Here is a 50,000-nt window from a genome sequence, read left to right as displayed (position 1 = left end):
AATGAATAATTCGAAACGATCTGTGAATCGTGGATCTTCATCATTCTTTTTCGCAAGTGGTGAAATCTCTACAGGATGACCGTAAATAAATGTCGGTTGAATTAATTTATCTTCTACTTTTTGTTCGAAGAATTCATTAATAATATGACCAACTTCCATTGTATCTTTAATTTCTACACTATGCTCTTTTGCAAGTTCACGCGCTTCTTCTACACTCATCGTCTTCCAGAAGTCAGCTCCAGAGTATTGCTTAATTGCATCTACCATATGAAGACGTGTCCATTCTGGCTCTAGATTAATTTCATAATCACCATATTGGATTGTTGTTGTACCCAATACTTTTTTCGCGATATGAGCAACCATATTTTCTGTTAGTTTCATAATATCATTATAATCAGCGTACGCTTCATATAATTCAATCATCGTAAACTCAGGGTTATGACGAGTTGATACGCCCTCATTACGGAATACACGGCCGATTTCATACACTTTTTCTAATCCGCCCACAATAAGACGTTTTAAATGAAGTTCAATTGCGATACGCATATATAATTCCATATCTAACGCATTATGGTGCGTAGTGAAAGGACGAGCAGACGCTCCACCTGCAATCGCGTGCATCATAGGCGTTTCTACTTCAAGATAACCGTTGTCATCTAAATATCTTCTCATTTCACGAATGATTTTACTACGGGTAACGAACGTTTCACGACTTTCCATACTTGTAATTAAATCTAAGTAACGTTGACGGTAGCGTTGTTCAACATCTTTTAATCCATGATATTTATCCGGTAATGGACGAAGAGATTTCGTTAAAAGTGTAAATCCTGTTGCTTTTACTGAAAGTTCTCCAACATTTGTTTTGAACACTTTACCTTCAATACCTACTAAGTCACCTAAATCTGCTGTCGTAAATAACTCGTACTCTTCATCTCCAACAGTATCTTTACGAACATAAATTTGAACTTGCCCCTGTAAATCTTGAATGTGCGCAAATCCCGCTTTTCCTTTACCGCGTTTTGTCATAATACGACCAGCGATAGAAACAGTGATTTCTTTCTCTTCTAATTCTTCTTTAGAGAATTCTCCATATAGACTTACTAGGTCCGTTGTTGAATTTGTGCGTTCAAATCGTTTACCGAACGGATCGATTCCTTGCTCACGTAAATTATGTAGCTTTTCACGACGAACAAGCAATTGGTCGTTTAATTCTTCGTGGTTCATGTTATCCATGATATTGATATCACTCCAGCTCTATTAATTTTTACAATATATACAGTATAGCATTTTCTACTCAACTAGAAAAACTGCCAGCAACTAACTGGCAGTTCTTCTTTCTTTCACGTAATTATAGGAAGTGTGTAGAAGAATGTCAATCTTCTACGCCCTCTTATTAACCAACGTAAATTGTTTGTTGTTTCGCTTCTACTTCTTCTACAAATGCACCTAATACATTCGCAAGGTCTTCACGCGTGTTGCAAGTATTGATACCATTACGCACACCCGCATTACCACGAACACCTTTTAAATACCAAGCCGCATGCTTTCTCATCTCTCTTACAGCAACATTTTCGTTCTTTAAATCGATAAGACGATCTAGATGCAACATACATACATCAATTTTCTCACGCACTGTTGGTTCCGGCATTAATTCACCTGTCTCTAAATACTTTACCGTACGATAAATCATCCACGGGTCTCCAAGAGCAGCGCGACCAATCATAACTCCATCTACACCAACTTCATCAAGCATACGCTTTGCATCTTGCGGTGTTTCCACATCACCATTTCCGATAACCGGGATATTCACAGATTGCTTTACTTGTTTAATAATATCCCAATCCGCTTTCCCTTCATACATTTGTACTCGTGTACGTCCATGAACTGCTACCGCTTGCCCACCAGCACGCTCAACAGCTCTAGCGTTTTCAACTGCAAAAATATGATCTTCATCCCAACCAATACGCATTTTAACTGTAACTGGTTTTTCAACTGCATCTACAACTGCCGCTACCATCTCATATATTTTATTTGGATCTAAAAGCCACTTTGCTCCCGCATCACACTTAGTGATTTTCGGTACTGGGCAACCCATATTAATATCAATAATGTCTGCTGTCGTATATTTATCTACGTATTTCGCAGCATCTACAAGAGTTTCTTTCTCTCCACCAAAAATTTGTAAACTTAATGGCTTTTCTCTCTCATCGATATATAACATATCTAATGTTCTTTTGTTATTAAGTAATATTGCCTTATCACTTACCATTTCAGCACAAACTAAACCTGCACCAAATTCTTTTACTGTCAAACGGAATGCAGAGTTACACACTCCCGCCATCGGTGCTAGTACAACTGGATTTTTCATCTTAATATTTGCAATCTTTAACACCCGACTTACTCCTTCCTTTACGGTCACTTTGGCATCAATTCGTCTATTGAAACGTTTAATGTTTTAGCGACTTCTACTACAAAATCTTGGGAAGGTGATCTATTGCCCCTCTCAACTTCACCTAAAACCGATACAGATACCCCTAATTCTTTCGCAAAACCTTCTTGCGTATAGCCTTTTAGCTTTCGAAAAGCACGAATGCGTCTTCCCCATTTTTCTGCTTCCATACCGTTACTCCCTCTCGCCTTTTCATTTCTTCTACTTGTGAACGTGAAATGTTTTGTTTTATATCTTGATTAATCTCTAACAACGGAACGATAACAAAAGCTCTTTCGAACATCCGCGGATGCGGAACAATAAGATTCTCTGCTTCAATATTTTCTTGATTATATAGTAAAATGTCAAGGTCGATGGTCCTCGGGCCCCATCTGATTTCCCTTTTTCTTCCTAAATCATTCTCTACCTTTTGTGTTACTTTCAATAATTCTTGCGGTGATAAATTGGTAGAAATTTTTATAACTAAATTTAAAAAGCAATTTTGGTCAGTATAGCCAACCGGATCAGTTTCATATACAGACGAAACATCATCGACTTGGATATGCTGGTTTTTATTTAAAAACTGAATTGCTTCAGTTAAATAAATATAACGCTCACCAATATTCGAACCTAATGCAATGTACGCTATATTATTCATGGACGTTCTCTCGTAATTTCTACCGCTACAGCACGATAATGACCCGGTATCGGCGGATCTGGTTTAATTACCTTAATTGTACATTGTGAAATACTCTCATATTGTTTCAATATATCTGTAGCGATATTTTCAGCGATACTTTCTACAAGCTTATACGTTCTATCTTCAACAACTTTTCTACATAGTTCGAAAAGCTCCCCGTAATTGACAGAATGCTCTAAGTCGTCACTTTCTCCTGCACGTTTTAAATCCAACTCCACCGTTAAATCCACTTTAAATCTCTGACCCAATTTATTTTCTTCCGGGAATACACCATGATAACCGTAAAACTCCATATCATGGATATAAATTTTATCCAATTACTTTGCCCCCTTACCAATCATTGCATCCATCATCTTAGCCATACGCGCCATTTCTTTCACATCATGAACACGGATAAACTCACAGCCCTTTTCAATACCAAGACAAACGGTAGCGCCCGTTCCTTCAAGACGTTCCTCCACTGGTAAATCTAATACATGGCCAATAAAGGACTTTCTTGAAGTACCTAATAGAACTGGGTAACCCAGTACATTTAACTGCTCTAAATTACGCATCGCTTCTAAATTTTGCTCAGGTGTTTTCGCAAAGCCAATACCTGGGTCTAAAATAATATTCTCATCTCGCACGCCCGCATCTTTAGCAATTTTAATACTTTCATACAAATCAGCAATCATATCAGCCATTAAGTTGCGGTAGTTCATATTATCTCGGTTATGCATTAAGATAATAGGCACATCATAATAAGCTGCAACTTCAGCAATCTTCGGCTCCGCCTTCGCCCCCCAAATATCATTAATAATATGAGCACCAGCTTCAATCGCTTGTTTCGCAACTTCAGCTTTATACGTATCAATAGAAATAGGTATCTTTGCTTCTTTTGACACTGCCTGAATCATTGGAACAACTCGCTTTATTTCTTCTTCTACTGAAACTTTAGCGAAACCTGGTCGAGTAGATTCGCCGCCAATATCAATAATATGAGCACCTTCATTTTTCATTTCTTTCGCATGTCGTACTGCAGCATCTACTTCGTTGTAACTCCCACCATCAGAAAATGAATCTGGCGTTACATTTAAAATCCCCATAATTAATGTCTTTTCATTTAAGTTCAATGTATATTCGCCGCAGCGCAAATCATAATCCCACTTCAAACTACACATCTCCTCTTCGCAATTCATTTCTGCTCCACAATTTCTCTCTCTGCACTCCATAAAGATCCATAAGTCTTTTTGTAACCACTCCCACTTTACCCGGGAAATCTTTCTCCTCTATACGATAAAGGGGGACAATCTCTTGAATAGAGTTCGTTACGAACACTTCATCAGCTGAAAGCAATTCATCTTTTGTAAAGAAACCTTCCTTTACTTCTATATCTAGCTCTTCAGCAACCTTTATAATAAACGCACGAGTGATTCCGTTTAAAATCCCTGTTTTTAATGAAGGAGTATATAAAATATCTCCTTTAACAAAAAAGAGATTCGAAACAATACCCTCTGCAACATAACCTGTTTCGGTAAGAAAAATGCCTTCCTTATTCACAACATTTCCAATTTCGCGTTTCCCTAAAATATTATTTAAATAATGATGGGACTTCAAGCGAAATGCACCCTCTGGTGTATTTCTCACTTGCTTTAAAATAACTCCTTCTTTTTCCACTACATTCCCTGGAGCTGCTAAAGATTTTATAAAAACAATAACAGACGGTTCTTCATATAATTCCGTTTGTAATCCTATTTCATCTATACCCGCCGATACATTTAAGCGCACATATGCATGCTTTAACCCATTCTTAACAAGTAGATTCTTTAAAATAAGCATCACTTCATCTTTTGTCATTGTCCATTTGATTTGCAATATATCAAGCGCATCCATTAAGCGTTCATAATGATCATCCAATAAAAAGGGATGACCATTATAAATACGAAATGTCTCAAAAACCCCAAGCCCATATAGGTAACCATGGTCATACGGAGAAATTTTCGCTTCACTCGCTTCTACATACGCGCCATTTACGTAAATTAACACGATGTCACACTTGGGCTGTATTTGCGAATGAAATTCTGTAGCAACTCTTTCCCGTGAGAAGTCATAATAGATTCCGGATGGAATTGTACCCCTTCAATCGGCAACGTTTTATGACGAAGCGCCATAATTTCACCTTCTTCAGTCCAAGATGTTACCTCTAAACAATTCGGTAACGTCTCTTTTTTAACGATAAGAGAGTGATAACGTGTCGCGGTAAATGGATTTGGAATATCCGAAAAAATCGTCTGCCCATCATGATGCATTAAGGATGTTTTTCCATGCATCAAACGTTCTGCCCTGACAACATCCCCTCCAAATACTTGTGCAATTGATTGATGTCCAAGACAGACCCCAAAAATCGGAAGCTTACCTGCAAAATATTTAATAACATCCATGCTGATTCCCGCCTCGTTAGGACTACATGGACCTGGCGAAATCATTAAAAAATCCGGTTTCATATTCTCAATATCCGAAATAGTCACTTCATCATTACGCTTAACAACAAGCTCTTGTCCAAGTTCTCCAAGAAACTGCACTAAATTAAATGTAAAAGAATCATAATTATCAATCATTAATATCATTTCTCTCACCTAACCGTTTCTTCGCTACTTTCTTTTGCACGCCATAAAGCGATTGCTTTTTTTAACGACTCTTTATATTCATTTTTTGGATTTGAATCAATTACAATGCCCGCTCCAGCTTGCACATGCGCTTGTCCATCTTTAGCAAGTAGTGTTCGGATTACAATATTCAATTCCGTATCTCCAGAATAACCAATCCAACCAATTGAACCCGTATAAATTCCTCGACGAACAGGTTCTAATTCTTCAATAATTTCCATCGTACGTATTTTCGGGGCACCGGTAATTGTCCCACCAGGAAATACAGCCTTCACCAAATCGAAAGCATCTTTATCTGCCTCCACCTCACCACGCACATTAGAAACAATATGCATAACGTGTGAGTATTTTTCAATTACCATAAATTCATCTACTTCAACAGTGCCATATTTACAAACCCGGCCCAAGTCATTTCGTTCTAAATCCACAAGCATTACATGCTCTGCTCTTTCCTTTTCGTTTTCAATTAATTCTTTCGCTAATTCCTCATCCTCTTGCTCACTTGCTCCTCGAGAGCGCGTACCGGCAATTGGCCTTGTACTCACTTTTTTCCCTTGCTTTTTAATTAGCAATTCAGGCGAAGCACTAACAATTTGAAAATCTCCAAACTCCAAGTAACCCATATATGGAGATGGATTAATTTCACGAAGACTTGTATATATTTCTAGTGGATGTGTTTGTAATGTTCTTTCTTGTCTTGTCGACAAGTTTACTTGAAACACATCACCCGCTCCAATATATTCTTGAATACGTTCAACGGCCTTCATAAAGCCCTCTTCCGTAAAAGCGACTGCTTCATTTTTCTTTTCAGGAGATTCAAACGGCATAGTCAATTCGGGGGCTTCTTTCATCCAAAGACCCTTCCATTCATTTAATCGTTCTTCTGCCTCTTCACACTCATCTACATAATGCGTAATAATCCATAATACTTTCTCCTGTTGATCATACACAAACACCTCATCAAATAACAAAAAGAATATGTCAGGTATATTAATATCATCCTCCGCAAGAGAAGAAAGTTTTTCAATATAACGGATACAATCATAACTAAAGTATCCAATTGCCCCACCTTGAAAAGGTGGGTACTCCGGATTATAATCCGTTTTCCATTTCTCCATATACGCTTGCATTAAATCTAATGGATTCCCTCGCTCTATTGTTTCCTTACCACTTTCACTTATATGTAACGTCTCATTCTTACCCTGAATTACCGCTACTGGATCCAGCCCAACAATGTTATAACGACCACCACGTCCACTTTCTAACAAAATATGTTGCTGCTTATCCTGAGAAAGAAATTTATATTGCTTAAAGAAATCTAACTGATATGGAATAGAAAGCGCTAAAGATTTTCTTCGTTGCATATCAACACCCCGTCTTCTGTTATCCACCCTCTTAAGCCAACCAACTCAAACTACATAAAATTATTTATATAGAGAATGATTATACTTGAGGGCTAGTGAAAATAAATTAATTATACTACTTCTTATTTTACATGAAGTTTTCTAGTCATTCACTCTTTTCCTTTTTCCAATCAAAAAAGAAAAAGCATCCTTTTTTAAGGATGCTTTTCAAATCACATTCAATTATGACTCAAATTGATAAAGTGGTGTACTTAAATAACGTTCACCGTTACTTGGGATAATAACAAGTACCTTTTTCCCTTTACCTAATTTCTTCGCAACTTCTGTCGCTGCATAAACGACTGCTCCCGAAGAGATACCAACTAAAATACCTTCTTCTCTAGCCACTCTTCTCGCATATTCGAACGCTTGCTCCGTTTTCACTTGAATAATTTCATCATATACCTCTACATCCAATGTCTCCGGAACAAACCCCGCTCCAATTCCTTGGATCTTATGTGGTCCTGGCTTTCCACCAGATAATACTGGTGAATCCGCAGGTTCTACCGCGTAAATTTTGATATCTTTATAAGCTTCTTTCAGTACTTCACCGGCACCTGTAATTGTTCCACCTGTACCAATACCTGCGATAAACGCATCTAATTGATCCCCCATCTGTTCAACAATTTCTGGACCTGTTGTTATACGATGGATTTCTGGATTCGCTTGGTTTTGGAACTGTTGTGGTATAAAGTACCCATGTTCTTCTGCTAATTCAGTTGCCTTTCGAATTGCTCCGCCCATTCCTTCAGGTCCTGGAGTCAATACTAATTCAGCACCGTAAGCGCGTAATAAATTACGACGCTCAATACTCATTGTTTCTGGCATTACTAAAATTGCCTTATATCCTTTAGCAGCTGCTACCATCGCTAAGCCAATACCTGTGTTACCACTTGTCGGCTCAATGATTGTATCGCCCTCTTTTAATAATCCTTTATTTTCAGCATCTTCAATCATAGCTAACGCGATACGATCTTTAACACTGCTCCCCGGATTCATAAATTCTAATTTTAAGTATACATCTGCGCTGTCTGATTCTACGATGCGGTTCAACTTAACGATCGGCGTTTTCCCGATTAATTCTGAAACTGATTGTGCCACTCGCATTCCTGTCACTCCTAACACCGAGTATTTTTATTGGTTTTATCTATATTTAGATTTTGTCAGAAAATTCTCTGTTTGTCAATCTATTTGGGCGGCTGATTCTCCAGCTAAGCTTCTTTATTACAGGTTCTCAATTAGACTTGTAATATCTTCTTTAGCGAATTTATATCGTTCATTACAGAAGTGACAGTGAACTTCCGTCTCTTCTTCTTCTGCACGAATTTGCTCTAACTCCGCTTTCCCTAAACTAATTAGCACACTTTCAATGCGCTCACGTGAACATGTACAATTAAATTGAACATCCATTGTTTCTAGCACTTTCACTTTATCTTCTCCAAGCACTTCATATAGTAGCTCTTCTGGAGAAAGCCCTTGTTCAATTAGTTGTGATACAGGAGGGATTTTTTGCAAACGCTCTTCAATAAATGAAATTGTTTCTTCCTGCGCACCTGGCATAATTTGAAGAATGAATCCACCCGCTGCCAATATGCTATCATCGCCATTTACGAGAACACCGACACCTACAGAAGAAGGTGTCTGCTCAGAAACCGCAAAATAATACGTGAAATCTTCCCCTAGTTCTCCTGAAACAATTGGAGATTGACCAATAAACGGTTCACGCATACCGATATCTTTAATTACCGTTACAAATCCTTCTGTACCTACCGCTTGATATACACGTAATTTCCCTTGTTCCGTTCCTTCAAAATCAACATGTGGATTCGTTACATAACCACGTACATCCCCATTTGCATGAGCATCGACTAAGATAGGACCAATCGGGCCGTTACCCTCTACTTTAATCGTTAACTTCTGCTCGCCTTTTAACATAGCACCCATCATTGTACCCGCAGTTAAAGAACGACCAAGTGCCGCTGAAGCTGTTCTCCACGTATCATGACGTTTTTGCGCCTCACTTACTGTATTTGTTGTACGTACGCTATAAGCACGAACCTCTCCATTAAACGCTAACGCTTTTACTAAATAATCTTTCATACTTATTTATTCACCCTTCTCATGTTGTAAATTTGCATTACGTTCATATAACATATACAAACCTTTTAACGTTAAAAACGGATCTACAATATCAATTACATTTGATTCTTCTGAAATTAATTTTGCTAATCCACCTGTTGCAATAACTTTCGGTTCTTGCTTAGCTTCTTCTTTCATACGCTTAACAATACCTTCCACTTGTCCAACGTATCCATAAAGAATACCCGATTGCATTGCACTTACTGTATTCTTCCCGATAACACTACTCGGTTTTGTAATTTCAATCCGAGGAAGCTTTGCCGCTCTGCTATATAAAGCTTCTGCCGAAATCATAATTCCTGGCGTAATGACGCCACCCATATAATGCTTCTCTTCGTTAATATAACAATATGTAGTAGCCGTACCAAAATCAACAATAATAAGCGGACTTCCATATAAGTGGATTCCTGCTACTGCGTTTACAATTCGGTCCGCGCCTACTTCACGTGGATTTTCATATTTAATATTCAAGCCAGTTTTTATCCCAGGCCCCACTACAAGCGGTTTAATTTTAAAATACTTTTCACACATACGCTCTAAAGCGAACATAATTGGCGGTACGACTGAAGACACAATAATACCTTTCACATCTTCAAAAGAAAGACCTTCATGCTCAAGTAACTGCTTTACAAGCATCCCATACTCATCTTCTGTTTTATGACGATCTGTTTCCATGCGCCAATGCTGACAAAGTTTCCCCTCTTCAAACACACCTAGTACCGCATTTGTGTTCCCTACATCCAATACAAAAATCATATTCTCACCACTTATCTTATTTAATCTATATTTGTGCAGTATGTATAAAACTTATAAAAACATCATATCACACATACTTATATAATCAGTTTTTCTATACTCATCATTGTACAAAAAGATTACTCTCTATTTCAATTTTTAATAATATTTTCATCTGAATTTTTTTGTCACTTAAATTCATTCCACAAAAAAAGGAGTGACTATTGTCACTCCTTTTTTCTTACTTATCTTCTGTATCTTCATCGTCTTTCTTCATATTGATGTTTACTTTCACATCATCTGAAGATGTTGGACGCTCAGGTAATCTGCCATAATCATATAAATGATTAATTTGCTCTGCATCTAATGTTTCTACTTCAAGTAACGTTTTCGCGATAATATCAAGCTTATCTCGTTTTTCAGTAAGAATGTCTTTCGCACGAGCATAACAGTCTTTAATAATTGTTTGCATTTCTACATCAATTTCATGCGCGATTGCATCACTGTAGTTTTGTTCTGAATGGAAGTCTCTTCCTAAGAATACCTGACCACCTTGTGAGCTACCAAATTGCATTGGTCCAAGCTTATCACTCATCCCGAATTCTGTAACCATACGTCTTGCAATACCAGTCGCACGTTGGAAGTCGTTGTGAGCACCTGTACTTGCTTCACCAAATACAATCTCCTCAGCTACTCGACCACCAAGTAAACCAGTGATTTTATCAAGTAACTCTGGCTTTGTCATGAAGTAACGATCTTCCTTCGGAAGCATTACCGCATATCCACCAGCTTGACCACGAGGGACAATTGTTACTTTATGAACTATATCTGCTTCATCAAGGACAACACCAATTACAGTATGGCCAGCTTCATGGAATGCAACAATATTACGTTCTTTTTCAGAGATAACACGACTTTTCTTAGCTGGACCTGCAATAACACGATCCGTTGCTTCATCGATGTCACTCATATCAATTTTCTTCTTATCTTGACGCGCGGCTACTAAAGCAGCTTCGTTTAATAAGTTTTCAAGATCGGCACCAGAGAATCCTGGTGTACGAGTTGCAATTGCTCTTAAGTTGACATTCTCATCAAGCGGTTTATTACGAGCGTGTACTTTAAGTACAGCTTCACGACCATTTACATCTGGACGATCTACTGTAATTTGACGGTCAAAACGACCTGGACGTAATAACGCTGGATCAAGAATATCAGGACGGTTTGTCGCAGCGATGATAATAATACCTTCGTTTGCACCGAATCCATCCATTTCAACAAGCAATTGGTTCAACGTTTGTTCACGCTCATCATGGCCACCGCCAAGACCCGCGCCACGTTGACGTCCTACTGCATCAATTTCATCAATGAAAATGATACAAGGAGCATTTTTCTTTGCATTTTCAAATAAATCACGTACACGGGATGCACCGACACCTACGAACATCTCTACGAAGTCAGAACCACTAATAGAGAAGAACGGAACGCCTGCTTCACCTGCAACAGCACGTGCTAGTAAAGTTTTACCTGTACCTGGAGGTCCCACTAATAGAACACCCTTCGGAATACGGGCACCAACTTCAGCGAACTTACGAGGGTCTTTCAAGAATTCAACTACCTCAACAAGTTCTTGTTTCTCTTCATCCGCTCCAGCAACATCTCTGAAACGAATTTTTTTCTTTTCATCATTGTATAGCTTCGCCTTACTTTTCCCGAAGTTCATAACACGGCTACCGCCGCCCTGAGCTTGATTTAATAAGAAGAAGAATAAAATGAAGATAATGACAAACGGAATGATAGAAGTGAAGAACGTTACCCAAGCACTTGTTTCTTCTGCTGGTTGATACTTAACTTCAGCCCCTTGCGCTTTATCATTAATTTTCTTTTGTAATTCCTCAGTATTTGGTGCATAAGTAACAAATTGTTCTCCTTGGCTAGAAGTCTTGAATTGTCCCTTTACCTCAAACACACCATTTTTCGGTTGAAGCTGCACATTACGCACTTCACCTTTTTCAAGTTGAGTAATGAATTTATCGTAGCTAACTGATGTCGTTTTTTGCGTCGAACCATTAAAATAGCTCACGATTCCAATTACTACTAAGAATATCAGTAAATAAAAGATGGTATTACGGAAGATACGATTCATTCCTAACCTCCTCTCACGGCATAAACACTATAGTAAATCGTAACATAGAAAAACTTTCCTATACAATTGTAACGCCTGTATTTAATTAATTTGAGTAAACACTTGGTTTTAATACTCCTACATAAGGAAGATTACGGTACTGCTCTTTATAATCTAATCCATATCCTACAACAAATTCATGAGGAACAGTAAATCCAACATAATCTGCTTTCAGATCAACCTTGCGGCCTGTTGGCTTATCTAATAACGTAACAATTTTTACAGATTTCGCTTTACGATATTTAAACAGGTCTACTAAATAGCTTAGTGTAAGACCGCTATCAATAATATCTTCGACGATTAAAATATCGCGACCTTCTACAGAAGTATCAAGATCTTTTAAGATTTTTACTTCGCCTGTCGAAACTGTAGAGTGACCGTAGCTAGATACAGCCATAAAATCCATTTCAAGATATGTATCTGTTCTCTTTAATAAATCTGCCATAAATGGCATTGCACCCTTTAGTACACCAATCGCAAGAGGTACTGTATTTTTGTAGTCCTCTGCAATAACTGCACCTAGTTCGTGCACCTTTTCCTGTATTTGTTCTTCAGAAATTAATACTTTTTCGATATCTTGATTCATCATTTCATTATCCTCCCGGAAGACTCCTTGCTTTTGTAGTGAATAATCATGTATCTACCCTTCTTTGCCATCTCTTTCGAAGTAGCAAATGCAGATCGTTTCAACAAGGGCACCCAAATAATATTTCCACTTGCATCACAAACGATCGGCCATTCTTCTCTTTTTTCTTTCGGTACTTTTGCTTCGATAAAAATAGCCTTTATCTTTTTTGTACCATCCATACCTTGCATTGACATGCGATCTCCATTTTCTCTAGACCGAATACGAAGTGGATATGATATATCATTATACTTAGCAACAAATACTGTTTCATTCATGTTACTCGGTATATCTTCGCTCACCTCTGTTACAAGTTTATCCCCATTCGGCAATATAATTGTCCCAGGTACTGATAAATCTTGCGAAAAAGGAGAAACAATTTCTTGTTTAAATCCAAAACCACATTCTTCGTATGTGCGAACAATTTTCAAACCACCTGGAAAATCTAGTGAACCTGAAGGTTGTGCCCGCTTAAAAAATTCAATCACCTTGTCAATATGTATAGAAGAAAGCGAAGATGGAATCTTATATTCATAAAGATAGTTTAATATTAGTTGAATCCCTCTTCTTTGTAAAGGCATAGACATGGATTCAAAGGCAGGAATTGATAAGCTAATTTGTTTATCGCTTTTTTTTGTAATTACTTTATTCATTTTCTCAAAAGCTAATTCCTGCAAATAAGCCTCATCCTCTTGCATCTGCACGCTAAATTTTTGAAATTTCTCATGCATTTGTGGATTTTCTTCTTTCAAATAAGGAAGGACATATTTACGTAGTCGATTCCTTGTATATACTTCCTTTTTATTACTCGGATCTATACGCGGAATAACTTTTAATTTATTACAGTAATCAACAATTTCTTCCTTAGTTACCCCCAGTAACGGCCTAATTAAATATCCATTATGAAAAGAACGCTTCACTGCAATTCCTGCGTATCCTTTTGGAGTACTCCCTCGTACAAGGCGCATTAAAATCGTTTCTACTTGATCATCCCCATGGTGACCAAGAGCTACATATCTCGCATCATATTTCTTCATTATTCTTTCCAAAAATGCATATCTGCATTCTCTAGCAGCAACTTGTGCATTCATTCCATATTGCTGTTGATATTGCGACACATTAATCCTTAGCGTTTCACAAATAACTCCTAGCTCTTTGCAAAGACCCTGTACAAACTGTAGATCCTCATAAGATTCATCGCCTCTAAACATATGATCCACATGCGCTACTACAATTTCAAGCTGTTTTTCTACCCTTTTTTCTAACAAATAATATAAAAGAGCCACAGAGTCAGGACCACCAGAAACCCCTACAACAATTGTTGAATGTTTCTTTAATACATCATGCTGCTTTACAAAGTCATCTACTTTTTCAACAAATGCATCTTTCAACTTCGCAATCACCTTCCATTAAACAAGAACAACAACATTAGTTACCTTGTATATAATGGTACAACTTTTACAAAAATTGTGCAAAAAAAAGATGTACAAAATCCACATTTTTATCTTACATCCCTCCTGTATATTTAACAAAGTAATCACGTTACCTTTTTAATCAAAAAAACCTAGGTAGATACCTAGGTTTTTTTGATTATTTTATTGCGCCTGCATTCCTACTATTGGAATCGTAGCCCACTTCGGCATATTTTTCTTTACTTTCGCCACCACAATAGTCATATCATCATTTATATAACCGTCACCAGAGCGAATCACTTCTTCCATAATAATATCAGCAATTTCCTGTGGATCCTCTGTTTGTAGTTCTTTAATTTTACGTTTTATCCATAATTCGTGATTCTCCACATGTTGTGCTCCCTCAAAAATGCCGTCACTCATCATGATAAGAAGATCCCCCGTTTTTAATTGCTCACCAACCACATCAACTTCAACATCTTCAATGATTCCCATTGGTAAATTACTTGCCTCAATTTTCAAAATATTATTTCCGCGTTTAACAAAACTCGGCGTCGATCCAATCTTTAAAAACTTCGCACTCGCATCCCGTAAATCTACCATAGCCAAGTCAAGCGTTGTATACATCTCCTCTGTCGTCCTTAAAGAAAGAATTGAATTGATGGACTTAATCGCTATTTCTTCATCAATACCTGATTGCAGTATCTTTTGTAATAATTTTACCGTCTCCTTACTTTCCATATGAGCCCGCTGCCCATTTCCCATACCATCACTAATTGCAAGTGCATATTTACCAACACTTAAATCCATCATCGCATAGGAATCTCCTGAAACAAACCCACCACCTTTTGCAGCTGTGGCTAATCCTGTATCAAGAGAATACGTCTTCGCTGAACCAAATGATATTAAACTGTGCCCATTTGGATATGAGGATTTCTCTTCATGCTTAACGACGATATTCTCTTTTAAAATATCTGAAAGCATTGGAGCAACCAACTTCTCACATTCCCCATGTTCATTAGATGCAGCTGGAATCAACATTTCAATATCAATACTTCCTCTATCTAAACAATAAATATCAACATGCTCCACTTCGACACCGAAATCACGAAACGCTTGTAAAATTTGCTCCTCCTGCGCTTGATGGCTCTCTCTTTCTCGTTGTATCTCCTTAGCGAAATCTTCCATCACTTTTGATACACCTAGTAATTGCTCCGCTACAATTCTACGATTTTCCTTCATTTGTTTTCTTAATTTCTGCCCCTCATAGAAGTGATCTAATTCACCCGCTACTAAATCCGTTACTTTCTTCCCTCTCACACAATGCTTGTCCCATTCACGAACTAACTTCCGATTATGCTGCAGCGTTCCTTCTTCTGTTTCACTCATTATTTGTTTCATATAATCGTATGTTTTATCAAAATTAACTACCCAACATTGATCCTTCTTAAAACATGTTTGACATGTTTTTGCAGTAATTGTACTTAAAAATAAATCAGCCTCTGTTTCTTTATCTTCCTCCTCCACATATCCATATACAGAGAAGCTATTAGACAAAGCAGCAAATACATTAGCAAATTGATTGATTTTGTTTGCTGTAACATCGCGCACTCTTCTTAAATATTGTTGTTGATCTTGTGAATGTTCCTGTGTACCCGGCATAAATTTAGCAATACGATCCATAATAAGCTTCGGTGTTAATAAGAAGAAAACAATTGCTACACCAGATTCAATTAAAGTTGTTACAATACTTGTTTGTTTGTCTACATATAATGTAATTAAGCTTGTACCAATTAATAAACCTAAACTAACTCCTATACGCTTCCCTTCTTTTAACAATCCCCCAAGCAATCCTGAAAAGGCAAGGAGGCTAAGTTGAGACAAACTGGACACATTTGCTAAACTTAGTATTAATCCAGTGACGACCCCCACTGTAGACCCCGTAGCAGCACCTGCAATAAATGCAAACACTAGCACCAAATATCTAGTAAAAATATGTTGAATAGAGGCATCATATACAAACCAATCTGTTGTACCTGTTAAAACAGATGCTAGTAATATAATCAAACAAACAATTTCTTCTGTCTCTAATGCTTGTTGTTTACCTTTTCTTTCAACTAAAAGCGGAACACTTTGTAAAAATATCATAGTTAATACGAAGCTAAGCCCTGCCTCAATCGTACTAACGAGCAAATCGTACATAGTGACCGTTTGTTGCGCAAAATATACTACAACTAAATGTGCGGTTAATGCGGAGATAAATACTTGGAATGGAACAAGTCCAACAGTTTTACGTGTAAACCGACTAAAGAAGATATTGTAAATGAAGAAAGTAAAAATAGATGCAAAAGTAAAAAATAAATTATCTATCGAAACTGAAAGTGCTCCCCCCATTAGAGCCAAGAACGCGAGTGGCATTTTATCTCGCTTCATAACATAAACAGCAGCAAAAAATGGCAGTGCAAACGGTAAAATGTTTGTTAATATATATGCTCGTCCCAAAAGAAAACCAATAACAACAATAATAAATCCCCATCTAAAGAAAACTTGCTCAAACTTCATTCGCAACTTACTCGTCCACTTTATTGTTCCAAGCTGACTTTCATTCATAGCCAATGCACTTGTATTCATAGTATTCCTTCCTGCTTTAGGCATATTTTTAACACCACCTGCATAGTTTAATTACTGTTATTATAAAAGATGATTATTGGTTTTTTTGTCAAAACAACAGTTTTGACTTTTATAATCGTTCGACTTTTTATTCGAAATAAATCTACATATATACATAGTATTTAATTTATTTAAAGTTAGTTGAAAGAATGTTCAGAAAATATAGGGTGATTTTGTAGAAGTGTTGTACGTCTTAATTTATATTTAACAAAAAAAGATCATGCAAATTTGCATGATCTTTTCAGATGACCCGTACGGGATTCGAACCCGTGTTACCGCCGTGAAAGGGCGGTGTCTTAACCACTTGACCAACGGGCCGTTAAATTAAATATAGCGGCGGAGGGGATCGAACCCCCGACCTCACGGGTATGAACCGTACGCTCTAGCCAGCTGAGCTACACCGCCATGTCATCGTATTTAACGGACAATTAGTATCTTACATCAGATACGTTTTAAAGTCAACATATCTCAAAAACTTTTTTAAAAATATATTCTCTCACATAAAAAAGTACCCGAGTAATTACTCTGGGTACCTCTCTATATGTTAAGAATTAAACGGACTTATTATCCGCGACGTGCGCCACGGCCACCACGTTTAGATTCTGTGTTACGCTTTAAAGAAGTTAAACGATCTTCACTATCTTTTAAAAAGCGTGCCATCTTTTGCTCAAATGTTTCTTTTGGAGCTCGTTCGTTACCGCCACCGCGGTTATCTCTGTTGGAAGAACGATTATTACGTTGTGGACGTCCAGAACGTTGTTGATCACCACCACGTTGGTATTCACCACGTGGACGATCTCCTTCTGTTTTTTCACGTTCTTTCGCTTTCTTAATAGATAGGCCAATTTTGCCATCTTTTTCAACATTGATAACTTTTACTTCTACTTGGTCGCCTACTTTTAAGTGATCATTAATATCTTTCACATAATTATCAGCAACTTCACTAATATGAACAAGACCTGTTAAGCCTTCTGGCAGCTCCACAAAAGCCCCAAAATTTGTAATACCTGTTACTTTACCCTGTAACTTGCTGCCTACCTCGATTGACATAAAAAAAATGCTCCTCCTTAGTGGTTAAAAAGTCAAATTTTACTTTATTATATATAATCCTAAAATGTAGTGTCAATAAGACATACTCTACTTAGAAACAGGAAAAATTATCTCCCCTTTTCCGGAGAAGAAATAATCCCTTCTAGCAATCTTTAAAACGTACTCTTCATCATTCAACTTTTGAACTTCATCTTTTAGATTCTTTTCTTTTTTCGTTAATGAATCCAGTTCTTTTTTCATGTCCTTAACTTTCGCCTCTTTTGCTTTAATGGAACTGTTTTGTTGATAAAACGTCACACTAACACTAGCAATAATTGTAAAAGCAAAGACAAGAAAAACCGCTAAACGGCGATAAAGTCGCTTCCTGTTCTCATCCGTTTGTATTATATGTTCTTTAACAGGATTTGGACTCTGTTTTTCGATTGTTCTTTGTCTCAGTTCCCTCATTTCCGAGGTCCCCCTAACTTCTTTTTTATACGCTCCCATAGTTGGAAGATATGTCCCTTCAATTTTGCTACATATTGCAGGAACCCTACATGCTTCATTATAAAAAGTTTAACACGATTAGGGAGAAGTTTCCATATGAGCGAAGCAATAAATCGAACAGGCGAGAAAAAAACTTTCCATATGAAAAGTAATATCCAAATCACCATTTTCCATAACACATGTCCAATTGAAAGCAGTATACGAAATAAGAATAATATAAATGCAATAAATAGCTGCGCTATAATAATAACAGGTTTTATCATGAGTAGCTGTATAATTCGAACAAAAAATTGTGTTGTTTGTACAAAAATATAGATGAGAAAATTTAACATCTTCATGTATAGTGCTTTCAATAAGCTTTGATATGCTGCAAAACCACATAGTAACGCCAAAAATACATATATACGTAGTTCGGCTTCATTCACACGCAGTAATACATAAAAAACGAATAATGCTTGGACAATCCAAAATAGTATATCCTGTATAAATACAATCCAACGTTTACGCTCTTGGCGCTTTAAAAACCGTTGATATGTATCTAAAGAGGCACCAATCCAAGCACCCATTCCAATCATTGAAAGCATTGTATACAACTGAATTGTTAGGCTCATTTAAACAACTTACTAAAGAAGCCTTTAGTTTTCTCCCCTTGGTTCTCATCAATATACAGCATCTCATGAACTTTCCCTTTAATTGATACAACACCTTTTTCTACATCTAAATTCTTCATTTGCAAATTTTGACCACGAATTGTTAAAAAACCCATTACGGTCTCAAGTAAAAACTCTTCGCTATCAAAACTCTCTACTTGCTTTACACCAGTAATATCGATTAAACGCCTGCCACGCATGATAATATCATGCTCTACAGAAACATTTTGTTGATTAGAAGACATAGGTGAGTAACCATTATTCACGAAAATCCCCCCATAGCTTTATACTAGCTAATAGTAATGTATGAAGGGCTAACCTATTTTAGAACAAGCCTTCTTCCGCTTTCACTTTTTCCTCACGAACGAGACTATACATGTTTGCTGCATCTTCTTTTTTAGTTGTTTCTTTCAATTCATTTACTTTCACAGTTACTATTTTTTGCCCGAAACGAATTGTTAATTCATCCTCTACCTTCACATCTGAACTCGCTTTTGCCACTTGGCCATTAATCGAAATTCTTCCTTGGTCAGACACTTCTTTTGCTAATGTTCTTCTTTTAATTAAACGTGATACTTTCAAAAATTTATCTAGACGCATATCAAATCCCCCTATTAACGCTCTGTTTGTTTTGCCTCTTCCCATAAAACATCTAACTGTTCTAATGATAAATCTTGCATTTCCTTATTCATTTCAGCTACTTTTGCTTCCATGTATAAAAAGCGAGCCATAAATTTCTCATTAGTTGAACGTAACGCTTCTTCTGGATCTAATTTATAATGACGAGCTATATTAACAAATGCAAATAGTAAATCACCAAATTCACCTAGCATCTTTTTCTCATCCATGTTTACAACTTCTTGTTGGAATTCTTGCCATTCTTCTAAGGCCTTCTCTATCATCGGCTGCACATCAACCCAATCAAATCCAACCTTTCCAGCTTTCTTCTGAATTTCATAAGCACGCATTAGCTGTGGCAAGCTTTTTGGAATACCCGCTAAAACAGATTCTTTCACGAATCCCTTTTCTTGTTTTTTAATTTCTTCCCAATTTGCAATCACTTCATCAGCATTATTTACATCCGTATTCCCAAACACATGCGGATGACGACGAACCATTTTCTCAGCTAAAGTCCGAATAATATCATCTATAGAGAACCAACCTTCATCCTCTCCAATTTGAGCATGAAGCATAACTTGTAATAATATATCACCCAGTTCTTCTACTAAATGATCATCATCCTCTTCATCAATTGCTTCTAGCACTTCATATGCTTCTTCAATTAAGTATTCCTTTAAAGATTGATGAGTTTGTTTTTTATCCCACGGGCAACCATTCGGTCCACGCAGTTCCGCAATAATTGCTCTAAGCACATCAAACTGCTGATACAAAGACGCACGTTCCTTAACCGGGGGTACATATACACTCGTTAAATTATTTAACTCCGTTTCATGATCTAACATGTATAACGGTACCTTTTTTACTCGCTCAAATGAAGTTCCTGCAGCTGTTACGATATACACTTCATAATCATCTGGCAACATCTCCATTAACATCAGTTTCACATCTGAAGCAACGAACGCATCATACACTTGGCAAAAGATTAAATGTTGACGTAATTCTAATTGGCCTCTTTCAAATGATGTAGCATCAATTAATTGGAATCCTTCAATCGGATCAATCTTTAGGCTCGCAAACATCGGATCAAGGAAACTTTGTCCACCTTCAAGTCGCACTTCAATATTTGCTACTTCTCCTTTTTCCAAAAGTAGCTGAACGGTTCTTTCTGCTACAAGCGGATGACCAGGAACTGCATAAATAATTTCCGTACCTTTTGCTTGTTCTAATAACCTATTCGCGATTGTTTCATATACGATTTCAAATGTATCATGCGCTTCATATACATCGTCAAAAGCTGTATATTTTATACCTTCTTGCTCCAATTCTTCTATAACTGGATGTTCCTTTGTTCTAACAAACATATGGTCCGCTTCTTTTATCTTTCGATATACACCCATCGTTAACTGATCTAACTCACCAGCACCTAATCCTAAAATAGTAATAATTCCACTCACAACCAGTCACCTCTATCCACTCTTCTTCAATGAACCTTCTTTTTTCTCTTGTTTCATAACGGTTCCTAATTCTTCTTTTGTAAATACACGTAATTTTAAAATTAAAAACATATATGCTAATCCGCCGATAGCTACACCTAACAGCGCCTCAAGCGTCGCAATTCCTCTATGTCCTATATCAATTATTAATCCAGACATTCGCAACACACGCATAAAGATTATTAATACAAACCCCATACCAATACCACTAATAACTACACCTAACATATTCCGCTTATCAATAAGCGGCTCTGATACAGCTCGCATAAGCAATACACTATTTAGCAAGGCAATTACAATAAGCGCAACTAAAGTTGCAATTGCAGCTCCCTTTACACCAAAATAAGGCATTAATATATAGTTTAAAGCTAGCTTCAAACAACCTCCAAATACAACGAATATTGCTGGTTTTAATGTTTGTCCCAACCCTTGCAAAATAGAAGCAGTTGTAATTGACAATGAGCTAAATAAAATAGATAAAGATAAAATCGATAACACATCTGATCCATCACTATTTTCAAACAACATAATATTTGTAGGTTGAATAATACAAGTTAATCCAATAGCAGCTGCAAATCCAATAACGAATGTTATTTTCATTGCTAACTTTACCTTTTCTTGAATAAAGGAAAGATCTCCTCTTTCTTTCGCCGCTGTAATAATAGGAATAAGTGACAATGAGAAAGAAGTTGTCACAACAGTACCCAATTGCATAAGCGGGATACTTCTATCATAAACACCTTTTAGCACCTTTGCATTTTCAACTTGCTCTCCCGCGCGAATAAGCAAAGTATAAAAGGAAATAGAATCCGCCATTTGTATAAAAATAAGGACTAAATTACTAACACAAATCGCTAATCCCTGCCAAAAAAGGATTCTAATAATCCTCTTTTTATCTCCAACTCTCTTCCAACTTTTAAAGAAAATAGACCGGAAATCATGACGCATATAAAGTAAAAGTACGATAATCCCAATAAGCCCGCCTGCAATTGAACCTAGCATAGCACCCGCACCAACTGTATATAAATCAAATCCATGAGCAATAAGGAATAGTGATAAAAATACAATAATAGAAACACGAATCGTTTGTTCAATTACTTGCGAAACAGCCGTCGGCATCATATTATTGAATCCTTGAAAATATCCTCTCGCTACAGATAAAAATGGCATTAGCAGGAATGAAAACGAAATAACACGTAATAATTTATCTAAATGTATATCGCCCATAGCCGATGCAATTTTTTCGGCACCGAAGAACAATGTGAAAAACCCCACAAATCCAATTCCTAATAAAAACCAAAAAGATACACAAATAATTTCTTCCGCTTCTTTTTGTTTTCCTTGTTCTAATCTTTCTGCGACCATTTTTGAAATAATAATGGGAAACCCATAAGTAGCTAAAATTAAACAAAATCCATAAAACGGATAAATTTGTTGGTAAATATAAAAACCAACATCACCCGCTATATTTTGATATGGAATACGGTAAAAAGCGCTTAATACCTTCGTAACAAAACTTGCGATTGTTAATATAATAGCCCCACGCCAAAAGGCTTGGTACTTCTTCGCTTCCATACAAGAAAACTCCTTTTTCTATTCTCACCCCTCGTATTATATCACAAAGAAAAACTGGCTCTTCTTCATATTCCTTACATTCACTGACTTCTTTCAACAGCAAAAATATTCAACGAAAAAAGGTAGCAAAGCGCTACCTTCATTCAATATACTTATATCTCCAAATAGTTAATTTCTCAAATAGAAATATCATAATTAGGAAAGATTGCTACTTATAGAAATTACACTTCACTACTGCTCCATTTGTTTCGCTAAAAAGCTTGCAGCTGTATTTACTGACTTATGCTCTACTTCACTTATAATAGCCTCTTTAGAGAAGATAACAACAGCTCCAATTGGATCCCCATTCGCAACAATCGGGCCAATTGTATAGGAACTCACTTTTTCTGTTACTCCATCAATAATTGAAATTTCGCTTTCATCTGTCATAATTACAGACTTACGCTCTTCCATTGTTTTCTCAATTAAATCGCCAACACTTTTATTTAAGTATTCTTTTTTAGATACGCCCGCTACTGCGATAATGGAATCACGATCGCATACAAGCACATTATGTCCTAAGCTATCGTATAAAGCTTCCGTATATTCCTTTGCAAAATTACCTAGTTCACTAATTGGAGAATATTTTTTCAAAATCACTTCTCCATCGCGATCAACAAATATTTCTAGTGGATCCCCCTCACGAATACGTAAAGTTCTACGAATTTCCTTTGGGATTACTACCCTGCCTAAATCATCAATTCGACGTACGATTCCAGTTGCTTTCATTCTAATGCTGCCTCACTTTCTACTGATGATCAAAGTGGTGAATTTACCTGTTCATGTAAAAATCACCAACTATTAAACATAGTATTTTACACATTAGTTCTTCTATGCACGTCGAATTGTATTTTTTATCTTATATTAGGCATTTATTACTTCTTTTTTTACATCTGGTAAGCCTTTTAATAAATTTTCAGCAATTGTTAACCATTTCGATGTCTCTAATCCATTCGTTTTCATCACAATTTTCAATTGTGACCCCTCCATACCAAGACCGATCATACGGCCAAAACTACTTCCTAGCATGAATAATTTTCCACCATCTATATTTTGGCTCGCTTGTTCAGAAAACAGGAATGTTACTTCAAATTTATTTTGCTTAATTAACTCAATTTGTTCTTTCATTGCCAACACTTTAATGTTTGCAATTTGTAATAAATAACCAACTTCTTGTGGATAATCACCAAATCTGTCAATCATCTCTTCCTGCAACTCTTCAATATCTTCAATTGCAGAAATACCTCTAAATTGTTTATACATCATAATTTTTTGTTTACTATCTGAAATGTACGCATCCGGTAAATATGCATCTACTTCTAAATCAATTTCAACATTAACGGTATTTTCAACTCCGTCTGTTCCTCTACGTTGCTCAATTGCATCTTTTAACATTTGAGAATATAGATCAAATCCGACAGAATCAATAAATCCATGTTGTTCCGCTCCTAACAAATTACCCGCACCACGAATTGATAAGTCTCTCATCGCAATTTTGAAACCAGACCCAAGCTCTGTAAACTCTTTAATTGCTTGCAGACGCCTCTCTGCAACTTCCGATAACACTTTATCGCGTTTGTATGCAAAGTATGCATACGCGACGCGATTAGAACGCCCAACACGACCACGAAGCTGATACAACTGCGATAATCCCATACGATCTGCATCAAATACAATTAATGTATTTACATTCGGAATATCTACACCCGTCTCAATAATTGTTGTACTTACAAGAACATCATGCTGCCCTTCTAAGAACGATAGCATAACAGACTCCAATTCACCCTCATTCATTTTCCCATGTGCGTATGTTACACGAGCATCTGGAACTAACATCGAAATTTCATCTGCTTTTCTTTCAATATCCTCCACACGGTTATATAGGAAGTAAATTTGACCGCCTCTTGCCAACTCTCGCTCTATCGCTTCTCGCATTAACGCTGGATTATACTCTACTACATATGTTTGTACTGGGAAACGATTCTCTGGTGGTGTCTCAATAACAGATAAATCGCGCACACCAAGCATAGACATATGAAGTGTACGTGGAATTGGAGTTGCCGTTAATGTTAACACGTCAACATTTGCTTTCAATTGTTTAATTTTTTCTTTATGTGTAACGCCGAATCTTTGTTCTTCATCAATAATAAGAAGTCCTAAATCTTTATACGTAACATCTTTAGATAAAATACGGTGCGTTCCGATTACAATATCCACCGTTCCATCTTTTAAACCCTTAATCGTTTCATTTTGTTGTTTCCGTGTGCGGAATCTACTTAGTAACCCTATATTAATTGGGTAATCTTGAAAACGCTCTCGAATTGTTTCATAGTGTTGTTGTGCAAGGATTGTTGTTGGTACTAAAATCGCAACTTGTTTTTCATCCATAATCGCTTTAAATGCTGCACGAATAGCTACTTCAGTCTTTCCATATCCTACATCGCCACAAAGAAGCCTATCCATCGGACGTCCGCGTTCCATATCTTTCTTAATCTCTTCAATAGAACGTAGTTGATCCTCTGTCTCTTGATACGGGAAAGAAGATTCAAATTCTTGTTGTTCTGCCGTATCTGGTGTATATGCATAACCTTTCGAAGCTTCACGCTCGGCATATAATTTAATTAGGTCATCTGCAATGTCTTGTACAGATTTTTCAACTTTCGTTTTGACCTTCTTCCAATCATTTCCGCCTAATTTATAAACTTTTGGATCCTTACCTTCAGACCCTACGTATTTTTGCACTTGATCAATTTGTTCAATTGGAACGTATAACTTATCATTACCTTGATATTTAATATTTAAATAATCTTTATGAACACCATTAATCTCTAATGTCTCAATACCTAAAAATTTACCTATACCATGATTTACATGAACTACATGGTCTCCAACTTTTAATTCCGAATAACTTTTAATACGTTCAGCGTTAGATAACTTTTGCTTACGTTGTGATTTTTTAACTTTCTTATGAAAAAGTTCCTTTTCAGTAATGACAACAAACTTTTGCATCGGCATTTCAAAGCCTGCATGTAAATCACCTACAGCAATTTGTAACCTTCCAGGCAATAAGATATCTGTGGCCTCTACAATGTCTGCATCAATATCATAATCACTTAAAATATGTTGTAGTTTTTTTACACGTTCATCATCGGTTCCAAGCACAACGGTCGTAAAATGCCCTTCATTCCATCTATCAATTTCAGTTTTTAACAACTGCATTTGTCCGTGGAAATCTTGCATCGTTTTACATGTCACATTCACAATATTTTGAGGATGTGTGTGTGCTATATGGCGTAAGAATAACGTTAAATATACAAAACTTCTTTTTTTATTATGAAGAAACTCCTCAAACGAGTGGGAGAAAGATAAATCCTGAATAATTGTTCCTTCGCCAAGAAGTGAGATATACCATTCCGCTTCTTCTGTTTCAAGATGTGATGCTGTTTCTTGAATACGGGAAATCTCATCTAAAATTACAACACCGTTTTCTGGTAAATAATCTATCAGACTAGCAGGTTCTTTATAGAAAATAGATAAATATTTAAACATTTGTTCTATACTTTGCCCGTTTTTCAACATTTCAATTTCACGACTAACCGTCTCAAGCACAGTAGTCTTTAATTTATCATCGGAAAGCTTTTGCATCGTCTTAGTCAAACCTTCTTCAAGATGCTTAATTCCCGATTTCAATTCTTCCTGTGAAAATAAAAACTCTGTTGCCGGACCAAACCGAACACTTTCCCTTTTATCTTGAGAGCGCTGTTCTTCCACATCAAATAATCGAATAGAATCAACCTGTGTATCAAAGAATTCAATACGAAATGGTAATTCTTCAGTTAATGGGTAAATATCTAATATTCCACCGCGCAAACTAAACTCTCCTGGAGCTTCTACCATCGACTTACGCTCATAGCCAATATGATGTAAGGTATGCAAGAGTGCATCTAAATCAATCTCTTGCCCTAGATTGATTTCAATTTGCCTTTGCTTCCATAATTGTTTTATTGGTAAAAACCTACGCAGCCCTGCAACTGGCGCTACAATGATTCCATTCTCTCCCGCAGCCAAGCGATTTAACACTTCAATACGCTGCGCTTTCAATTCCGGACTTGCAACACCAACTTCCGATGCTATCAATTCATTTACCGGATATAGCCAAACATCTTTTTCACCAAGTAACGCCACTAAATCTTCATGTACTTTTTGTGCTTGGTATAAATTGTGCGTCACGATAAGTTGTGATTGCTTTGTTTTTTTATATAAAGCTGCCATTAATAATGAACGAGAGGATGTTGCCATACCCGATACAAGTTGTTCTTTCAACCCATTTTCTAGCCCATTAATAACCGATTGTATTTCTTCATTTTTATAAAATTGCTCTAATAAACCTATCATTTTCAAAACTCCTCTCAACATAAAGAGCAAGTTACTATATTTTATGCAAATATTTCGGAAAAAGAAAACAGAAAAATGCTTTGGACATGCCAAAGCGACAACATTTTATTGCAGAAATTTTTCATATTCATAATACTCAGGATAAGATGCGAGCGTTTCTTGACACGATTCACAAATCGTTTTTATATATATATTTCCATTCTCATGAAAATGAATCATATCCACTACTTCTTGCTCTGTTAGTTGAAACAAAACGTCGCTATATACTTTTTCTGCGATAATGGAGCCCACATTACTTCCGCAATGTCTACAGTAATAATAACCTTCCATACTAGCCTCCTAAATATCCAATTGCTACTAGTATGGGATAAAACAAAATAAAATATTCCAGATTGTGCGCTTAACTATTAAAAGTATTCATGATTTGGAGAAAAGGTTTATTTAACCATTCCTCACATGCATCTGCTGCATTTTCAATGGATTGATTGACGCCAGATATTTCTTCAGATGTAAAACGTCCTAATACATAATCCACTACTTTCATCCCATTTTTCGGACGATCTATTCCCATGCGGATACGTTGAAATTCTTGTGTTCCTAAATGTGAAATTGTTGATTTCACACCATTATGTCCACCCGCACTACCTTTCATGCGAAGGCGTAATTTACCTACAGGAATATCTAAATCATCGTACATAACAATGAAGTCCTCGACATCAATTTTATAATAATCCATGAGAGGACGGATACTTTCCCCAGATAAATTCATATATGTAAGTGGCTTTAGTAAGATTACTTTTTCCCCATTAACAAAACCTGCGCCAAATATCCCTTTAAACTTTTGTTCATTCAAAGAAATATTCCAACGTTTTGCAAGTTCATCGATCGCCATAAATCCAATATTATGCCTTGTTAATTCATATTCTCTACCTGGGTTCCCAAGTCCTACTATTAATTTCATTCTTGTACCACTACTTTCTTTTTTCGATACGAAAAGACGTAACCAAGCTTGGTTACGTCTCATTCTATCCAATTAATTGAATAATACACTTACAGATTCTTCTTCGTATACACGAATGATTGCTTCTCCGATTAATGGAGCAACTGAAAGTTCATGTACTTTATCAATTTTCTTCTCTTCTGGTAATACAATAGAGTTCGTTACAACTAACTCTTTAATATTCGAATTTTGAATACGCTCAATTGCTGGACCAGATAATACTGGGTGTGTACAGCAAGCATATACTTCAGAAGCACCGTTCTCAACAAGAGCGTTTGCCGCTAATGTAATTGTACCAGCTGTATCAATAATATCATCGATTAAAATTGCTGTTTTGCCTTCGATGTTACCGATAATGTTCATTACCTCTGATACGTTCGGACGAGGACGACGCTTATCAATAATAGCGATTGGCGCTTTTAGGCGATCCGCCATTTTTCTAGCACGAGTTACACCACCGTGATCAGGAGATACGATTACGATATCTTTAAGGCCTTTTGTTTCAAAGTAATCCGAAAGAATCGGTACACCCATTAAGTGGTCGATCGGAATATCAAAGAATCCTTGAATTTGTGGAGCATGTAAATCTAGAGTGATTACACGAGTTGCACCTGCTGTTTCAAGCAAGTTTGCTACAAGTTTCGATGTAATTGGTTCACGAGAACGCGCTTTACGGTCTTGACGCGCATAACCATAGTAAGGAATAACAATATTAATTGTTTTTGCAGATGCACGTTTTAATGCATCAATCATAATAAGTAATTCCATGATATGTTCGTTTACTGGGAAGCTTGTAGATTGAATAATGAATACATCGCAACCACGGATACTTTCTTCAATGTTAATTTGAACTTCTCCATCACTAAAACGATCAACAGAACATTTTCCTAGTCCTACTCCAATATGCTTTGCGATTTGCTCAGCAAGTTCCTTATTAGAGTTTAAAGAGAATACTTTCAAATTAGAATTTAGATATTGAGTCGACATCTAGATTAACCCTCCACATTATGATTTTTTCTTATTCAGCAATTGATCAACATAGTCTTCTTTGTTAACTTGACGTGCACGTGCTACTGATAATGCTTTTGATGGAACATTCTCTGTTATTGTAGAGCCTGCTGCCACATAAGCACCATCTTCAACTGTTACAGGAGCAACAAGGTTTGAATTACATCCAATAAATACCCCGTTACCAATTACAGTTTTAAATTTATTCTTGCCGTCGTAGTTCACCGTAATTGAACCACAACCAAGATTCACGTCTTCTCCAACTTGTGCATCCCCGATATAACTTAAGTGTGAAGCTTTACTTCTATTACCAAAAACAGTCTTTTTGATTTCTACGAAGTTTCCAACGCGCACTTCATCTCCAATAACTGAATCTGGGCGAATATGTGCAAATGGACCAACCGATACTTCTGTACCAAGTTTGCTGTCATGTACAGTAGATTGACGAATTACCGTACGATCTCCAATTTCACTATCACGAATTACTGTATGCGGTCCAATTTCACAATCAGAACCAATTACAGTGTTACCCTCAATAACCGTTCCTGGGTGAAGAACTGTATCACTACCAATAATTGCATCAGCAGAAATATACGTGTTACTTGGATCAATAATTGTAACACCATTTACCATGTTCTTTCGGTTGATACGGTTTTTCATAATAATTTCCGCTTGCGATAGAGCGACTCTGTCGTTAACACCTAACGTTTCATCGAAGTGCTCTGTTTGATAAGCTGATACAATATGACCTTCATTTTTTAAAATTTCAATAACGTCCGGAAGGTAATATTCGCCCTGTACATTATCATTTGAAACTTTAGAAAGTGAAGCAAATAAAGCTTTATTATCAAAACAATACGTACCTGTATTGATTTCTTTAATAGCTAATTCTTTTTCATTTGCATCCTTATGCTCAACAATCTTTTCAACATGACCATTCTCATTACGAACGATACGGCCATATCCAGCAGGCTCTTCTATGTACGCTGTTAGTACCGTCGCCATTGCTCCTGCTTCTTCGTGTTGCTGAAGCAATGCTTCCATCGTTTCAGCAGTTATTAGAGGCGTATCACCACAAATAACTAAAGTTGTTCCTTCTTCATTTGCAAGTACACTTGCAGCTTGATCGACAGCATGAGCTGTACCAAGTTGTTCTGCTTGTAATGCAAACTCACTTACGTTTCCTAGCTGTTCTTGTACTTTTTCAGCACCATGTCCAACGACTGTTACAAGTTTCTGCAATCCTAATTGAGATACTTCATTGACTACATGTTGTACCATTGGTTTTCCACATACAGGATGCAGCACTTTGTATAGCTTGGACTTCATACGTGTGCCTTTACCTGCAGCTAGAATCACTGCAAATCTGTTTGACATATAGACCCTCCATCGCAACCTATTTATCCATTAACGATATTATCCTAAATCATCATATATTTCAAGAAACACATTTTAACTATTAAATTTTACCATAATTCTTATACGATGTTTTACTCTTTAGTATCTTTTTTAAGAAATAAGCTATACTATTTAAAATGATTTTCAAAAAATTAGAAGTTTCTTCTCTTTTTCTAAACGGATTTCGAATTTTACGAATACAAATTATATGAAATCAAAAAAAAACAAACTCCTGTAAATGCTTACAGGAGTTTGCTACAAAATTATAAGACTTTCTTTCAAAAGCCCTTTTCATTCGAATTTTACGAAGCGCCTGCTTCTTCAAACTCAACCTCTTCCAACTCGCCTAAACGATGATACTCTGTTAAAACCGCATCTTGAATTTTAGAGCGTGTATTAGAATTAATTGGATGTGCAATGTCACGGAATTCTCCATCTGGAGTACGTTTACTTGGCATTGCTACAAATAATCCATTATTACCATCAATTACACGAATATCATGAACAACAAATTCATGGTCTAGAGTAATAGAGGCAATTGCTCTCATGCGGCCTTCTGTGTTTACGCGGCGTAATCTTACGTCAGTCACTTCCATCTTGTGTTCACCACCCTTTTCTAAATAAGCGATATATTTGTATAAATTCCACAAATTTTCTATTTTCCCTTTAATTTTTTAAAAATTTTTAAGATAAAAATTTTTATTGTAATTGAATATAAGGATTAGTAGAGGTTATCGCTTACAAAGAGTTACTTAACTAGGGCAATTACTTCGATTTCAACAGAAACATCTTTCGGTAATTTTGCTACTTGTACACAAGAACGCGCTGGTTTATGAGTAGAGAAATAAGAACCGTATACTTCATTAACAGCATTAAAATCATCCATGTCCTTTAAGAATACTGTTGTTTTTACCACTGTATCAAATGAAGCGCCTGCTTCTGCTAATACCGCTTGTAAATTTTCAAATACTTGCTCTGTTTGTACTGTTACATCTCCTGTTACAAGTTCTCCACTTGCCGTTAACGGAATTTGTCCTGAACTATAGAACATATTATTTACAATAATCCCTTGTGAATATGGTCCGATTGCTTGTGGTGCTTTGCTTGTTTGAACAACTTTCATACTTTTCACCCTTTTATTATTTATTTTTACTATTTAAAAATAGTGCACTAAAGTCTGTTTGTCCATCTATTTTACAATTTATCAAAAAGGATAAAAAAAAGGATAAAAAAAAGATAAAGCTATTCGCTTTACCTTTTTATTCAGCCTCTACAAGCCCTTCATCAAATGGTGCAAGTGAATAGTTCCCTTTTTCCACATGAATTGCTTTTTCTTTCACATCAACTTCTGAAAGACGGATTAATGATACAAAGTTATTAATAAGTCTTTCCTCGATATCTGTGGATTCTACTAATACGCCAATACCAACAACATTAGCTTTAAACTCTTCTAGCATGCTCATCATACCTTGAATTGTTCCGCCTGCTTTCATGAAGTCATCAATAATTAAAACATTGGAACCTTCTGGAAGGCTACGTTTTGCTAACGTCATTGTTTGGATTCGCTTAGAGGAACCTGATACATAGTTAATACTAACAGTGGGTCCTTCTGTTACCTTATTATCTTTTCTAGCAATTACTACCGGTACATCTAAGTAGTTCGCCACTGCATAAGCAAGTGGAATTCCTTTTGTCGCTACCGTCATAACTGCGTCAATTGATTGCCTAGCAAAAACCGAAGCGAACAAACGACCCGCGCCATTAATTTGACGAGGATTACTTAAAAGATCCGTCATATATAAGTAACCGCCAGGCAAAATACGATCCGGATTTTCAAATAAGCTACAAAGCTCATTAATAATCAGATTTGCCTCCTCTTCACTTATATATGGAATATATTTCACTCCTCCTGCTGCTCCTGGTACCGTTTGCAATGTGCCGACTCCTTGTTGCTCAAACGTTTGCTTAATAATAACTAAATCTTCACTAATGGAAGATTTAGCCGATTGATACCTTTCAGCAAAAAAAGTGAGAGAAACTAGCTGACGAGGATTTTGTAACAAGTAATAAGTCAGATCAACCAATCTTGTACTTCGTCTAATTTTCACACTCTCACCTCAAATCACGAATATTCTAAACAAATCATACCGTATTATACGTCTTTATTCAAGCGTTTCTCGCTCTCCTAATAAACGAACTGCATATACTTGTTCGCAAAATCCCTTTAATCCGTTATATATACGATGCATTCGCGAATCATGGTGTACAAGACCAAATACAGTTGGACCACTTCCACTCATTAATACGGCATCTGCACCGAAGCGTTTCATCTGTGCTTTAATACGTGCAACCTCAGGATGCATCACAAACGTCACATCTTCTAAAACGTTACCAACAGTATCACAAATTCCTTTATAGTCCCCGTCATTAATGACTTTAACCATTTTATCTACATTTGGATGTGTAACACGATTCAATTTTAAATTTCCGTATACGTCAGCAGTAGATACACCAATATGAGGCTTTGCTAAAATAACCCAACAAGAAGGTGGAGTTTTTATATGTTCAATTTTTTCTCCTCTTCCAGTGGCAACTGCAGTTCCGCCATATACACAGAAAGTTACATCTGACCCAATTTCTGCGCCCAGCTCTGCTAATTCCTCAATTGTCAGCCCTAAATTCCATAACTTATTAAGGCCACGTAATGTCGCTGCTGCATCACTACTTCCACCTGCTAATCCAGCGGCTACTGGAATCGTTTTTTCAATAGTAATAGATACACCTTTTTTTACATTAAACTTCTCTTTTAATAATTTCGCTGCTTGATAAGCTAAATTGCGTTGGTCGTCTGGGACATACCGATTATGGGACAAAATTTCAATACGGTCTTCTGCTAATTCCATTAGCTCTAAACGATCTGCTAAGTCGATTGTTGTCATAATCATTTTCACTTCATGATATCCATCTTGTCTTTTTCCCAGTACATCTAACGACAAATTAATCTTTGCTGGTGCTTTCACTAGTAGCTTCAATCTATTCACCCACTCTATGTACTCAATCTTTTATCGTTTATTTTACCATAAATTTATAGTAAGACGATGAAACTTCCCTAATTATAACGAAAAGCATTCAGAATGAAACTACTTATGTCAAATGATGGCACCTTTTAGCGTGCAAAAAGCCGAGGAATCTCTCCTCGGCTACCGTAGCATAGAAAGTATCTTACAACTACTGGTTTCGTTTCATTAATTGCTGTTCTGCAATTTCTATAGCACGTTTCACCATATTACCAGCATCTTTCGCACGAATTCCGCCCCATCCTTCTTTCTGAACAACATCATAAAAGCCAAGCTCTTTTGCCAGCTCTTCTTTAAATTGATTTGACATGACTCCTCTTCGTCTACTCAATGCAGAGTCCCTCCTTATTTTGCTACGGTATAATTAGTATGCAAAATAATATAGCTTTTCATTTGTGGGAATATATGTAACGAATAACATATTAATTATAAAATGCTTCATTATGGGGTTCATCGTAAAATGTTAACTCTACTGTCTCTGTTAAAACATCTGCATAACTATACGATACACGTTGCAATGCGTCTTCTTGCTGATCTAATTGTACAACAAAGACAGAACGATACGTTTCTGCAAGTACACCCGATTGCTCTACAGTTTTTCTTCTTCCACTATTCGCCTTTAACATTAGTCGCTGTCCAAGATGGTGATCTAATTCGTTTTTAATATCATCTAAACGTTTTGACATATCCCTTGCTACACCTCGCTGTAATTTAGATTGAACACTTAAAACACGATATATCTATCCCAATTATTAACCGCAATTTACAGACAATATCATTATAAAAGCATCATGCGTTCGAATAGATAGAAGAAATACTATATTGTAAAAGTATCATTGTATAGTCTGCACGTTCTTGCAGTTTTTTATCCAAATTTCTTCAAATCATTCCAGCATAAAGAAGCAAGATACGTATGTACCTTGCTCATTCTTCATAATGTTGAAAGGGTAATCCTGTTCGTAAAATCCCTCTCGTTTCAATCCCACCCAATCCCTTTTCACCAGTAATTGTATTACGCACAACGTCCCATACATTGACTCTTTCCATAAATGAAGTAAAGCTAATTTTACCAACTACATATACAGGATCTAGAGCATGAATATTAATTCTAGACGGTGAACTAGCAAAATTAGCACCCGCTCGAATCAACGCCTCAAAGTGTGATTGACAAGCCCCAGCAAAAATAACGAGTTGATCTAATGATGGATACTTTTTTCGCACTTCTCGAACAGCCTGTACAAAATGTCTAGAATGTCTATACGCTGCTAAATCTCCCATAGCTCCTTTTGACTTTGTATATGCATCATGCCCTGTAATAACTAAAATGTCTGGGCGAAAATGATCTATTAAGTCTACTACCTTTTCATGCATCTCCGTTTCCTTACAATGAATACCTTGAACAGGAACGCCTATTTTATTATATAAATCTAAGCACTTGCGCAAATATAAAGGATCCCCATCTATATGCAATACACGCCCAGGCATTTGAAAATAATTCACTTCACTTGTATATCCACCAGTTGAAGTATGTTCATGTCTTTGTTTCATCAAAACGTAATCTTGCTGAAACAACCGGTAAGTACGCTCCATTGTTTCTTTTTCACGCTTCACTCTTTTTTTATGTTCTCGTTGATCTATACTAATTAAATCTGCAAGTGGCGCATCCGCCACAAGTCTAATTTCCTCTCCAAATAATATTGCTATCTCGCCTTTTATTTCTATAATACGAAAAAGAATATCCCTATTATAAGAATATCGTTCAACTAATTCTCCAACATGTAAAGCCATTCTCCTACCTCCAAACTCGTTAGGCCATCTTACCTGTTTTTAAAGTATGAATTTAGGAAAGGAAAGGTGACAAAAGGGACAGTTCAAGTTGAACTGTCCCTTTCATATTCTTATGACAATTTATGAAGAATTAATGCATTACTTAATGTTGCAAACTCCTCGATAGATAGCGTTTCGCCTCTTCGTTTTGGATCAATTCCTACTTCTGTTAAAATTCGATCCAACAGCTCTTTATCTTTCGGGAAACCATTTAAATTATTTGATAAATTATTCATTAAAGTTTTACGACGCTGTGCAAAACTTGCTCGTACTACTTCAAAGAAGAATGTCTCATCTGTTACTTCTACAACTGGTTTCGGACGCTTCAGGAGACGAATAATCGCAGAATCAACATTTGGTTGTGGCACAAACACTGTACGCGGTACAGTCATAACTGTTTCTACCTCTGTATAATACTGAATAGCAATGGATAAAGAACCATACTCTTTCGTTCCTGGTTTAGCAGCTAAACGATCTCCAACTTCTTTTTGCATCATAACAACAAATCCACGAACCGGTAATTTTTCTTCAAGCAATTTAAATAAAATTGGCGTTGTAATATAGTATGGTAAGTTAGCTACTACCATTACATCTTGTCCTTCTTCAAATTGCTCACTAAACACTTCATGTACATCTGCTTTTAGTACATCTTTATTTATAACTGTAACGTTGCTATATGGAGCTAATGTCTCGTCCAAAATTGGTAATAATCTCTGATCAATTTCAAAAGCCACTACTTTTTTTGCACGCTTCGCTAATTGTTCTGTTAACGCACCGATACCTGGCCCAATTTCAATTGCACCACTTTCCGAACCGATCTCAGCGTGATCGACAATACGATTTAATACATTCGTATCAATTAAAAAATTTTGTCCTAAACTTTTTTTGAATGAAAATCCGTACTTTTCAACAATGTCTTTCGTACGATTTGGCGTTGCGATATCCTTCATTTTCTTTCCTCCTGTATGACTTGCTTATAAGCTTCTGCAAATGCTTCTTTTGAAACTTGAAACATTTGTAAACGTTTATGTAACTGTTTTGCGTTTGTATAACCAATCTTTAATAGCTTACCCATTCTTTCCCTGCGACTCTTTGCCATTTCTCCGCCCACTAAGCCTGCATCGACTAGATCGCTCCAACTAATTTCACTTGTGTAAGCTTCCATTTCTTCATGTATATTCTCTAAAGCACGGCGAATTGATTCATTAGAAGCATGTTCAATTCCGACACCCTTTTTCCTTTTAGCAAGTGCTTCTTCCTTCGGTAAAAAAGCATGCTTACATCCAGGAACCTTATCAGAAATAATTTTTCTAATACGCTCTCCGGGATAATCCGGATCTGTGAAAATAATAACGCCTCGTTTTTGCAGCGCTAATTTAACTTGCTCAATAACATGATCACCGATTGCTGAACCGTTCGTTTCAATTGTATCCGCATCAACAGCACGTTTAATCGCAACTGTATCATCTTTACCTTCTACAACGATAATCTCTTTAATTTTCATGCTTGCCTCCACACTCGTTTCATCTCTACTTAGTAAAACAAAAAAATGGTGACTTTTCCATTATTATTTTCCCAATCTTACATTTTAAAAAGTAGAAGAGAAAAATCTTTGTTCACTACCCTTATTGTAACACTTCTATCTCCATCTTAATTTTTCCACAATATTTCTACACTTATGTTATGAGTAAATAGTAGGTTCTTATCATTTCTACTATCGCTCTTCTCAAAAAATAAAAAAAGAATGGGACTCCCCATTCTTTTTTATTCAACACCAAATAAGGCTTTGGCATTCTTTGTTGTTATTTGTGCTACTTCGTCATAAGAAATTCCTTTTAAATTCGCAATTTCTTCTGCTACCAGTTTTACATAACTCGGTTCATTTCGTTTCCCTCGAAATGGATGTGGTGTTAAATATGGACAATCTGTCTCTATCAATAATTTTTCTAACGGAATCTCCATAGCAACTTCTTTCGGTTTCTTCGCATTTTTAAACGTTACTGGTCCACCTAATGAAATTAAAAAATTCATATCGACACATCGCTGCGCTACTTCTACACTACCGCTAAAGCAATGCATAATGCCTCCTACCTCAGCTGCATTCTCTTCCTCTAGGATATCAACAATATCTTGAGTTGCATCGCGGTTATGTATAATAATCGGTAATTTCACCTTTTTCGCTAATGCAATTTGTTTACGGAATACTTCCTTCTGTATTTCTTTTGGAGACTTATCCCAGTGATAATCTAAGCCCATTTCTCCAAGTGCAACGACTTTAGGATGGGAAGCAAGTTCTTCTAACCAAGCTAAATGTTCTTCCGTCATGTCGATTGCATCAACTGGATGCCATCCAACCGCAGCGTAAATAAAATCATAAGTTTCAGCTAATTCAATCGCCTTTTTTATCGTTACTTCATCAAATCCAACAACAACTGTATATGTAACTCCCGCTTCTTTCATTCTCGCGATAACTTCTTGTAAATCTTCTTCAAATTGCTCTGCATTTAAATGTGAATGTGTATCAAACAACATAATAAATAACTCCTTTTATATTGAAATCAATTCTCTCATAGAAAAACTACACTCTTTCTAACTTAACGATAACAATACTACAATTTTAATGCAAAAAAAGGAAATTTAAAAAGAAAAAAGACGCTTCACCAATGTTACACGTGAAACATCTCTTTTCTTGTCTCAATTACTTGATTTTTGTACCGTTTGGCAAATTTTGGTCAATTGATGCTAATGACAATACGCCATTCTCTTCACCTGCTAAAATCATACCTTGTGATAATTCACCACGTAATTTTACAGGTTTTAAATTCGTTACACAAATAACCTTTTTACCTTTTAGTTCTTCTGGGGAATAGAATTTAGCAATCCCAGAAACCACTTGACGCTTCTCTGTACCTAAATCAAGCTGAATTTTTAACAACTTATCTGCTTTTTTCACAGGTTCAGCGGATATTACTTCAGCTACTCGTAATTCTACTTTAAAGAAATCATCAATTGTAATTTCTTCTGCCTTTGGTTCTTCTACTTTTTTCTCCTCTACTTTAGGAGCAGAACCTTGCATTTGTTCTTTAATATACCCCACTTCTACTTCCATTTCCAAACGAGGGAAAATAGGGTTTCCTTTTTCTACTTTTGTTCCAGCTGGAATACATCCAATTGTAGATAGGCTTTCCCAAGATTTATGCGTCTCTTCAGTAAGTCCAAGTTGAGCAAACATCTTACTTGGTGCTACTGTTAGGAATGGCATAAGCATAATACCTGTTTGACGAAGTACCTCAGCTAAGTGGGCCATTACAGACGCAAGTTTTTCACGATCATTCTCATCCTTGGCTAATACCCATGGCTGCGTTTCATCAATATATTTGTTCGTACGGCTAACTAATTGCCAAATGGAACTTAGCGCTACAGAGAATTCCATATTCTCCATTGCCTCTTCTACTTTTTTCAATGTATCTTTGGCAAATGTCACTAGCGTTTCATCGAACTCAGTTACATTTTCTTTAAATGCAGGGATTTCTCCGTTAAAGTATTTATCAATCATAGCTACTGTACGATTTAATAAGTTCCCTAAATCATTCGCTAAATCAAAGTTGATTCGTTCAACAAATCCTTCTGGTGTGAATACTCCATCAGATCCAAATGGAACTTCGCGAAGTAAGTAGTAACGCAATGCATCCAATCCGTAACGATCAATTAGTGTAACTGGATCTACTACGTTTCCTTTTGACTTACTCATTTTTCCATCCTTCATTAAAATCCAGCCATGGGCAAAGACTTTCTTCGGAAGTGGTAAATCTAAAGCCATTAAAATAATTGGCCAATAAATTGTATGGAAACGAACGATTTCTTTCCCAACTAAATGGACATCTGCTGGCCAGAATTTTTTATACTTCTCTTCATTTTCTGTTCCATATCCTAATGCAGTAATGTAATTAGACAACGCATCTACCCATACGTAAATAACGTGTTTGGGGTTACCTGGAACACGAACTCCCCAGTCAAATGAAGTACGAGAAACAGCTAAATCTTCTAATCCTGGTTTAATGAAGTTATTAATCATTTCATTTTTACGGGACTCCGGCTGAATGAAATGAGGGTTATCTTCATAGAACTTTAATAGTCGGTCTACATATTTACCCATTCTAAAGAAATAAGATTCTTCGCGAACAAGTTCTACAGCGTGGCCACTATCTGGGCTTTTTCCACCAACTACTTTATCACCTTCCATAATTGGATCTACTAATTGATGCGCTGTATAGAATGTTTCATCTTGTACAGAATACCAACCTTCATATTCATCAAGATAAATATCGCCTTGATCTACTAGCTGTTTGAAGATTTTCTCAACAACATCTTTATGACGATCTTCAGTTGTACGAATAAAATCATCATAAGAGATATCCATCTTCTCCCAAAGTTCTTTAATCCCTGATACAATGTTATCCACATATGCTTGTGGTGTAACATTTAGTTCTTCTGCTTTCTTTTGGATCTTCTGTCCATGCTCATCAGTTCCTGTTAAATAATGAACATTATATCCTTGCATACGCTTATATCGTGCCATCGCATCTCCTGCTACTGTCGTATAAGCATGTCCAATGTGTAACTTTCCACTTGGATAATAAATTGGGGTAGTAATATAAAAGGACTTATTTTCCTCTTTCATCGTTTTGGACCTCCCGAATAACCTCATATGTATTTATAAACAGTATATCAAAAACTCATATATAAAGTGAAACTTTAATCCATAGTTGTGTTCATCCCCCATGGATTATCAGCCCACACCAATCAGGCTTTTACGAGCAGCCCGACTCCCACTTAACTTCTTTGCTCCGGCTAAATTTTGAGGTGGGAGTCTTACTGCTCACAAATAGCGGGATAAAAACCAGTTAATGTTCGATATCTTTATCATCTATTACTCATATTCAAAAAAATATACAATATTTTTCTAAAAAGTATAAATATTATAAAAAAAACAATACGAAACAATTATAGAAATGACTCACATTCTATTATATATAAGAAGTATAAAAATCTATAAATCTTTTTTTAAAATATAGAATTTAAGAATTGACGGAAATGTAAATGATTGGTATCATATGTCCATAGGGTATTTTGTCGAAAAATGACGAATCAAAAAAATAGACTCGAAACTTATAAACTATTTATCTAGGAGGAAAAGAATTATGAAATCTACTGGTATCGTTCGTAAAGTTGATGAATTAGGTCGTGTAGTAATTCCAATCGAATTACGCCGTACTTTAGGTATTGCAGAAAAGGATGCTCTTGAAATCTACGTTGATGACGAAAAAATCATCTTAAAGAAATATAAGCCAAACATGACTTGCCAAGTAACTGGTGAAGTATCTGATGGTAACTTATCTTTAGCTGAAGGTAAAATTATCTTAAGTAAAGAAGGCGCTGAACAGGTCTTAAACGAACTTCAAGATTATATCGAAACAGCAAAATAAGCTTCTCAATTATGAGAAGCTTATTTTTTATCAACATGATAGATTTGATATATATCACGTTTCGACAAATCTCGGTCTTTAGCGACTGTTTTAATCGCTTCTTTTGAATTCATACCTTTTTCATTTATATAATGTTCAATATGATTATATACTGAAATAGCTTCCCACCATTGTTCTTCTTGAGTAGGTTCTTCTGTTGAACCCGCTACTAAAATACAAAACTCACCACGAACTTCATTTTGCTTCGTCCACTCAATCGCTTCTTCAATTGTTCCACGAATAAACTCTTCAAATTTTTTCGTTAGCTCACGACATAATACGATTTCCCTATTTCCTAATACTTCTTGCATAGAGATTAAAGTGTCATCTAAACGATGTGGCGCCTCGTAAAACATCATTGTAGTTGGAATATAGCGTAGTTTTTCTAATTCAAGCTTACGTCCCTTTTTATTTCTTTGCAGGAAACCATAGAAATAAAAATGTTTTGTCTCAAGTCCTGATGCAATTAATGCTGTAAGAGCTGCATTTGCCCCAGGAAGCGGGATAACATGATATTGTTCTGCTACAGCCTCTACAACGATATCATAACCAGGATCTGAAATACATGGCATACCAGCATCGCTCACAATGGCTACAGTCTTACCTTCTTCTAACTTATCTAAAATTTTCTGTCCACTTACTCCTTTATTATGCTCATGATAACTCATAACTGGTGTTTCAATTTCAAAATAATTACAAAGCTTCTTCGTTTGCCTTGTATCTTCCGCAGCAATAAGATCTGCCTCTTTTAAAATTCGGATTGCACGAAATGTCATATCCTCTAAATTTCCGATTGGAGTCGGTACTAAATATAAAACTCCCTTTTCATTTTGCTGAAAGCTTTTTTGCTGCCACATAGCGTTCTCCTTTTTGCATATATTCTTCTTTTTGTTTCCTCGTTAACTGTTTAAAGTGATATTCAGCTTGCATAGCTGTTCGTTTATCCTCATGACCCTCTACATATTTTAAACTAACTGGAAGCCTAGCGCGTGTATATCTAGCACCTTTTCCACTATTATGGGTCTGAATCCGTTTTTCTATATGATTTGTATATCCAGCATAATAACTTCCATCAGAACACTCCACCACATAAAAACAATGCTTATTCTTCTCCATATAAAATTGAACGAAGCTCCTTTGTATATTCGTTGTTTTCTTCATATACAAAAAGAGGTGGTAAGATTTTCAAGTCTGCATTCCCATCCTTAATTCCTTCAATTAACAATGTATTCGCTTCTTTACCAGCCTTAGGATAAACAAATCGCACACGTTTCGGTTCGATTTTGTATTTACGCATTAATGTGACGATGTCAAGCAAACGACCTGGACGATGTACAAATGCTACTTTCCCACCCTGTTTCACTAACTGGCTACTTGCATATACAACATCCTCTAATGTGCACATAATTTCATGACGAGCTATCGCTAAATGTTCATTGATATTCTTCTCAGAAGTTTGTGGTGTTTGAAAATAGGGAGGATTACATGTTACAACATCATATTGATGACGTCCAAGTTTCTCCGACATATCTTTCAAATCTCCATGGATTAAATGAATTCTTTCTTCTAAGTTATTGTATTGAACACTTCTTATACCCATATCATATAAGCGCTCTTGAATTTCTACACCTGTAATTTTCCCTTTTGTCCTTGTACTTAATAAAAGAGGGATAACTGCGTTACCTGTACACAAATCAAGTAAATTACCTTTTTGAATTGGCACCCAAGCAAAATCTGCAAGTAAAACAGCATCCAAAGAAAAATTAAATACTGATGGACTTTGTACAATCTTCATATCTTGCGCTAATAAGTAATCTAAACGCTCATCTTCATATAAATTCATATATTGCTCCCTTTCTTACACTTAACCTACCCTATTTCATCCTCTATTAATGTAAAAATAAATTTCATTCTACTCTCATGTATAAAAAATTACCTTTCCAATTATATTGGAAAGGTAATCTCACTTTTTATTTAAAAATGACAGACAGAATAAACAATCTCCCTCTTTACGTACACTTCCATAATGTAGATTGCAAATATGAAAACCTTCTTGATATAGTCTTGCTAGGTTATCATAACCTTCACCAATATCTGTCTTCGCCTTCATTTCTTTGCGTTTTTGAGTTTTTTGTTTTTCCTTGTTCTGCACTTCTTCAAAACGATGTCGCAAATTTTCATTTTCCATTTTTATATGTTGGTTTTCTTCCAATAATTCTGCAAGATGTTGTTTTAATTCTCCCAACTGTTTGTATAAATGTCCAATTTGCTCTTCCATACTCGAAACCGATGCAAAAATATCCTTTTTCTCCACAAGCACCCACCTCATTAATCTGTGGTTTGACTCGAAACGACCCCTTTATTAATTAATTCATCTAACGTATATTCTACTATCCGTTCCTTGTCTACTAGTTCCACTTGAATTAATCTTTCTAAAATATTTAATCCGATAACACGGCCAGTACCCTGCGGTGTTTGTATACGTTGATCTAAATCAGGAAGTTGTTCCTTTGCTGCCTCATATTCATCATTCTCATATTTTAAGCAACACATTAAGCGACCACATAAACCAGAGATTTTTGCAGGATTTAATGATAAATTTTGATCCTTTGCCATTTTAATGGATACAGGTTCAAAATCTCCTAAAAAAGTAGAACAACAAAGCATACGACCGCATGGACCAATACCACCAAGCATTTTTGCTTCGTCACGAACGCCTATCTGTCTCAGCTCAATTCTTGTCCTAAAAATTGCCGCTAAGTCTTTCACTAGTTCCCGGAAATCAATCCGACCATCCGCAGTAAAGTAAAAAATAATCTTATTACGATCGAACGTATACTCTACATCTACAAGCTTCATATCAAGATTATGTTCTCCTACCTTTTGTTGACAAACTTGATATGCTTCTTTCGCAGCATACCTATTCTCTTCAACAATGGTACGATCATTTTCATTTGCAATACGAATAACTTTTTTAAGCGGTAATACAACGTCGTTTTCATCAACTTGCTTTTTGGTAATAACTACTTTTCCGTATTCAATACCTCTTACCGTTTCTACAATTACAAACTCATTTTCTGAGATATCGAACTGATTTGGATCAAAGTAATATACCTTTCCGGCCTTCTTAAAGCGAACACCTACTACATCATACAAAACGGTCATCCCTCCTGCAACCGCAACACTAACTGTTCGAACACAAGCTGCGCATTTACATTAGCGTTGATTCTATTTTTTGCCTCTAATATATTAAAGAGAGCTGATACAATGCGCTTCTGAGCATAAGAAAAGGATTCAAACATCTCTTTCTGCTCATGAAAAACAAGACGATCTTCTTCTCCAAGTTGAACATATAATAAATCCTTATAAATAAGGAGTAACATATCTAAGCCTTGCTGTAATTGTTCTTTCTCTCCAAAGTGCTTCCCCCATTTTTCTTGTACAAAAAAAATAGAGGCCTTATCTTTTTCGAGCGCTTCACATAATTTTATCACTAAAGCTCTCGCTTGTGCAAACCATTCATCATTACACATTAATAAAGCTTCTTCAAAACTATTCGTAAGCTGCGCAGCAAGTGTAGATAAAGAAACTGTAATACCTTCTTCCTCTAACCTCTTAATTAAAGATTCTGTAGGCAACGGCCTAAACGTAACAACTTGACAACGAGATAAGATTGTATTTAAAATCTGATGACTTTGTTCAGTAAGTAAAATAGCTGTTGTATCACTACTTGGTTCTTCTAAAAACTTTAAGAGCGTGTTCGCTGCATTTGCTGTCATACGATCTGCATGCTCAATAATATATACTTTTTTATTTGCTTCTAATCCTGTTTTTGAAAACTCTTCTTGTAAATCATGAATTTGCTGCTTTTTAATAGATAATCCATCTGGTTTTACAATATGTAAGTTTGGGTAGTTACCTGAATCAATTCGGCGACAATTCGTACATACATGACAAGGCTCTACACCATTTCTTTGTGAACAGAGAAAACTTTTTGCCATTTGAATTGCTGTGGCGAACTTCCCAGTCCCTTTCCCTCCCTCTAACAAGTAAGCGTGGGATATACGCTCTTTTGCAATGCTATTCATCAACATTTTGACACCGATGGGCTGTATAACAGAAAGCTGCTCCCACGTATTTATCATACTGCATACCTCACTTATTTCATTCTTTCCTTCTATTATAACAATTTACCTTCTATAATCTGAACAACTTCTTCTATAAGTTTTTTCATTGGTTGATCAGCATTTACTAATACAATGCGATTAGAGAAACGCTCTACAACTTGTAAATACCCTTCACGCACACGTTTATGGAAAGAGATATCTTCCATATCTAGTCGATTTACTTCACGTCCTGCATCTTTTTCAATTCGTGCTAAACCTACCTCTGGCTCAATATCTAAATAGATTGTTAAACTAGGCATACAATCTTCCGTTGCGAAACGATTAATTTCAAATACTTTATCCATACCTAAGCCTCTTGCATATCCTTGATACGCTAAAGAGCTATCTATAAAACGATCACATAGTACAAGATAGTTTTCCTCAAGTGCTGGCATAACTTTTTCCACTAAATGTTGTCTACGTGCAGCAGCATATAAAAGCGCCTCTGTACGTGCCTCCATCATCGTATACTCTTGTTTATGTAAAATTGTTCTAATATCTTCAGAAATTGCAATACCACCCGGTTCCCTGGTCGCCATTACCTTTTGTTCCTTTTGCTCAAAATATGGTAATAAACTTTTAATTAATGTTGTTTTACCCGAACCTTCTGGCCCTTCAATTGTTACAAATAATCCCTTCATCCTAAAACCTACTTTCTATATCATACACGTTCATATATTTCGTACTACCTTGGAAACGAGCCCCTGTTTTCTCTAAATGAGTAATTTGCTTTGTATGTCCTTGAGTAATTCTCTCTCCATACATGATTAATGGAATTCCAGGTGGATACGGAATCACCATTTCTGCAGCTATCATACCAACGGCTTCTTCTATAGATACTAACTTCGTTTCGTATCTCTCTAATTGTTTATACGTATACGGTAAAGGAGAAATCTCCCCTTTATAAGTATAAACAATTGATGCTGTCTTGTCTTTTACCTTATATTGCTGCAAAGCTACTCGGATTATCTCTATAGCTTTCATATACCCCTCATTTACTTGTAACGGTAATATAAATAGGACGTTATATGGATCTGCCATTTCCGTATATATACCGACCTTTTCAAATACAGACTGTAATTCATACCCCGATAACTGACAGCGAGTTTGCACCGTAACCTTTAATTCATCTTGCGATGGATATTGCAAGATGGCTATTTGTGGGATAGATCGCAATCCTTCTTTAAATCGGCGTAAAAACTCAACGATTTCATCATGACCCTCTTCCTTTATAACTGCTATTGCAAAACGTGCTATATCAAGAGAAGCCATAATTGGATACGATGGGCTACTAGATTGTAGCATAGTTAAATAGGAAGAAACTTTTTTTTCGCTCACCAGACGGCTATTTATATGTAAATAAGATCCCATTGTCATCGCAGGTAATGTTTTATGGGCGGAATGAACCACAATATCCGCACCATAAACTAATGCTGACTTCGGGAAGGGATCCCCTATACAAAAATGTGCCCCATGGGCTTCATCTACTAGAACAGGAATTTTATGTGCATGTGCGTAAGCGATACTTGCCTCTAAATCAATTCCCATACCATAGTAATTAGGATGTGTTAAAATAAGTGCTTTTGCATTTGGATACTTTGTAATTGCCTCCTTAATAATTTCATCATGAACACCTACTGGTACGTTATGTACTTCATCAATCCATGGATTTAAAAAGACCGGATTAGCCCCTACTAATTTCAAACCATTAATGATTGATTTATGACAATTTCTTTGTACGAGGACAATATCATGTTCGCTGCAGCAAGACAAAATCATTGCTAAATTTCCAACTGTTGAACCATTAATTAAAAAATAACTTTTGTGCACGCCATATACTTCAGCTAATAATTGCTGTGCTTCATCTATACATTCAAACGGACTATGTAAATCATCTAATCCTGTTAACTCTGTTACATCAATCGATAATATGTCCTTAAACCCCCCTGAAGCTTTCTCTGGGAAGTTTAAACCATTCTTATGACCTGGAACATGAAAAGATAGTAGTCGCCTTTCTTTAAATTCCATTAATGCCTCATATAAAGGCATACGATTTTGATTCATATATATCTCTTCCTTATTATTTATTCTGTATCTATTATACAGATATTAGGGCAAAAAAAATAATAGGCATAATGCCTATTTAAAAATATGATACTTCTAATTTTCGCAGTTGTTTTAAATAATGTATATACTTCGGATCATTTGTCTCAGTATTCACCAGATTTCTTTCGCACTCGTAACATATTAAATTATTATATACATATATTCCTTCTTCTCTTTTTGTCTCACAAACGATACAAATTTCACTTGGTAATTTCATAATCTTTCCTCCCTTTTTAAATAAACATATTATATACCTCTATTCCTTAACAAATTTCCGGAAAATATACATCAGTTTCTTATATAATATGATTTACTCTTGGGCAACGTGTTTGTATTACTTATGTATTCCCTTTACTTCTTTCGTGCACTGTTTAAAAACAAAAAAACACAAGTCAAAAGACTTGTGTTTTTATCTTGCTTGGCGACGTCCTACTCTCACAGGGACAAGGTCCCAACTACCATCGGCGCTAGAGAGCTTAACTTCCGTGTTCGGTATGGGAACGGGTGTGACCTCTCTGCCATCATCACCAAACTATGAAGGCATATTCCTTCAAAACTAGATAACATTTGCTTCATATTATATGGTTAAGTCCTCGATCTATTAGTATTCGTCAGCTCCACATGTCACCATGCTTCCACCTCGAACCTATCAACCTGATCATCTTTCAGGGATCTTACTAGCTTACGCTATGGGAAATCTCATCTTGAGGGGGGCTTCATGCTTAGATGCTTTCAGCACTTATCCCTTCCGCACATAGCTACCCAGCTATGCCCTTGGCAGAACAACTGGTACACCAGCGGTGCGTCCATCCCGGTCCTCTCGTACTAAGGACAGCTCCTCTCAAATTTCCTACGCCCACGACGGATAGGGACCGAACTGTCTCACGACGTTCTGAACCCAGCTCGCGTACCGCTTTAATGGGCGAACAGCCCAACCCTTGGGACCGACTACAGCCCCAGGATGCGATGAGCCGACATCGAGGTGCCAAACCTCCCCGTCGATGTGGACTCTTGGGGGAGATAAGCCTGTTATCCCCGGGGTAGCTTTTATCCGTTGAGCGATGGCCCTTCCATGCGGAACCACCGGATCACTAAGCCCGACTTTCGTCCCTGCTCGACTTGTAGGTCTCGCAGTCAAGCTCCCTTATGCCTTTGCACTCTACGAATGATTTCCAACCATTCTGAGGGAACCTTTGGGCGCCTCCGTTACACTTTAGGAGGCGACCGCCCCAGTCAAACTGCCCACCTGACACTGTCTCCCGGGTCGATAAGACCCGTAGGTTAGAATTTCAATACAGTCAGGGCGGTATCCCACCAGCGCCTCCACCGAAGCTAGCGCTCCGGTTTCAATGGCTCCCGCCTATCCTGTACAAACTGTACCAAAATTCAATATCAGGCTACAGTAAAGCTCCACGGGGTCTTTCCGTCCTGTCGCGGGTAACCTGCATCTTCACAGGTACTATAATTTCACCGAGTCTCTGGTTGAGACAGTGCCCAAATCGTTACACCTTTCGTGCGGGTCGGAACTTACCCGACAAGGAATTTCGCTACCTTAGGACCGTTATAGTTACGGCCGCCGTTTACTGGGGCTTCAGTTCAGAGCTTCGCTTACGCTAACCCCTCTCCTTAACCTTCCAGCACCGGGCAGGTGTCAGCCCCTATACTTCGCCTTACGGCTTCGCAGAGACCTGTGTTTTTGCTAAACAGTCGCTTGGGCCTATTCACTGCGGCTTTCCGTTAAGAAAGCACCCCTTCTCCCGAAGTTACGGGGTCATTTTGCCGAGTTCCTTAACCAGAGTTCTCTCGCACACCTTAGGATTCTCTCCTCGCCTACCTGTGTCGGTTTGCGGTACAGGCACCTTTTATCTCGCTAGAAGCTTTTCTTGGCAGCGGGGAATCAAAGACTTCGCTCCATAAGGAGCTTCCCCATCACAGCTCAGCCTTCACGATAAGCGGATTTGCCTACTTATCAGCCTAACTGCTTGGACGTGCACAACCAATCGCACGCTTCTTCTATCCTTCTGCGTCCCTCCATTGCTCAAACGATAAAGAGGTGGTACAGGAATATCAACCTGTTGTCCATCGCCTACGCCTGTCGGCCTCGGCTTAGGTCCTGACTAACCCTGAGCGGACGAGCCTTCCTCAGGAAACCTTAGGCATTCGGTGGACGGGATTCTCACCCGTCTTTCGCTACTCATACCGGCATTCTCACTTCTAAGCGCTCCACCAGTCCTTCCGGTCTGACTTCACTGCACTTAGAACGCTCCCCTACCACTGATACCATTGGTATCAATTCGCAGCTTCGGTGGTGTATTTAGCCCCGGTACATTTTCGGCGCAGAGTCACTCGACTAGTGAGCTATTACGCACTCTTTAAATGGTGGCTGCTTCTGAGCCAACATCCTAGTTGTCTAAGCAACTCCACATCCTTTTCCACTTAATACACACTTTGGGACCTTAGCTGGCGATCTGGGCTGTTTCCCTCTTGACTACGGATCTTATCACTCGCAGTCTGACTCCTAAGGATAAGTCATTGGCATTCGGAGTTTGACTGAATTCGGTAATCCGATGAGGACCCCTAGTTCAATCAGTGCTCTACCTCCAAGACTCTTACACTTAAGGCTAGCCCTAAAGCTATTTCGGGGA

Annotated in this window: 50 protein-coding genes, 2 tRNA genes and 2 rRNA genes (2 of these 54 running past the window's edge); 1 reads left to right on the top strand and 53 read right to left on the bottom strand. The window is 36.8% G+C overall.

Annotation, left to right across the window (positions count from 1 at the left end):
• From lysS to metG, 42 genes are all read right to left on the bottom strand, one after another.
• Positions 1-1,233, bottom strand: partial view of a lysine--tRNA ligase gene (lysS, locus tag KPL75_RS14465; protein ID WP_002144508.1) — the 5' portion only. Its footprint begins 267 nt before the window's first position; the window shows 1,233 of its 1,500 coding nt (coding positions 1-1,233); its start codon is at positions 1,231-1,233; the stop codon falls past the left edge of the window.
• A gap of 160 nt (positions 1,234-1,393) precedes the next feature.
• Positions 1,394-2,392 carry a tRNA dihydrouridine synthase DusB gene (gene dusB / locus KPL75_RS14460; RefSeq protein WP_219916809.1) on the bottom strand — a complete coding sequence of 333 codons (999 nt, stop codon included), beginning with the start codon at positions 2,390-2,392 and terminating at the stop codon, positions 1,394-1,396.
• Positions 2,393-2,415: 23 nt separating this feature from the next.
• On the bottom strand, positions 2,416-2,619 hold the full coding sequence (locus tag KPL75_RS14455) for a helix-turn-helix domain-containing protein (protein ID WP_002009706.1): 204 nt from the start codon (positions 2,617-2,619) through the stop codon (positions 2,416-2,418).
• The gene (gene folK, locus KPL75_RS14450; RefSeq protein ID WP_002144510.1) at positions 2,571-3,086 is read right to left on the bottom strand and encodes a 2-amino-4-hydroxy-6-hydroxymethyldihydropteridine diphosphokinase; all 516 of its coding nucleotides are present in this window, start codon (positions 3,084-3,086) and stop codon (positions 2,571-2,573) included. Before folK ends, KPL75_RS14455 begins: the two co-directional genes overlap by 49 nt.
• On the bottom strand, positions 3,083-3,445 hold the full coding sequence (folB, locus tag KPL75_RS14445; RefSeq protein WP_002113276.1) for a dihydroneopterin aldolase: 363 nt from the start codon (positions 3,443-3,445) through the stop codon (positions 3,083-3,085). The genes folK and folB overlap by 4 nt, the downstream gene beginning before the upstream one ends.
• Complete coding sequence (folP, locus tag KPL75_RS14440) at positions 3,446-4,306, bottom strand: dihydropteroate synthase (RefSeq protein WP_219916808.1); 861 nt, start codon at positions 4,304-4,306, stop codon at positions 3,446-3,448.
• On the bottom strand, positions 4,281-5,153 hold the full coding sequence (gene pabC / locus KPL75_RS14435) for an aminodeoxychorismate lyase (protein ID WP_219916807.1): 873 nt from the start codon (positions 5,151-5,153) through the stop codon (positions 4,281-4,283). Before pabC ends, folP begins: the two co-directional genes overlap by 26 nt.
• Positions 5,147-5,734: an aminodeoxychorismate/anthranilate synthase component II gene (gene pabA / locus KPL75_RS14430; RefSeq protein ID WP_219916806.1), complete on the bottom strand. Its 588-nt coding sequence runs from the start codon at positions 5,732-5,734 to the stop codon at positions 5,147-5,149. The genes pabC and pabA overlap by 7 nt, the downstream gene beginning before the upstream one ends.
• A 5-nt stretch (positions 5,735-5,739) precedes the next feature.
• Positions 5,740-7,137 carry an anthranilate synthase component I gene (trpE, locus tag KPL75_RS14425; protein ID WP_219916805.1) on the bottom strand — a complete coding sequence of 466 codons (1,398 nt, stop codon included), beginning with the start codon at positions 7,135-7,137 and terminating at the stop codon, positions 5,740-5,742.
• A gap of 222 nt (positions 7,138-7,359) precedes the next feature.
• Positions 7,360-8,283, bottom strand: a complete 924-nt coding sequence (cysK, locus tag KPL75_RS14420; RefSeq protein ID WP_002107314.1) for a cysteine synthase A — start codon at positions 8,281-8,283, stop codon at positions 7,360-7,362.
• A 117-nt stretch (positions 8,284-8,400) separates the two neighbouring features.
• Positions 8,401-9,276, bottom strand: a complete 876-nt coding sequence (gene hslO, locus KPL75_RS14415) for a redox-regulated molecular chaperone HslO (RefSeq protein ID WP_105587657.1) — start codon at positions 9,274-9,276, stop codon at positions 8,401-8,403.
• Positions 9,277-9,282: 6 nt separating this feature from the next.
• Complete coding sequence (locus KPL75_RS14410) at positions 9,283-10,071, bottom strand: type III pantothenate kinase (protein WP_070140512.1); 789 nt, start codon at positions 10,069-10,071, stop codon at positions 9,283-9,285.
• 220 nt (positions 10,072-10,291) lie between these two features.
• Positions 10,292-12,193: an ATP-dependent zinc metalloprotease FtsH gene (ftsH, locus tag KPL75_RS14405; protein ID WP_002124551.1), complete on the bottom strand. Its 1,902-nt coding sequence runs from the start codon at positions 12,191-12,193 to the stop codon at positions 10,292-10,294.
• An 85-nt stretch (positions 12,194-12,278) separates the two neighbouring features.
• The gene (gene hpt / locus KPL75_RS14400; protein WP_002124550.1) at positions 12,279-12,821 is read right to left on the bottom strand and encodes a hypoxanthine phosphoribosyltransferase; all 543 of its coding nucleotides are present in this window, start codon (positions 12,819-12,821) and stop codon (positions 12,279-12,281) included.
• Positions 12,818-14,248, bottom strand: a complete 1,431-nt coding sequence (tilS, locus tag KPL75_RS14395; protein ID WP_219916804.1) for a tRNA lysidine(34) synthetase TilS — start codon at positions 14,246-14,248, stop codon at positions 12,818-12,820. The genes hpt and tilS overlap by 4 nt, the downstream gene beginning before the upstream one ends.
• Before the next feature lie 204 nt (positions 14,249-14,452).
• Positions 14,453-16,924 (bottom strand): stage II sporulation protein E, encoded by a 2,472-nt coding sequence (spoIIE, locus tag KPL75_RS14390; RefSeq protein ID WP_219916803.1) that lies wholly within the window; start codon positions 16,922-16,924, stop codon positions 14,453-14,455.
• Between the two features lie 261 nt (positions 16,925-17,185).
• A tRNA-Glu gene (locus tag KPL75_RS14385) sits at positions 17,186-17,257 on the bottom strand.
• Positions 17,258-17,270: 13 nt separating this feature from the next.
• Positions 17,271-17,344 (bottom strand) — tRNA-Met (locus tag KPL75_RS14380).
• Positions 17,345-17,503: 159 nt separating this feature from the next.
• Complete coding sequence (locus KPL75_RS14375; RefSeq protein WP_002009683.1) at positions 17,504-17,989, bottom strand: S1 domain-containing RNA-binding protein; 486 nt, start codon at positions 17,987-17,989, stop codon at positions 17,504-17,506.
• A gap of 87 nt (positions 17,990-18,076) precedes the next feature.
• Positions 18,077-18,436: a cell division protein DivIC gene (gene divIC, locus KPL75_RS14370; protein ID WP_105587662.1), complete on the bottom strand. Its 360-nt coding sequence runs from the start codon at positions 18,434-18,436 to the stop codon at positions 18,077-18,079.
• Positions 18,433-19,086: a spore cortex biosynthesis protein YabQ gene (yabQ, locus tag KPL75_RS14365; protein ID WP_219916802.1), complete on the bottom strand. Its 654-nt coding sequence runs from the start codon at positions 19,084-19,086 to the stop codon at positions 18,433-18,435. The genes divIC and yabQ overlap by 4 nt, the downstream gene beginning before the upstream one ends.
• A complete protein-coding gene (gene yabP, locus KPL75_RS14360; protein ID WP_002124545.1) occupies positions 19,083-19,391 on the bottom strand; it encodes a sporulation protein YabP in 309 nt (102 codons plus the stop codon). Before yabP ends, yabQ begins: the two co-directional genes overlap by 4 nt.
• A gap of 58 nt (positions 19,392-19,449) precedes the next feature.
• A complete protein-coding gene (locus tag KPL75_RS14355; RefSeq protein ID WP_002009677.1) occupies positions 19,450-19,725 on the bottom strand; it encodes an RNA-binding S4 domain-containing protein in 276 nt (91 codons plus the stop codon).
• Between the two features lie 14 nt (positions 19,726-19,739).
• Positions 19,740-21,200: a bifunctional methyltransferase/pyrophosphohydrolase YabN gene (gene mazG / locus KPL75_RS14350; protein ID WP_219916801.1), complete on the bottom strand. Its 1,461-nt coding sequence runs from the start codon at positions 21,198-21,200 to the stop codon at positions 19,740-19,742.
• Between the two features lie 12 nt (positions 21,201-21,212).
• Positions 21,213-22,814 (bottom strand): putative polysaccharide biosynthesis protein, encoded by a 1,602-nt coding sequence (locus KPL75_RS14345; RefSeq protein ID WP_219916800.1) that lies wholly within the window; start codon positions 22,812-22,814, stop codon positions 21,213-21,215.
• A 231-nt stretch (positions 22,815-23,045) separates the two neighbouring features.
• The gene (spoVT, locus tag KPL75_RS14340; RefSeq protein WP_000648312.1) at positions 23,046-23,582 is read right to left on the bottom strand and encodes a stage V sporulation protein T; all 537 of its coding nucleotides are present in this window, start codon (positions 23,580-23,582) and stop codon (positions 23,046-23,048) included.
• Between the two features lie 135 nt (positions 23,583-23,717).
• Positions 23,718-27,248, bottom strand: coding sequence for a transcription-repair coupling factor (gene mfd, locus KPL75_RS14335; protein WP_219916799.1), 3,531 nt, complete (start codon positions 27,246-27,248; stop codon positions 23,718-23,720).
• Between the two features lie 105 nt (positions 27,249-27,353).
• Positions 27,354-27,578, bottom strand: coding sequence for an anti-sigma-F factor Fin family protein (locus tag KPL75_RS14330; RefSeq protein WP_002091576.1), 225 nt, complete (start codon positions 27,576-27,578; stop codon positions 27,354-27,356).
• Between the two features lie 70 nt (positions 27,579-27,648).
• A complete protein-coding gene (gene pth, locus KPL75_RS14325; RefSeq protein WP_309137455.1) occupies positions 27,649-28,209 on the bottom strand; it encodes an aminoacyl-tRNA hydrolase in 561 nt (186 codons plus the stop codon).
• A 72-nt stretch (positions 28,210-28,281) separates the two neighbouring features.
• On the bottom strand, positions 28,282-29,235 hold the full coding sequence (locus tag KPL75_RS14320) for a ribose-phosphate diphosphokinase (RefSeq protein WP_000107420.1): 954 nt from the start codon (positions 29,233-29,235) through the stop codon (positions 28,282-28,284).
• Positions 29,236-29,253: 18 nt separating this feature from the next.
• A complete protein-coding gene (gene glmU, locus KPL75_RS14315) occupies positions 29,254-30,633 on the bottom strand; it encodes a bifunctional UDP-N-acetylglucosamine diphosphorylase/glucosamine-1-phosphate N-acetyltransferase GlmU (protein WP_002091584.1) in 1,380 nt (459 codons plus the stop codon).
• A 323-nt stretch (positions 30,634-30,956) separates the two neighbouring features.
• The gene (gene spoVG, locus KPL75_RS14310; RefSeq protein ID WP_000454042.1) at positions 30,957-31,250 is read right to left on the bottom strand and encodes a septation regulator SpoVG; all 294 of its coding nucleotides are present in this window, start codon (positions 31,248-31,250) and stop codon (positions 30,957-30,959) included.
• A 152-nt stretch (positions 31,251-31,402) separates the two neighbouring features.
• On the bottom strand, positions 31,403-31,777 hold the full coding sequence (locus tag KPL75_RS14305) for a RidA family protein (RefSeq protein WP_000869819.1): 375 nt from the start codon (positions 31,775-31,777) through the stop codon (positions 31,403-31,405).
• A 136-nt stretch (positions 31,778-31,913) separates the two neighbouring features.
• A complete protein-coding gene (gene purR, locus KPL75_RS14300; RefSeq protein ID WP_098786679.1) occupies positions 31,914-32,762 on the bottom strand; it encodes a pur operon repressor in 849 nt (282 codons plus the stop codon).
• Between the two features lie 54 nt (positions 32,763-32,816).
• On the bottom strand, positions 32,817-33,686 hold the full coding sequence (gene ispE, locus KPL75_RS14295) for a 4-(cytidine 5'-diphospho)-2-C-methyl-D-erythritol kinase (RefSeq protein WP_219916797.1): 870 nt from the start codon (positions 33,684-33,686) through the stop codon (positions 32,817-32,819).
• Between the two features lie 196 nt (positions 33,687-33,882).
• Positions 33,883-34,062: an acid-soluble spore protein SspF gene (gene sspF, locus KPL75_RS14290; RefSeq protein ID WP_002094215.1), complete on the bottom strand. Its 180-nt coding sequence runs from the start codon at positions 34,060-34,062 to the stop codon at positions 33,883-33,885.
• A 91-nt stretch (positions 34,063-34,153) separates the two neighbouring features.
• Positions 34,154-34,417 (bottom strand): biofilm formation stimulator Veg, encoded by a 264-nt coding sequence (veg, locus tag KPL75_RS14285; RefSeq protein WP_000044339.1) that lies wholly within the window; start codon positions 34,415-34,417, stop codon positions 34,154-34,156.
• A gap of 238 nt (positions 34,418-34,655) precedes the next feature.
• Positions 34,656-35,519 (bottom strand): sporulation peptidase YabG, encoded by an 864-nt coding sequence (yabG, locus tag KPL75_RS14280; protein ID WP_219916796.1) that lies wholly within the window; start codon positions 35,517-35,519, stop codon positions 34,656-34,658.
• A 110-nt stretch (positions 35,520-35,629) separates the two neighbouring features.
• A complete protein-coding gene (rsmA, locus tag KPL75_RS14275) occupies positions 35,630-36,508 on the bottom strand; it encodes a 16S rRNA (adenine(1518)-N(6)/adenine(1519)-N(6))-dimethyltransferase RsmA (RefSeq protein WP_002091590.1) in 879 nt (292 codons plus the stop codon).
• Positions 36,505-37,062 (bottom strand): ribonuclease M5, encoded by a 558-nt coding sequence (gene rnmV, locus KPL75_RS14270; protein ID WP_048562636.1) that lies wholly within the window; start codon positions 37,060-37,062, stop codon positions 36,505-36,507. Before rnmV ends, rsmA begins: the two co-directional genes overlap by 4 nt.
• Positions 37,063-37,322: 260 nt before the next feature.
• Positions 37,323-38,090, bottom strand: coding sequence for a TatD family hydrolase (locus KPL75_RS14265; protein ID WP_219916795.1), 768 nt, complete (start codon positions 38,088-38,090; stop codon positions 37,323-37,325).
• Positions 38,091-38,256: 166 nt separating this feature from the next.
• The gene (metG, locus tag KPL75_RS14260) at positions 38,257-40,239 is read right to left on the bottom strand and encodes a methionine--tRNA ligase (RefSeq protein ID WP_258236929.1); all 1,983 of its coding nucleotides are present in this window, start codon (positions 40,237-40,239) and stop codon (positions 38,257-38,259) included.
• A gap of 520 nt (positions 40,240-40,759) precedes the next feature.
• On the opposite strand from metG, the gene KPL75_RS14255 reads away from it, so the two are divergent.
• Positions 40,760-41,044, top strand: a complete 285-nt coding sequence (locus KPL75_RS14255) for a transition state genes transcriptional regulator AbrB (protein WP_000843037.1) — start codon at positions 40,760-40,762, stop codon at positions 41,042-41,044.
• Between the two features lie 20 nt (positions 41,045-41,064).
• On the opposite strand, the gene rsmI is transcribed toward KPL75_RS14255, so the two are convergent.
• The 11 genes from rsmI to KPL75_RS14200 form a co-directional block, all read right to left on the bottom strand.
• Positions 41,065-41,940, bottom strand: a complete 876-nt coding sequence (gene rsmI, locus KPL75_RS14250) for a 16S rRNA (cytidine(1402)-2'-O)-methyltransferase (RefSeq protein ID WP_219916793.1) — start codon at positions 41,938-41,940, stop codon at positions 41,065-41,067.
• Positions 41,909-42,199 (bottom strand): GIY-YIG nuclease family protein, encoded by a 291-nt coding sequence (locus KPL75_RS14245; protein WP_219916792.1) that lies wholly within the window; start codon positions 42,197-42,199, stop codon positions 41,909-41,911. Before KPL75_RS14245 ends, rsmI begins: the two co-directional genes overlap by 32 nt.
• The gene (locus KPL75_RS14240; RefSeq protein ID WP_219916791.1) at positions 42,186-42,926 is read right to left on the bottom strand and encodes a tRNA1(Val) (adenine(37)-N6)-methyltransferase; all 741 of its coding nucleotides are present in this window, start codon (positions 42,924-42,926) and stop codon (positions 42,186-42,188) included. Before KPL75_RS14240 ends, KPL75_RS14245 begins: the two co-directional genes overlap by 14 nt.
• Before the next feature lie 120 nt (positions 42,927-43,046).
• Entirely contained in the window at positions 43,047-43,397 is a 351-nt protein-coding gene (gene yabA / locus KPL75_RS14235; RefSeq protein ID WP_002009639.1) for a DNA replication initiation control protein YabA, read from the bottom strand.
• A 14-nt stretch (positions 43,398-43,411) separates the two neighbouring features.
• Positions 43,412-44,239, bottom strand: coding sequence for a PSP1 domain-containing protein (locus KPL75_RS14230; RefSeq protein ID WP_219916790.1), 828 nt, complete (start codon positions 44,237-44,239; stop codon positions 43,412-43,414).
• A gap of 5 nt (positions 44,240-44,244) precedes the next feature.
• Positions 44,245-45,228 (bottom strand): DNA polymerase III subunit delta', encoded by a 984-nt coding sequence (gene holB, locus KPL75_RS14225; protein WP_113938530.1) that lies wholly within the window; start codon positions 45,226-45,228, stop codon positions 44,245-44,247.
• 35 nt (positions 45,229-45,263) lie between these two features.
• Positions 45,264-45,890 carry a dTMP kinase gene (tmk, locus tag KPL75_RS14220; RefSeq protein WP_219916789.1) on the bottom strand — a complete coding sequence of 209 codons (627 nt, stop codon included), beginning with the start codon at positions 45,888-45,890 and terminating at the stop codon, positions 45,264-45,266.
• Between the two features lies 1 nt (position 45,891).
• Entirely contained in the window at positions 45,892-47,313 is a 1,422-nt protein-coding gene (locus KPL75_RS14215; protein ID WP_219916788.1) for an aminotransferase class I/II-fold pyridoxal phosphate-dependent enzyme, read from the bottom strand.
• A 79-nt stretch (positions 47,314-47,392) separates the two neighbouring features.
• A complete protein-coding gene (locus KPL75_RS14210; protein ID WP_002107281.1) occupies positions 47,393-47,572 on the bottom strand; it encodes a sigma factor G inhibitor Gin in 180 nt (59 codons plus the stop codon).
• Between the two features lie 199 nt (positions 47,573-47,771).
• Positions 47,772-47,887 (bottom strand): 5S ribosomal RNA (gene rrf, locus KPL75_RS14205).
• A gap of 49 nt (positions 47,888-47,936) precedes the next feature.
• Positions 47,937-50,000, bottom strand: a 23S ribosomal RNA gene (locus KPL75_RS14200) (it continues 858 nt past the right edge of the window).

This window comes from Bacillus sp. NP247 (assembly GCF_018966865.1).
Taxonomy (GTDB): domain Bacteria; phylum Bacillota; class Bacilli; order Bacillales; family Bacillaceae_G; genus Bacillus_A.
The sequence above is the reverse complement of the archived record's forward strand: the minus strand, read 5'-3'. Positions and strand labels throughout refer to the sequence as shown.

Excerpts from the sequence above, each read along its gene's own strand:
- KPL75_RS14455 (WP_002009706.1), bottom strand. The coding sequence starts at position 2,619 with ATGGAAGCAGAAAAATGGGGAAGACGCATTCGTGCTTTTCGAAAGCTA.
- folK (WP_002144510.1), bottom strand. The coding sequence starts at position 3,086 with ATGAATAATATAGCGTACATTGCATTAGGTTCGAATATTGGTGAGCGT.
- folP (WP_219916808.1), bottom strand. The coding sequence starts at position 4,306 with ATGAATTGCGAAGAGGAGATGTGTAGTTTGAAGTGGGATTATGATTTG.
- pabA (WP_219916806.1), bottom strand. The coding sequence starts at position 5,734 with ATGATATTAATGATTGATAATTATGATTCTTTTACATTTAATTTAGTG.
- trpE (WP_219916805.1), bottom strand. The coding sequence starts at position 7,137 with ATGCAACGAAGAAAATCTTTAGCGCTTTCTATTCCATATCAGTTAGAT.
- cysK (WP_002107314.1), bottom strand. The coding sequence starts at position 8,283 with ATGCGAGTGGCACAATCAGTTTCAGAATTAATCGGGAAAACGCCGATC.
- hslO (WP_105587657.1), bottom strand. The coding sequence starts at position 9,276 with ATGAAAGATTATTTAGTAAAAGCGTTAGCGTTTAATGGAGAGGTTCGT.
- KPL75_RS14410 (WP_070140512.1), bottom strand. The coding sequence starts at position 10,071 with ATGATTTTTGTATTGGATGTAGGGAACACAAATGCGGTACTAGGTGTG.
- ftsH (WP_002124551.1), bottom strand. The coding sequence starts at position 12,193 with ATGAATCGTATCTTCCGTAATACCATCTTTTATTTACTGATATTCTTA.
- hpt (WP_002124550.1), bottom strand. The coding sequence starts at position 12,821 with ATGATGAATCAAGATATCGAAAAAGTATTAATTTCTGAAGAACAAATA.
- spoIIE (WP_219916803.1), bottom strand. The coding sequence starts at position 16,924 with ATGCCTAAAGCAGGAAGGAATACTATGAATACAAGTGCATTGGCTATG.
- KPL75_RS14375 (WP_002009683.1), bottom strand. The coding sequence starts at position 17,989 with ATGTCAATCGAGGTAGGCAGCAAGTTACAGGGTAAAGTAACAGGTATT.
- divIC (WP_105587662.1), bottom strand. The coding sequence starts at position 18,436 with ATGAGGGAACTGAGACAAAGAACAATCGAAAAACAGAGTCCAAATCCT.
- yabQ (WP_219916802.1), bottom strand. The coding sequence starts at position 19,086 with ATGAGCCTAACAATTCAGTTGTATACAATGCTTTCAATGATTGGAATG.
- KPL75_RS14355 (WP_002009677.1), bottom strand. The coding sequence starts at position 19,725 with ATGCGTCTAGATAAATTTTTGAAAGTATCACGTTTAATTAAAAGAAGA.
- KPL75_RS14345 (WP_219916800.1), bottom strand. The coding sequence starts at position 22,814 with ATGGAAGCGAAGAAGTACCAAGCCTTTTGGCGTGGGGCTATTATATTA.
- spoVT (WP_000648312.1), bottom strand. The coding sequence starts at position 23,582 with ATGAAAGCAACTGGAATCGTACGTCGAATTGATGATTTAGGCAGGGTA.
- mfd (WP_219916799.1), bottom strand. The coding sequence starts at position 27,248 with ATGATAGGTTTATTAGAGCAATTTTATAAAAATGAAGAAATACAATCG.
- KPL75_RS14330 (WP_002091576.1), bottom strand. The coding sequence starts at position 27,578 with ATGGAAGGTTATTATTACTGTAGACATTGCGGAAGTAATGTGGGCTCC.
- pth (WP_309137455.1), bottom strand. The coding sequence starts at position 28,209 with ATGAAATTAATAGTAGGACTTGGGAACCCAGGTAGAGAATATGAATTA.
- KPL75_RS14320 (WP_000107420.1), bottom strand. The coding sequence starts at position 29,235 with ATGTCGACTCAATATCTAAATTCTAATTTGAAAGTATTCTCTTTAAAC.
- glmU (WP_002091584.1), bottom strand. The coding sequence starts at position 30,633 with ATGTCAAACAGATTTGCAGTGATTCTAGCTGCAGGTAAAGGCACACGT.
- spoVG (WP_000454042.1), bottom strand. The coding sequence starts at position 31,250 with ATGGAAGTGACTGACGTAAGATTACGCCGCGTAAACACAGAAGGCCGC.
- KPL75_RS14305 (WP_000869819.1), bottom strand. The coding sequence starts at position 31,777 with ATGAAAGTTGTTCAAACAAGCAAAGCACCACAAGCAATCGGACCATAT.
- veg (WP_000044339.1), bottom strand. The coding sequence starts at position 34,417 with ATGTCAAAACGTTTAGATGATATTAAAAACGAATTAGATCACCATCTT.
- yabG (WP_219916796.1), bottom strand. The coding sequence starts at position 35,519 with ATGGCTTTACATGTTGGAGAATTAGTTGAACGATATTCTTATAATAGG.
- rsmA (WP_002091590.1), bottom strand. The coding sequence starts at position 36,508 with ATGAAGGATATCGCAACGCCAAATCGTACGAAAGACATTGTTGAAAAG.
- rnmV (WP_048562636.1), bottom strand. The coding sequence starts at position 37,062 with ATGAAAATTAAAGAGATTATCGTTGTAGAAGGTAAAGATGATACAGTT.
- KPL75_RS14265 (WP_219916795.1), bottom strand. The coding sequence starts at position 38,090 with ATGTTGTTTGATACACATTCACATTTAAATGCAGAGCAATTTGAAGAA.
- metG (WP_258236929.1), bottom strand. The coding sequence starts at position 40,239 with ATGAAAGAGGAAAATAAGTCCTTTTATATTACTACCCCAATTTATTAT.
- KPL75_RS14255 (WP_000843037.1), top strand. The coding sequence starts at position 40,760 with ATGAAATCTACTGGTATCGTTCGTAAAGTTGATGAATTAGGTCGTGTA.
- rsmI (WP_219916793.1), bottom strand. The coding sequence starts at position 41,940 with ATGTGGCAGCAAAAAAGCTTTCAGCAAAATGAAAAGGGAGTTTTATAT.
- KPL75_RS14245 (WP_219916792.1), bottom strand. The coding sequence starts at position 42,199 with ATGGAGAAGAATAAGCATTGTTTTTATGTGGTGGAGTGTTCTGATGGA.
- KPL75_RS14240 (WP_219916791.1), bottom strand. The coding sequence starts at position 42,926 with ATGAATTTATATGAAGATGAGCGTTTAGATTACTTATTAGCGCAAGAT.
- holB (WP_113938530.1), bottom strand. The coding sequence starts at position 45,228 with ATGATAAATACGTGGGAGCAGCTTTCTGTTATACAGCCCATCGGTGTC.
- tmk (WP_219916789.1), bottom strand. The coding sequence starts at position 45,890 with ATGAAGGGATTATTTGTAACAATTGAAGGGCCAGAAGGTTCGGGTAAA.
- KPL75_RS14215 (WP_219916788.1), bottom strand. The coding sequence starts at position 47,313 with ATGAATCAAAATCGTATGCCTTTATATGAGGCATTAATGGAATTTAAA.
- KPL75_RS14210 (WP_002107281.1), bottom strand. The coding sequence starts at position 47,572 with ATGAAATTACCAAGTGAAATTTGTATCGTTTGTGAGACAAAAAGAGAA.